This window comes from Pseudoflavitalea rhizosphaerae (genome assembly GCF_003991355.1).
Lineage (GTDB): Bacteria > Bacteroidota > Bacteroidia > Chitinophagales > Chitinophagaceae > Pseudobacter > Pseudobacter rhizosphaerae.
Genome location: NZ_RCSU01000010.1, coordinates 57,672 through 115,342, shown reverse-complemented (window position 1 = coordinate 115,342; position 57,671 = coordinate 57,672). Strand labels below are relative to the sequence as shown.

General features: G+C 45.8%; 54 protein-coding genes (1 of these 54 only partly in view). 31 read left to right on the top strand and 23 right to left on the bottom strand.

Annotation, left to right across the window (positions count from 1 at the left end; translation table 11 throughout):
* Nucleotides 1-765: the 3' portion of an ATP-binding protein gene (locus D9Y29_RS17675; RefSeq protein WP_127130642.1), read on the top strand. 426 nt of this gene lie to the left of the window's left edge; 765 of the gene's 1,191 nt are visible here — the last part of the coding sequence; its start codon lies beyond the left edge, outside the window; the stop codon is at nt 763-765.
* Between the two features lie 8 nt (nt 766-773).
* Here the strand turns inward: D9Y29_RS17675 and D9Y29_RS26705 are convergent, their stop codons facing one another.
* The 3 genes from D9Y29_RS26705 to D9Y29_RS17665 form a co-directional block, all read right to left on the bottom strand.
* Entirely contained in the window at nt 774-1,064 is a 291-nt protein-coding gene (locus D9Y29_RS26705) for a class I SAM-dependent methyltransferase (RefSeq protein WP_206513822.1), read from the bottom strand.
* On the bottom strand, nt 1,061-1,231 hold the full coding sequence (locus D9Y29_RS26700) for a class I SAM-dependent methyltransferase (protein ID WP_206513821.1): 171 nt from the start codon (nt 1,229-1,231) through the stop codon (nt 1,061-1,063). The genes D9Y29_RS26705 and D9Y29_RS26700 overlap by 4 nt, the downstream gene beginning before the upstream one ends.
* 62 nt (nt 1,232-1,293) lie before the next feature.
* Entirely contained in the window at nt 1,294-1,725 is a 432-nt protein-coding gene (locus tag D9Y29_RS17665; protein WP_127130640.1) for a hypothetical protein, read from the bottom strand.
* Nucleotides 1,726-1,847: 122 nt separating this feature from the next.
* On the opposite strand from D9Y29_RS17665, the gene D9Y29_RS17660 reads away from it, so the two are divergent.
* From D9Y29_RS17660 to D9Y29_RS17630, 7 genes are all read left to right on the top strand, one after another.
* On the top strand, nt 1,848-2,447 hold the full coding sequence (locus D9Y29_RS17660) for an RNA polymerase sigma factor (RefSeq protein WP_127130638.1): 600 nt from the start codon (nt 1,848-1,850) through the stop codon (nt 2,445-2,447).
* A 78-nt stretch (nt 2,448-2,525) separates the two neighbouring features.
* Nucleotides 2,526-3,620, top strand: coding sequence for a FecR family protein (locus tag D9Y29_RS17655; protein ID WP_127130636.1), 1,095 nt, complete (start codon nt 2,526-2,528; stop codon nt 3,618-3,620).
* 74 nt (nt 3,621-3,694) lie between these two features.
* On the top strand, nt 3,695-6,781 hold the full coding sequence (locus D9Y29_RS17650; protein WP_127130634.1) for a SusC/RagA family TonB-linked outer membrane protein: 3,087 nt from the start codon (nt 3,695-3,697) through the stop codon (nt 6,779-6,781).
* A gap of 24 nt (nt 6,782-6,805) precedes the next feature.
* Nucleotides 6,806-8,584: a RagB/SusD family nutrient uptake outer membrane protein gene (locus tag D9Y29_RS17645; RefSeq protein WP_127130632.1), complete on the top strand. Its 1,779-nt coding sequence runs from the start codon at nt 6,806-6,808 to the stop codon at nt 8,582-8,584.
* Between the two features lie 18 nt (nt 8,585-8,602).
* The gene (locus D9Y29_RS17640) at nt 8,603-9,460 is read left to right on the top strand and encodes a glycerophosphodiester phosphodiesterase family protein (protein ID WP_127130630.1); all 858 of its coding nucleotides are present in this window, start codon (nt 8,603-8,605) and stop codon (nt 9,458-9,460) included.
* A gap of 420 nt (nt 9,461-9,880) precedes the next feature.
* Nucleotides 9,881-10,504, top strand: coding sequence for a GyrI-like domain-containing protein (locus D9Y29_RS17635; RefSeq protein WP_127130628.1), 624 nt, complete (start codon nt 9,881-9,883; stop codon nt 10,502-10,504).
* A gap of 139 nt (nt 10,505-10,643) precedes the next feature.
* The gene (locus D9Y29_RS17630; RefSeq protein WP_127130626.1) at nt 10,644-11,036 is read left to right on the top strand and encodes a winged helix-turn-helix transcriptional regulator; all 393 of its coding nucleotides are present in this window, start codon (nt 10,644-10,646) and stop codon (nt 11,034-11,036) included.
* Here the strand turns inward: D9Y29_RS17630 and D9Y29_RS17625 are convergent.
* Nucleotides 11,033-11,968, bottom strand: coding sequence for an SPFH domain-containing protein (locus D9Y29_RS17625; RefSeq protein WP_127130624.1), 936 nt, complete (start codon nt 11,966-11,968; stop codon nt 11,033-11,035). The genes D9Y29_RS17630 and D9Y29_RS17625 overlap by 4 nt on opposite strands.
* A 181-nt stretch (nt 11,969-12,149) precedes the next feature.
* Nucleotides 12,150-12,950 carry an SDR family NAD(P)-dependent oxidoreductase gene (locus tag D9Y29_RS17620; protein WP_127130622.1) on the bottom strand — a complete coding sequence of 267 codons (801 nt, stop codon included), beginning with the start codon at nt 12,948-12,950 and terminating at the stop codon, nt 12,150-12,152.
* A 198-nt stretch (nt 12,951-13,148) separates the two neighbouring features.
* Here D9Y29_RS17620 and D9Y29_RS17615 point away from each other — a divergent pair, with 198 nt between their 5' ends.
* From D9Y29_RS17615 to D9Y29_RS17605, 3 genes are all read left to right on the top strand, one after another.
* A complete protein-coding gene (locus D9Y29_RS17615; protein ID WP_241237970.1) occupies nt 13,149-14,360 on the top strand; it encodes an ROK family protein in 1,212 nt (403 codons plus the stop codon).
* Between the two features lie 73 nt (nt 14,361-14,433).
* Nucleotides 14,434-17,544, top strand: coding sequence for a SusC/RagA family TonB-linked outer membrane protein (locus D9Y29_RS17610; RefSeq protein ID WP_241237969.1), 3,111 nt, complete (start codon nt 14,434-14,436; stop codon nt 17,542-17,544).
* An 18-nt stretch (nt 17,545-17,562) separates the two neighbouring features.
* Nucleotides 17,563-19,455 carry a SusD/RagB family nutrient-binding outer membrane lipoprotein gene (locus tag D9Y29_RS17605; RefSeq protein ID WP_127130620.1) on the top strand — a complete coding sequence of 631 codons (1,893 nt, stop codon included), beginning with the start codon at nt 17,563-17,565 and terminating at the stop codon, nt 19,453-19,455.
* Nucleotides 19,456-19,646: 191 nt separating this feature from the next.
* Here D9Y29_RS17605 and D9Y29_RS17600 read toward each other — a convergent pair whose 3' ends face one another.
* Nucleotides 19,647-20,615, bottom strand: a complete 969-nt coding sequence (locus D9Y29_RS17600; RefSeq protein WP_127130618.1) for a YeiH family protein — start codon at nt 20,613-20,615, stop codon at nt 19,647-19,649.
* Nucleotides 20,616-20,685: 70 nt separating this feature from the next.
* The gene (locus D9Y29_RS17595; protein ID WP_127130616.1) at nt 20,686-21,579 is read right to left on the bottom strand and encodes a LysR family transcriptional regulator; all 894 of its coding nucleotides are present in this window, start codon (nt 21,577-21,579) and stop codon (nt 20,686-20,688) included.
* A 166-nt stretch (nt 21,580-21,745) separates the two neighbouring features.
* On the opposite strand from D9Y29_RS17595, the gene D9Y29_RS17590 reads away from it, so the two are divergent.
* Nucleotides 21,746-22,861 carry a hypothetical protein gene (locus D9Y29_RS17590; RefSeq protein WP_127130614.1) on the top strand — a complete coding sequence of 372 codons (1,116 nt, stop codon included), beginning with the start codon at nt 21,746-21,748 and terminating at the stop codon, nt 22,859-22,861.
* 90 nt (nt 22,862-22,951) lie between these two features.
* On the opposite strand, the gene D9Y29_RS17585 is transcribed toward D9Y29_RS17590, so the two are convergent.
* From D9Y29_RS17585 to D9Y29_RS17570, 4 genes are all read right to left on the bottom strand, one after another.
* Nucleotides 22,952-24,295, bottom strand: coding sequence for a T9SS type A sorting domain-containing protein (locus tag D9Y29_RS17585; protein WP_127130612.1), 1,344 nt, complete (start codon nt 24,293-24,295; stop codon nt 22,952-22,954).
* A gap of 17 nt (nt 24,296-24,312) precedes the next feature.
* Nucleotides 24,313-25,308: a hypothetical protein gene (locus D9Y29_RS17580; protein ID WP_127130610.1), complete on the bottom strand. Its 996-nt coding sequence runs from the start codon at nt 25,306-25,308 to the stop codon at nt 24,313-24,315.
* Between the two features lie 127 nt (nt 25,309-25,435).
* Nucleotides 25,436-25,813 (bottom strand): nuclear transport factor 2 family protein, encoded by a 378-nt coding sequence (locus D9Y29_RS17575; protein WP_127130608.1) that lies wholly within the window; start codon nt 25,811-25,813, stop codon nt 25,436-25,438.
* A 105-nt stretch (nt 25,814-25,918) separates the two neighbouring features.
* A complete protein-coding gene (locus tag D9Y29_RS17570; protein ID WP_241237968.1) occupies nt 25,919-26,578 on the bottom strand; it encodes a GDSL-type esterase/lipase family protein in 660 nt (219 codons plus the stop codon).
* A gap of 115 nt (nt 26,579-26,693) precedes the next feature.
* Here D9Y29_RS17570 and D9Y29_RS17565 point away from each other — a divergent pair, with 115 nt between their 5' ends.
* The 6 genes from D9Y29_RS17565 to D9Y29_RS17540 all read left to right on the top strand — a co-directional run bounded on the left by D9Y29_RS17565 (nt 26,694) and on the right by D9Y29_RS17540 (nt 33,524).
* Nucleotides 26,694-27,818 carry a glycoside hydrolase family 26 protein gene (locus D9Y29_RS17565; RefSeq protein WP_127130606.1) on the top strand — a complete coding sequence of 375 codons (1,125 nt, stop codon included), beginning with the start codon at nt 26,694-26,696 and terminating at the stop codon, nt 27,816-27,818.
* 8 nt (nt 27,819-27,826) lie between these two features.
* A complete protein-coding gene (locus D9Y29_RS17560) occupies nt 27,827-29,653 on the top strand; it encodes a sodium:solute symporter family protein (RefSeq protein WP_127130604.1) in 1,827 nt (608 codons plus the stop codon).
* An 11-nt stretch (nt 29,654-29,664) separates the two neighbouring features.
* Nucleotides 29,665-30,852, top strand: coding sequence for an AGE family epimerase/isomerase (locus tag D9Y29_RS17555; RefSeq protein ID WP_127130602.1), 1,188 nt, complete (start codon nt 29,665-29,667; stop codon nt 30,850-30,852).
* A gap of 28 nt (nt 30,853-30,880) precedes the next feature.
* A complete protein-coding gene (dctA, locus tag D9Y29_RS17550; protein WP_127130600.1) occupies nt 30,881-32,146 on the top strand; it encodes a C4-dicarboxylate transporter DctA in 1,266 nt (421 codons plus the stop codon).
* A 41-nt stretch (nt 32,147-32,187) separates the two neighbouring features.
* Complete coding sequence (locus D9Y29_RS17545) at nt 32,188-32,772, top strand: PhnA domain-containing protein (RefSeq protein WP_127130597.1); 585 nt, start codon at nt 32,188-32,190, stop codon at nt 32,770-32,772.
* A 74-nt stretch (nt 32,773-32,846) separates the two neighbouring features.
* Complete coding sequence (locus D9Y29_RS17540) at nt 32,847-33,524, top strand: DUF6985 domain-containing protein (RefSeq protein WP_127130595.1); 678 nt, start codon at nt 32,847-32,849, stop codon at nt 33,522-33,524.
* 2 nt (nt 33,525-33,526) lie between these two features.
* On the opposite strand, the gene D9Y29_RS17535 is transcribed toward D9Y29_RS17540, so the two are convergent.
* From D9Y29_RS17535 to D9Y29_RS17520, 4 genes are all read right to left on the bottom strand, one after another.
* Nucleotides 33,527-34,033 (bottom strand): GNAT family N-acetyltransferase, encoded by a 507-nt coding sequence (locus D9Y29_RS17535; RefSeq protein WP_127130593.1) that lies wholly within the window; start codon nt 34,031-34,033, stop codon nt 33,527-33,529.
* A gap of 89 nt (nt 34,034-34,122) precedes the next feature.
* Nucleotides 34,123-35,064, bottom strand: a complete 942-nt coding sequence (locus D9Y29_RS17530) for a DUF1444 domain-containing protein (protein WP_127130591.1) — start codon at nt 35,062-35,064, stop codon at nt 34,123-34,125.
* A gap of 108 nt (nt 35,065-35,172) precedes the next feature.
* Entirely contained in the window at nt 35,173-36,048 is an 876-nt protein-coding gene (locus D9Y29_RS17525; RefSeq protein WP_127130589.1) for an aminoglycoside 6-adenylyltransferase, read from the bottom strand.
* Between the two features lie 357 nt (nt 36,049-36,405).
* Nucleotides 36,406-37,878 (bottom strand): metallophosphoesterase family protein, encoded by a 1,473-nt coding sequence (locus tag D9Y29_RS17520; protein WP_127130587.1) that lies wholly within the window; start codon nt 37,876-37,878, stop codon nt 36,406-36,408.
* Nucleotides 37,879-38,125: 247 nt separating this feature from the next.
* Here D9Y29_RS17520 and D9Y29_RS17515 point away from each other — a divergent pair, with 247 nt between their 5' ends.
* Genes D9Y29_RS17515 through D9Y29_RS17505 form a run of 3 tightly spaced genes read left to right on the top strand, consistent with a single transcriptional unit; the run spans nt 38,126 to nt 40,387 of the window.
* A complete protein-coding gene (locus D9Y29_RS17515) occupies nt 38,126-38,836 on the top strand; it encodes an RNA ligase family protein (RefSeq protein WP_127130585.1) in 711 nt (236 codons plus the stop codon).
* Nucleotides 38,820-39,929, top strand: a complete 1,110-nt coding sequence (locus D9Y29_RS17510) for an AAA family ATPase (protein WP_127130583.1) — start codon at nt 38,820-38,822, stop codon at nt 39,927-39,929. The genes D9Y29_RS17515 and D9Y29_RS17510 overlap by 17 nt, the downstream gene beginning before the upstream one ends.
* Nucleotides 39,930-39,946: 17 nt before the next feature.
* Complete coding sequence (locus tag D9Y29_RS17505) at nt 39,947-40,387, top strand: SRPBCC family protein (RefSeq protein WP_127130581.1); 441 nt, start codon at nt 39,947-39,949, stop codon at nt 40,385-40,387.
* Here D9Y29_RS17505 and D9Y29_RS17500 read toward each other — a convergent pair.
* A complete protein-coding gene (locus D9Y29_RS17500) occupies nt 40,356-40,844 on the bottom strand; it encodes a hypothetical protein (RefSeq protein WP_127130579.1) in 489 nt (162 codons plus the stop codon). The two genes, D9Y29_RS17505 and D9Y29_RS17500, sit on opposite strands and share 32 nt — an antisense overlap.
* Before the next feature lies 1 nt (nt 40,845).
* On the opposite strand from D9Y29_RS17500, the gene D9Y29_RS26560 reads away from it, so the two are divergent.
* Complete coding sequence (locus D9Y29_RS26560) at nt 40,846-40,986, top strand: hypothetical protein (RefSeq protein ID WP_164735455.1); 141 nt, start codon at nt 40,846-40,848, stop codon at nt 40,984-40,986.
* 90 nt (nt 40,987-41,076) lie between these two features.
* Here the strand turns inward: D9Y29_RS26560 and D9Y29_RS17495 are convergent, their stop codons facing one another.
* Nucleotides 41,077-42,321, bottom strand: coding sequence for a hypothetical protein (locus tag D9Y29_RS17495; RefSeq protein ID WP_127130577.1), 1,245 nt, complete (start codon nt 42,319-42,321; stop codon nt 41,077-41,079).
* Nucleotides 42,322-42,462: 141 nt separating this feature from the next.
* Here D9Y29_RS17495 and D9Y29_RS17490 point away from each other — a divergent pair, with 141 nt between their 5' ends.
* Entirely contained in the window at nt 42,463-43,677 is a 1,215-nt protein-coding gene (locus tag D9Y29_RS17490; protein WP_164735454.1) for a TlpA disulfide reductase family protein, read from the top strand.
* 18 nt (nt 43,678-43,695) lie between these two features.
* Nucleotides 43,696-44,202, top strand: coding sequence for a hypothetical protein (locus tag D9Y29_RS17485; protein ID WP_127130573.1), 507 nt, complete (start codon nt 43,696-43,698; stop codon nt 44,200-44,202).
* 55 nt (nt 44,203-44,257) lie between these two features.
* Here the strand turns inward: D9Y29_RS17485 and D9Y29_RS17480 are convergent, their stop codons facing one another.
* Nucleotides 44,258-44,464 carry a YqaE/Pmp3 family membrane protein gene (locus tag D9Y29_RS17480; protein WP_127130571.1) on the bottom strand — a complete coding sequence of 69 codons (207 nt, stop codon included), beginning with the start codon at nt 44,462-44,464 and terminating at the stop codon, nt 44,258-44,260.
* Between the two features lie 347 nt (nt 44,465-44,811).
* Here D9Y29_RS17480 and D9Y29_RS17475 point away from each other — a divergent pair, with 347 nt between their 5' ends.
* From D9Y29_RS17475 to D9Y29_RS17455, 5 genes are all read left to right on the top strand, one after another.
* Entirely contained in the window at nt 44,812-45,336 is a 525-nt protein-coding gene (locus D9Y29_RS17475; RefSeq protein ID WP_127130569.1) for an RICIN domain-containing protein, read from the top strand.
* Between the two features lie 224 nt (nt 45,337-45,560).
* On the top strand, nt 45,561-46,019 hold the full coding sequence (locus tag D9Y29_RS17470; protein ID WP_127130567.1) for a YciI family protein: 459 nt from the start codon (nt 45,561-45,563) through the stop codon (nt 46,017-46,019).
* 39 nt (nt 46,020-46,058) lie between these two features.
* On the top strand, nt 46,059-46,442 hold the full coding sequence (locus D9Y29_RS17465; protein WP_127130565.1) for a winged helix-turn-helix transcriptional regulator: 384 nt from the start codon (nt 46,059-46,061) through the stop codon (nt 46,440-46,442).
* A gap of 62 nt (nt 46,443-46,504) precedes the next feature.
* Nucleotides 46,505-48,238, top strand: coding sequence for a tetratricopeptide repeat protein (locus D9Y29_RS17460; protein WP_127130563.1), 1,734 nt, complete (start codon nt 46,505-46,507; stop codon nt 48,236-48,238).
* A gap of 107 nt (nt 48,239-48,345) precedes the next feature.
* The gene (locus D9Y29_RS17455; protein ID WP_127130561.1) at nt 48,346-49,284 is read left to right on the top strand and encodes an alpha/beta fold hydrolase; all 939 of its coding nucleotides are present in this window, start codon (nt 48,346-48,348) and stop codon (nt 49,282-49,284) included.
* An 83-nt stretch (nt 49,285-49,367) separates the two neighbouring features.
* On the opposite strand, the gene D9Y29_RS17450 is transcribed toward D9Y29_RS17455, so the two are convergent.
* A complete protein-coding gene (locus tag D9Y29_RS17450) occupies nt 49,368-51,056 on the bottom strand; it encodes an RluA family pseudouridine synthase (protein WP_127130559.1) in 1,689 nt (562 codons plus the stop codon).
* A gap of 657 nt (nt 51,057-51,713) precedes the next feature.
* Between D9Y29_RS17450 and D9Y29_RS17445 the strand changes: the two genes are divergently transcribed.
* Nucleotides 51,714-53,150, top strand: coding sequence for a glycoside hydrolase family 130 protein (locus D9Y29_RS17445; protein WP_241237967.1), 1,437 nt, complete (start codon nt 51,714-51,716; stop codon nt 53,148-53,150).
* Here D9Y29_RS17445 and D9Y29_RS17440 read toward each other — a convergent pair.
* From D9Y29_RS17440 to D9Y29_RS17430, 3 genes are read right to left on the bottom strand one after another with little or no spacing between them, the layout of a single operon-like run.
* Nucleotides 53,144-54,172, bottom strand: a complete 1,029-nt coding sequence (locus D9Y29_RS17440) for a glycosyltransferase family 4 protein (RefSeq protein WP_127130555.1) — start codon at nt 54,170-54,172, stop codon at nt 53,144-53,146. The two genes, D9Y29_RS17445 and D9Y29_RS17440, sit on opposite strands and share 7 nt — an antisense overlap.
* A complete protein-coding gene (locus tag D9Y29_RS17435) occupies nt 54,169-55,254 on the bottom strand; it encodes a glycosyltransferase (protein ID WP_127130553.1) in 1,086 nt (361 codons plus the stop codon). Before D9Y29_RS17435 ends, D9Y29_RS17440 begins: the two co-directional genes overlap by 4 nt.
* Nucleotides 55,255-55,264: 10 nt before the next feature.
* Nucleotides 55,265-56,473 (bottom strand): glycosyltransferase, encoded by a 1,209-nt coding sequence (locus D9Y29_RS17430; RefSeq protein ID WP_127130551.1) that lies wholly within the window; start codon nt 56,471-56,473, stop codon nt 55,265-55,267.
* Nucleotides 56,474-56,892: 419 nt separating this feature from the next.
* On the opposite strand from D9Y29_RS17430, the gene D9Y29_RS17425 reads away from it, so the two are divergent.
* Entirely contained in the window at nt 56,893-57,135 is a 243-nt protein-coding gene (locus D9Y29_RS17425) for an RNA recognition motif domain-containing protein (RefSeq protein ID WP_127130549.1), read from the top strand.
* A gap of 43 nt (nt 57,136-57,178) precedes the next feature.
* Here D9Y29_RS17425 and D9Y29_RS27085 read toward each other — a convergent pair whose 3' ends face one another.
* Nucleotides 57,179-57,541, bottom strand: coding sequence for an ISAon1 family transposase N-terminal region protein (locus D9Y29_RS27085; RefSeq protein ID WP_478356748.1), 363 nt, complete (start codon nt 57,539-57,541; stop codon nt 57,179-57,181).
* Between the last annotated feature and the right edge of the window lie 130 nt (nt 57,542-57,671).

The window sequence follows — 57,671 nt, the reverse complement described above, 5'->3', positions numbered from 1 at the left end:
TATGAGTTGAGAGGACTTTCTTTTCGGGAGTACCTGGCTCTGACAACAAATGTTTTGCACAAAAAACTGGAATGGGAGACTTTGCTAAAGGAACATGTTGGTGTTGCGCGCAGTATTATTCAAACGGTGAAGCCGCTGGAGCATTTTTCTAATTATCTCAAACATGGTTATTATCCATACTTCCTGGAAAATGTAAACCTGTATCCGCAAAAGCTGGAAGAGACTATTTCTCTCGCACTAAGTGCAGATCTTCCCGCATTACATGATATCACTCCTGCAAGTATTGAAAAGATCCGTCAGCTCTTATATATCATTGCTGAATCAGCTCCATTCAAACCCAATATTTCTAAACTGAGCGAAAGGACGGGAGTATCACGTAATGCCCTGATCAGCTATTTACATCATCTTGAAGATCTTCGAATCATTAACAGTCTTTACAGTTCTGTCACTGGCATAGGAGCTTTACAGAAGCCTGAAAAAATTTTTCTTTATCATCCTAATCTGCAATATGCGCTCTCTTATGCAGAATCCAACATTGGCAATGTAAGGGAAAGTTTTTTTATCAACCAGGTAGAGGCAATAAAACCAGTTACCTATACCACAGAGGGTGATTTTGCTGTAGGTAGGGATATGTTTGAAGTAGGTGGTAAAGACAAACAGCAACAACAGGTTAAAAATTTTAAAAAATCATTTGTGGCGGCAGACGGTATCGAGATCGGGCACGAGCACAAGATTCCACTATGGATGTTTGGTTTACTCTATTAGATCTACGACTAATTGATCAATTGCGCCATCCAAACATTGGCATGGCCGCAATCAATATCGTTCTCTTTAAATTGTAGTACCCGGAATTCATTGGCTTCAAGTAATTCTTTGTATTGATTTGTATCCAATGAGCCATGGTATAGATTTACACCGCCATTCTTCCGGTTGAGGGACAATTGACGCATGTCCTGCTGAAAGAATTCAATTGAAGGGAAGTTTTTCTTTGCAATTTCAAGAATACTGTGGCTGGCATCAACTCCGGTAACCTGTATTCCTCTATTGATAAAGTAGTTCATCATGGCATTCCTGTTCCACAGCCAAGATCGAGCACCGTGGAATTTTCACCGATGATATTAGTCACTTTGTCCAGCCATAGGCGCTCCATCAGGGATTGAGGCCGGTTTGCTGCAAACCAACCCGCAATCAAATTATATCCCTTAAACACATCTTTTCTTTCCTGATCCATAAGATCGAGTGATAATAATGGCGCCTGAGAGGGCGCCATTATCTATGTGCAATCTTGTTTTCTTATTTCTTACTCTTCTTCACATCAAACACCAAATAAGTTTCATCGCCCACAAAAACATATTTCTTCCCTTCCTTCTTCACATACATCTTCATCAATGTATCCTTATTCTTTCCCGATCCTTCCGATACAATAATGGATTTGTCTATTTCATTATATACCCAGCTGGTTTTACCATTCAAAGCACCTCCGGATTCTTTGGCCATCAATTCGAGCAGTGCAATATTACATTTTCCATCCTGCGCAAATTCCATTTTTGAATTCACTATGCCCTTCACCATCTTTTCATAGCCATCTTTGAACTCTTTTGGAGCATTGGGTGCAAGGGAAACCCTGGTAACCGTCCAGGTGCCTACCAGTTCCTCTTTCGTCTGCGCAAAACTTTTCAGAAAAAATACTGACAATAAAATCGAAAACAATACGGCTTTTTTCATATAGGGATAATTATTGTGTACAATATAGACAGATATTCATAATTACATAATCTCCCGGCAAAGATTCTGCCATTAATTTTGCCCAGGCTTTTGAATTATCCGGATTCTATAAATTACAAAGGATGCGTGTAGCGCAGGCAATACCGCAAAACCAGGTTAAGGAAGATGAACTGGCGCAGTTTGATACTGTGTATCACCAGTTCCATCAGGCTGTGTACGCCAATATCAGCAAACTGGTTTGTGAGCCCCATATGGCGGAAGACATCCTCCAGGAAGTTTTTATCAGCCTTTGGGAAAACAGACAGACCGTCAACCTGCAGGATGCAGGCGGATGGCTCTTTGTAGTGAGCTACAATAAATCCATAACCTTCCTGAAAAAGAAAATTCGCGAAACCTCCGTTATACTCCCCGATACAGAATACCTCGCCACCATTTCAGAAGAGCAACCGGTAGACGAAGAATTGTTCCAGCTCCGTCTCTCCATGGTGGAAGAAGCCATCGATCATTTGCCTCCCCGAAAAAGAGAGGTATTCAGGCTTTGCCGTTATGATGGCAAATCATATGATGAAGTGGCGGATATGCTGAACATCTCTGTGGTATCCGTGAAAGATTACCTGAAACAATCCACGCAATTCATCAGGCAGTATATCAGCCGCCACTACAATAATATCGAGATCCCAGGCATGTACTTACTCCTCATATATTTCAGCCAGCAGGGTTGATAACATTTTGGTAATATAAAATGTCATCCCCTTTTTTTCATTGCAGAGTATTTATGGTGAACCACGGTTCCAAATACAATGACAGAACGGTATCAGTCAGCCATCAGCAAGGTTTGGAAAGAAGCATTGAGCACGGAAGAAAAGCTCATTCTCCTGGAGCAGATCACCAGGGATGAAACCAGTTGGAAGGCTTCATTACAACATCAGTTTCAACAGGATGTTCATAACGGAACGCAATACCTGCCGCTGCAAAGATCTGAGCTGATACTGCATCAGCTGCATGAACGTATACGTCTTATGGACGAAACTGCTACTGGTATTGAATCAGGTACGAAAGTTATTCAAATGCAACCCCGGATCATTCGTTGGGCAATGGGTATGGCTGCTGCGATACTGATCATAGCTGTGTTCCTGTGGTATCCTTTTGATAAAAGCAATGGCATCAATAAGCAAACCCTGGCGCTGTATAAACCACAACGTGAATATATGCGTCATATCAATAGAACAGGGAAAGAGGAATTTTTTAGTTTAAGTGATGGATCGAAAGTAAGATTGGGGGCGGGTTCAGAAATAGTATGGATTGAAGGGTTCACAGGTTCCGAAAGGAAAATACAAATGGGAGGTAAGGCCTGGTTCGATGTGGCGAAAGATAGTCGCCGTCCATTTTCTGTAGATGCCGGAAATATCACAACCACAGCATTGGGAACAAAGTTCATGGTGAATACACTACGCAACAGCAAAGTGGCCGTACAATTGTTTGAAGGAAAAGTGAAGATCGAATCTGAGTCTCAGGGATTGAAGACAGTTTACCTGGAGCCAGGGCAACAATGCATAATAGATGCGCATTTGCAGGCGGTGGTAAGTAAGTTGACAGCGGTTACCAATTCAATTGTCGATACTGAAAGTGAACAACAGGAAAAATCCCGTCCTGCCCTTAGAAGAATAAGACCACTCGAGTTTGTACAAACACCATTGGTGGAAGTACTGTCGCAACTCGGTCACAGATACAAAGTGCAATTCAAATATGACCTGTCGGAAATCAGCAATGACCAGGTAACGGGAACTTTCCTGGCTTCCGATTCCCTGAAGGTGACGCTGAAACTGCTGCAATCGATCAATAACCTGTCCTTTAGCCAATATCAGGATACCATTCTCGTCAGCAAACTGAAATAAGTTAACCCGATACAAATGTCTGATCGCGCCTGAACAGGCGCGCGGACCATCACGCTCATGAATAAATATTCTGTATGATAACAAACTTTAGACCTTTACAATGGTGCTGCCTGCTGCTGCTGTTCCTGCTGGGAACCACTGCTGTACAGGCGCAGGCAAAGGCTCAGTTGAATGGTATCGTCACTACTGAATCAGGGGACCCCCTGGACGGTGTGAGCATTACCGTGAGACTCGCCAATGTGAAAGAAAAAGAACTGCAAACCCTCTCCGCAGACGAAAAAGGTGTATTTGTGGTATCCGGGCTGAATCCCGGCAGCAAGTACAGTTTTACATTTTCATATGTGGGCTACCAGGAACAGACCGTGAAGAATTTTGAGATCAAAGCGGGTGTGAACAATTCACTGATCGTTAGAATGAAGGAACTGCCTTCCGGACTGAATGAAGTGGTAGTGATCGGGTACGGGTCCGTAAAGAAGAAAGACCTCACAGGAGCCGTTAGCTCTGTGAAAGGAGGCAAGGTTACCGAAGTGGCTTCAGGTGACATCACCAATGTGTTGCAGGGTCGTGCTGCAGGTGTAATGGTGCAGCAAACTTCCTGGAAACCCGGTTCCATGGCTGAAGTGCGTGTTAGAGGTAATCGTAGCATCAATGGCGATAATGCCCCTTTGTATGTAGTGGATGGCGTTCCGTTTGTAGATGCCATCAATATGATCAGTCCAAACGATATTGAATCGATGGAGATCCTGAAAGATGCCTCGGCTACCGCCATCTACGGAAACCGCGGCGCCAACGGTGTGATCCTGATCACCACAAAAAAAGGAAAAAAAGGAAAATCCATCGTGGAGTATAACGGTTATTATGGGATCCAGAAGAACCAGCCTTTGCCGGAGCTGATGAATTCAGCTGAATTTGTGGAATACTCCCGCGAATCACAGCGAAACTCACTGGGTGGTACATACGATGGAAAACCAAATAAAGAGAATGATTTCAAAAATGAACAACTTGTGGCCACGCCTTACATGCGAGCACAAATGGAGCGTGCATGGGCCAGCGGTACCTACGATCCAACGCAATTGACTACTACCGACTGGCTGGACTATGGCCTGCGCCAGGGCATGATCCAGGACCATCAGTTGAGCATCCGTGGCGGCTCTGACCAAACCAGGTTCCTGCTCTCGGCGGATTACTTCGATAACAAAGGTGTGGTGCTGGACCAGGATTACAAACGATATTCCGTTCGTCTCAATGCCGATCATGATGTGAGGAAGAATTTCCGTATCGGTACTCAGATGTCTTATGCCAACTCCGCCCTCAATGCAGGATGGTCGGACGTTTTCGACGGATATGGGTTGAAGAGTTTCAATCCGCTGGCTTCTCCTTATAATGAAGATGGCACGCTCGCCATGTTCCCTACCAACAATACCAGAACACCCAATCCTGTTACCAACTTCGGAAAAACAAAGCGCCTGAGAAAACAGGACCGCATCCTGGCGAATTTTTATGGAGAAGTGGACATCCTTCGCGATCTCAAATTCCGCTCCAACCTGGCACTTGATTACCGCGCCTTCCAGAGCTTCGATTTCAACAGTGAGAATACTGCCGCCGCAGGTGGACAGGCGCCTTCCTCCGCCATCAACGGATCAGAACGCCGATTTATGTATTCATGGGAAAATATCCTGAGCTATACAAAAGAACTGGATGATCATTCTTTCTATGCCACGCTCGTGCAATCCATACAGCAGGAGAAATCGGAATCCAACAACATCAATGTAAAGGAATTGCCTTATGACGGTCAACTCTATTACAATGTAGGCAGCGCACTTACCATCAATAATGTTGGAAGCAATCTCTCCCAATGGAACCTGGCATCTTTCATGGGAAGATTGAACTATTCCTTTAAAGGAAAATATTTAGCGACTGTCTCTGCCCGTTATGATGGCTCCTCGAGACTGGCGGAAGGACAAAAATGGGTACTCTTCCCTTCAGTAGCGCTCGCCTGGAGGATCAAGAACGAAGACTTTCTCATCAACAACAATACGATTACTGACCTGAAACTCAGGCTGGGATGGGGACGTACCGGTAATTCCGGTATCGATCCCTACAAGACCTGGGGTAAGCTCAATACCATTCGCTACGTATTCGGAGAGAGTTCTGCGCTTGGCTATACACCCAATGAAATGATCAATCCCAATCTTACCTGGGAAACAACAGGTACTTATAACGTGGGCATCGACGTTAGTTTGTTCGATGGCAGGATCAGTGGTAGTATCGAAGGTTATGTACAAAATACTTATGACCTGCTGCTGAACAGGCCATTGCCGATGGTGTCTGGCTTCCCTTCCATCCTCAGTAATGTGGGCAAGACCCGTAATACCGGTATCGAGTTCACGCTAAACACCATCAATATGCGCAAACGCGATTTTGAATGGCGTTCGGACTGGATCTTCGCGCTCAATAAACAGGAAATTGTTGAATTGTACAATGGAAAAAAGGACGATGTTGGCGCCTACTGGTTCATCGGTAAACCCGTGAATGTTTATTATGATCTCGGGTTCAATGGCATCTGGCAGGATACAGAAGCAGACAAAGCTGAAATGGAGTTGTTCAACAAGAATGGGTCTACGTTCAAGCCCGGCGATATCCGTCCACTCGATCGCAACGGCGACAAAAAGATAGATGCCGGCGACCGCTACACCATCGGTCAGCGCGATCCCAAATGGACTGCCAGCTGGGCCAATAATTTCCGCTACAAAAATTTCGATCTCGGTGTTTTCTTCGTAGGCATGTTCGGGCAGACCATCAACCACAATATGGATATGCGTTTCGATGGCCGCTACAATCAGCCTAAACTGGATTACTGGACGCCCGTGAATCCCGGTACAAAATATCCACGTCCGCTATTGGGCACTGCCAGCGTGAATTACCTGAGCACACTCAATTATTACAGCGGCTCCTTCGTTCGCGTGAAGAATATTTCACTGGGCTACACGCTGCCTGCACATATCACCCAAAAAGCTTTCTTCGAGAAGTTTCGTGTATATGCAAGCGTGCAGAACCCCTTCCTCATTACCAATTTCCCCGGCACGGACCCTGAAGGCGCTACCGGCTTCGACGAGCCCAGTGTAATTACCGGATTGATTGGTGTAAACATTTCCTTTTAACTGAAAGTATAAAAGTTAAGAAGTATGAAAAAGATGATTGGTGTTGTGCTGGCATCCTCCATGTTGATGGGCACAGCCTGTAAAAAATACCTGGCCGAAGAGGTTGTTAGCAGTGTGAGCTACCAGCTCTATACCACCGAGAAAGGGATCGAGGGCGCACTGGTATCGGCCTACAATACGCTCCGGCAGGGCGTTACCAGCGAAAGAAAACTGACGCTCTCCGATGCAGGAACAGATCTCTTTACACTCGGTTCCGACGGTAACGCTGCCTTCAACCAGTACCTGGCAACATTGAGCTCGCTTGATGGCAAGCTCACTGATTTCTGGGATTATCATTACAAGGGTATCTCCGAGTGCAATGTGATCATGGCATACCTCCCTGAAGTTCCCATTGCAGATGCAAGAAAAACAGTGATCGAGGGCGAAGCGAAATTCCTTCGCGCTTTATATTATTTCGATCTTGTACAACAATACGGAAATATTCCATTAGTGCTGGAATCATTCGATAAAGTGAAAACGGATTTCAAGCGTGCTCCGGTGAAAGATGTGTACGAAGCCATCATCGCCGATCTGAAATTTGCATTTGAAAACCTTCCGGCAACAGCCGCTGCACAAGGCCGCTGTACTAAGGCCGCGGCCGCCCACCTGTTATCGAAAGTGTATCTCACAAGAGGCAGCGCTGTTTCTGCGGAGCAACGTGCTATCCGCGGAACGCAGGCTTCAGATCTGGACAACGCAATTACATATGCAGGAAAGATCGTAAACAAAGAGTTGGGAACTTTTTCTCTTGTAGCGGATTTCGCAAAATTATGGGATATCAATAACCAGGTGAACAGCGAAGTGATCTTTGCCGTTCAGTTCACTACAACGCAATTGAACAATGGAAGCGGTAACCAGCAACACCTCTACCATGTTCCGCAATACGATGCCATCAATACCAGGATCCTGGCACGTTCTGTTGAATATGGCAGGCCGTACAGAAGGGTGCGGCCAACTCCATTTGTGTATGACGGATTGTTCGGCGCAACAAGAAAGTATGACTCAAGGTTTGTGAAGTCATTCGTATGGGGATATATCGCCAATAAATCAGCCAACGGTATCGTAACCACGGCAGGTAATACCATCAATGTGGCAGCAGGGGATACTGCTTTGTATTTCTCGCCCATCAATTACGCCACTCCGACTCCGCTCGCCGATGCTGTGCAGGAGCATAAACGTTTTGCACTTTTCTATCCGCAGAACACCTATGCGCCAGTGACAATGAACAATATCTTCCCCGGCCTTCGTAAATGGCTGGACCCTACCAGGCCAACTACCAATGAAACCAATGGAAGCCGCGACTGGGTGATCTTCCGCTATGCAGAAACCCTGTTGATCCTCGCAGAAGCCTATGGCAGAAAAGGGGAATTCGATAAAGCCGTTCCTCTGATCAACGAGGTGCGTGAGCGCGCTGCGTACAAGGAAAATGAAGCCAAGACCATCCAGTACTGGACTTTTGAAGGCGGCACTTATGCAGACCGGACCAAATCAACGGTGGCGGATATGCGCATCACTGAATCTGATATCAATGCCAATTTCGTGGACTTCATGCTGGATGAACGCGGCCGTGAATTGCTGGGTGAGCTGAACCGCTGGGAAGACCTCGTCCGTTGTGAAAAACTGAAGGAGCGTGTGGAGAAATACAATCCAGATGCGCAGAATATCAGGGACTATCACCATTTGCGTCCCATTCCCCAAACACATATCGACAGGCTGGACCCGCGTGGTCCGATCGAAGAAGAACAAAATATCGGCTACTATTAATCTATAAACTGGACCTATATGCGAAAGATACTGTCTTCCTTTTCATTTTTTATATTACTCGCAGTGGCAGCGGTGGCACAACAGCCCACCGCCCGCTTCCGCGAGATCCAGGAATCATTCAGGAATACCAATAATTCCATTGTTATGATTGCCGCGCATCGGGGCGCGCACCTGGAGGATCCTGAGAATTCTCTGGCAGCTTTTCAAAAGGCCATCGATATGGGGATCGATATCATCGAGTTGGATGTTCGTTGTACCAAAGATGGCGTGCTGGTTTGCATGCATGATAAAACTGTAGACCGCACCACTAACGGTAAAGGCAATGTGAAAGACTTCACTTTCGGGGAGATCCGCAAGCTCAAGCTGAAACACAATAGCCAGCTTACGGAAGAGATCATCCCCACACTCGAAGAAGCCCTGAACCTCACCAAAGGTAAGATCATGGTTGACCTGGATATCAAAAGTGCCGGGTGCATCGATGGTATCATGGAAATGGTGAACAAGACCAATACCGCAGATCAATGTCTCTTTTTTGTTGGAGAAGCAGAACATGTAAAAATGATCAAGGATAAAAATCCTGCCTTCATGACCCTGCTGCGTACCAACAGTGCAAAGGAAGTGACGGATGCAATTAAAGTGGTGAAGTCCGAAGCGATTCACATCGATGAATCACACAATAGCGCAGATGTGATCAAAAAGATCAAAGCCAATGGCGCAAGAGTATGGCACAATGCGTTGGGTGATGTTGACAAAGCCGTGAAGGCTGGTAACACCACTGCATTTGAACGTGCCGTGAGTACCGGCACGAATATCATTCAGACAGATTATCCTGCTTTACTGAAGCAGTTCCTGATCGAAAAGAAAATGTATTATTAACCCCTGGGTAACCAGCTTGATAAAGAAACTCCGGCCTGAACGCCGGAGTTTTTCTGTTATCCTGCTGTGGGAATGGCCATGGAAATAAGAAGTACTGGGATGGTATGATTTAGTTTATATTTTCTTTGTGTGATTGTGTAGATGCCATATCGCTCCAGGCGGGTGTTGGCGATCTTGTCGCCCAGTCCAGGACCAATGGCGGATAAAGAAACCTGGTCTGGGGTCGTAACTATGTTTTGAAATATCGCTGAGTCCTTCTGGCGTAAGTATGTTATCCATTGACAGCCAAATAAGCAACTTCCTGCCATAATCCGAAACCGAATGAGTAACTGCGTTCTATTTTAATACAGGTGAGCCATTTATTGTTGACATAGGGCTGTCACTCTGCACGCTTTTCTTTGTACATAAAATATACCGGCTATGGAAAAAACTGACCTCAGTAAAAAGTACAAACAGTATTATTCCGCTAAAGCAAGCCCCGAACTGGTAAATATTGAAGCCGCCCGGTTCCTGAGCATTACCGGTAAAGGTGATCCGTCTGGACCTGCGTTTGCAGATTCCATTCAGGCGCTCTACTCGGCAGCCTATGGGATCAAATTCTTTTACAAGGAACAAGGGAAAGATTTTGTAGTGGCGAAACTGGAAGGTCTTTGGAAATTCGATGCAGCTAACTACAAAGATGTGAGTATGTCCGATGCGCCTAAATTGATCCCTCGTTCTGAATGGGAATACCGTCTGCTGATCCGTCTGCCTGATTTCGTGGGCAAAGAGGTGGTAGTTAAAGCTCTGCCAGAGATCGCGGCGAAAAAGAACATTGCGCGTGCAACAGATGTGGAATGGTTTGAAATGAACGAAGGGAAGTCTGTGCAGATGCTGCATGTGGGACCTTTCTCCACCGAGCCAGAGTCATTGCAGAAGATCGCTGATTTCTGTTTGGAGAAAGGATTACAACAGAACGGGCTCCATCATGAGATCTATCTTTCGGATTTCCGGAAAACGGCGGAGGCAAAACTCAAAACCATTTTGCGGGAGCCGGTGAAATAAGATGGGCTTTTGGTTTGTCACTATAATTATGAAAAAGGAGACATTTGTTGTTTGACATAAAACCTCATACCTTTACTAATCTAAAGTAAGCTGTGAACAAAAAGTTAGCAGCATCCTTTAGGTTAGTAAAATTAGAAACATGAAAAACAGCAACGGAAAAATAAGGCTCTCCGCACCTGAATGTAATTCAGCTTTGTCTGCCGTGGGCGACGCATTGTATGTGATCGGAGGGAAGTGGAAGCTGCGCATCATCATTGCCCTGTCCGAAGGCAACAAACGTTTCAATGATCTGCAGCGCAGGGTGGAAGGCATCTCTGCAAGAGTACTGAGCAATGAATTGAAGGACCTTGAAATGAATGGTTTCGTGAAGCGTGTGGTGAATTCAAAAGCAAAACCAGTTGTAGTTCAATATGAGCTCACAGATTATTCCGATACACTTGAAGAAGTACTGCATGCGCTGCATAACTGGGGCCGGCAACACCGGGAGAATATCATGCAGCGCAGCAGGAAAATGAAACTGGTGGAAGCTTAATTCTTTTTGTCGAGCGAAAGGATGATGCCACCGCCATTGCCACTTTGTACCTGTGGCAATTGTCCATCCCATTTCTGAATTTTCAAATACTCGATATAAGTACTGTTGAGAGAAACCTGTTTTCTCCTGATCGCTTCTGCTTCACCGGAAGCGGAAATCACTTGTGCAGCGCTGTCGGCCCTGGCCTGTGCAATCTTTCTGTCTCCTTCTGCAATAGCTACCAGTCGCTGGTTTTCGGCTACCTGCACTTCCTGGATCGCCTTCGTTTTTGCTTCGATGGATTGTTGAAGCGCTTCAGGAGGAATGATATTCGTTCTGAGTTGAGAGATGGTAAACCATTTGGCCACACGTTTATTGGCTTCGTTCACAATATCTGCTTCAAATTTTTCACGCTCATTGAAGATATCATCTACTGCCCATTTGTTGGCCACATCGTTCACTGTGCCTACGATAGCGGTCTGCAGCCATTGTTGTTCGATGCTCTTGATATCAAGACGCAGGTTCTGGAACATATCGCCCACATCGCCGGGTTTCAGTGAATAGTTGAAACTTGGTTTAATGGTAGCGGAGAATCCTCCCTTGGTGATCACCTGTTGTTCAGGATAATCGATATGCTGCTGAAAGGTGGGGAACTCGTAGAGCTTACTGATCCAGGTATTGTAGATCACCCAGCCGGTCTTGTATTCGAATTTGCTCACACCGCGATCATCACCCGTTAGATTCACTTTGATGCCAACATGACCCGCATCCACCCGTTCCATATTGAAGGGTTGTATTGAGGCGATGATGAAGCCGGCAATCAAAATAAATATGCCGAACCAGAATTTGGAAGATGACATGGCGCGGCCGCCTGCGCGGATCGCCGACCAGTTGGATTTGAAATAAAGGAATACGATCAGCAGGGTGCCGACAACAAATAATGCTGTGATCATTTTCTGATAAGTTTTTTAATGAGAGGGGTTATAAGGAACCAGATCAATGCAACCTGAATCACGATCGCCAGCACCAACAGCATTGTTGAGCTTTGGCGGTTGATCAGGTATTCTACATTCAATGTAGAAAGGGCAATGAACAATAAGATCCTAAGCAGGGTAATCATAAGAATACCCAGTCTCAGTCCACCAATGATCCACAAGTGAGATTGATAACGGTGCCGGTTATTGCGCTTGCCTGGTCCGAAGCCATGAACAATGCTGCATTGGCCACTTCTTCCAGCGTTGGTAATCTTTTGAGTAATGTATTTGCCTGAGCATGTTGTTCCAGCATATCTGCAATACTGATCCCCGCGCCGCCGGCCGCTTTGGCAAACACTTCGTTGCTGTGCGATCCTTGTGCAGCCGCTTCCGGCATCGCATCCGGTCTGAGGCAAACAGAGCGGATCCCGTAAGCTCCCAGCTCTCCCGCAAAATGACGGTTCAATGCCTCGATCCCTGAACAGGCCAGGCCATATCCCATGAAACCTGTACCCGGTAATTTGGAACCCGGTGTGGAAATGCTAAGCAGCACACCGCCTTTTTGTGCGATCATGAATTTTGCTGCGGCCCGCGCTGTGATGAAATTGGCGCGGATATAAGTAGTTACAGGAAACATGAAATCCTCCAGGCTGAGCTCGGGAAATGAAACACCCTGTATATGAAATGTACCGGTAACGTTCACTGAAATATCGATGCGACCAGTTTCTTTTACAACTTCTGCAACATGTTTCTGCACGGCAGCTTCATCCTGCACGTCCAATGAATCTGTATGAATGCGTCCGGGATCATTACCGATTCCGGCGGCTACCTCTTCCAGCTTGGCTTTGTCCCTGGCCACTAAAAAAATATTTGCGCCGGCTTTGTAAAATGTGCGGGCAATAGCGCTGCCGATGGCGCCGGACCCTCCGTAAATGATGGCGGTTTTATTCGACAAAATCATAATCAGTGTTTTAGCTTTCCAAACTTACCTTTGCCGGCCCAATTTTCCCGGGTGTTCCTGCGTCAAAAAAAGGGTAAATTTTCCTCGGAAAAATTTCAATAGTCGTGGCTTGTTTATAAATATTTTAATAACTTCTTGGAATTATTTAAGAAGTTAGCTATTTTAACAGTCCATTTACACTCACTAAAACTGACGCCCGTGACGGAAAAGCAGCAGATGTATAAGCAGAGCCTGATCAAATACCTGTACTTCAAGAAGGAATTGTCCTGTGCGGACCTGAGTTCATTCACAGAAAAAAGCCTGCCCTACACTGCCAAAGCTTTGTCGGAACTGATGGAGGATGGAGTGGTGGTGGAATCGGGCCATGCCCATTCTACCGGTGGCCGCAGACCGCAGATGTATTCGCTGAAGCCGGATATAATGTACGTGGTAACAGTGGCAATGGACCAGTTCATCACACACGTTGGTATACTGAATATGCACAACCAGTATGTGGGAGAGGTGGAGAAACTGGAACTGGACCTGAGCAATCAGAATGATCCTTTGGAACAGCTTGGGCAATTCCTGGACGGGTTCATTGCCCGCTCCGGTATCCCCAAAGAAAAGATCGCAGGTATCGGCATTGGAATGCCCGGCTTTGTGGATGCGAACAAGGGTATCAATTATACTTTTTTACAGACAGGTAGTGGCAGTATTGTGAGTCATATTGAAAAAGTGACGGGACTGCCTGTGCTGATCGATAACGACAGCAGCCTTATAGCGCTGGCAGAGCTTCGCCTGGGAGCTGCACGAGAAAAGAAAAATGCAATGGTAGTGAATATCGGCTGGGGTATCGGATTGGGGCTGATCCTGGATGGCGGTCTCTTCCGTGGCGCCAACGGTTTTGCCGGTGAGTTCAGTCATATTCCATTATTCACAAACGACAAAATCTGTAATTGTGGAAAGATGGGATGCCTTGAAACGGAAACCTCACTGTTAGTAATAGCCGAAAAAGCGATAGCCGGACTGAAGAGCGGAAGAACATCATCCATGAAGAATCTTAGTCTTGAACAAGTGGAAGAAACTTTCAGAACCATTATGGATGCGGCCAACAAAGGCGATAAATACGCAGTGGAACTGATCTCGCAGGCGGCTTATAATATTGGCCGTGGTGTGGCCATCCTGATCCATGTGTTGAATCCCGAGCAGATCGTATTGAGCGGGAGAGGGGCATTGGCAGGAAGGATCTGGCTGGCGCCAATTCAGCAGGCATTGAATGAACATTGTATTCCAAGGATCGCAGAAAATATCGAGATCATAATCTCTCAACTGGGGTATGAGGCCGAACGTCTGGGAGGCGCTGCCCTGGTGATGGAACATTTTGATAGTATCAGGCCGCACAGAAGAACTCATAAACTGATGCCTGCCTGATCCGGAAAAGCTCCGTGCAATGCCTTTACGCAGGAAGGCTGCACGATTTATTAACCAAACAATACACCACTGCATGAGACAAATGCTATGCCGCCTTGTGCTTTGTGTCATCTTCGGCACATTGAGCTGCTTAACAGCCACAGCGCAAGAGAAAAAAACGGTTACCGGCTCAGTGAAAGATGCGTCCGGCAACCCGGTAGCTTCCGCCACCATCGCAGAGAAAGGAACCACCAATCAAACAGCTTCAGACAACCAGGGTGCATTCCGCATCCAGGTGGCCAGCGGGGCAACCATCGTGATCAGCGCCGTGGGATTCGGCACACAGGAACTGGCCGTTACTGACGGTCCCATCAATGTAACCCTTCAGACAGCAGCCGCAGGCCTGGATGAAGTGGTAGTAACGGCCCTGGGTATACGCCGCCAGAAAAAATCTTTGGGCTACGCCATGCAGGAAGTGAAGGGCACTGCCCTTGCCGAAGCCCGTGAAGCCAATGTCACCAACGCTTTGAGCGGCCGGGTGGCCGGATTGCAGATCATCCGTTCCGGTAACGGGCCAGGCGGTTCGTCCAAGATCGTTCTTCGCGGCAACACCTCCTTTAAAGGGACCAACCAGCCCCTGATTGTGGTAGATGGTATTCCGGTTGACAATTTCACCGGCGTGGAGAATAACGACTACTGGAACCCGCAAATGGATATGGGTAATGGTCTGTCAGACATCAACGCGGACGATATCGAAAGTATGTCGGTACTCAAAGGACCTGCCGCCTCTGCCCTCTACGGAAGCCGCGCCGGTAACGGTGTGATCCTCGTGACCACCAAATCCGGTAGAAAACAGAGCGGTCTCGGTATCTCCGTAGGTTCTACCATTGGCCTGGAAAGCATCTTCACTTCTCCCAAATTGCAAAACAGTTTTGCGCAGGGCGATAATGGGATCTACCAGCCACAGGGATCCACCGGCTGGGGGCCAAAGATCACCGGACAGGAAGTGACCAACTGGGAGGGCAACAAGGAAACCCTACGAGCATATGATAACCTGGATGCATTCTTTGGTACAGGCGTCAGCAATAATGAGAACATCTCCTTCCAGCAGCAATACAAGAATATAGGTATCTACTCTTCGCTGAATTATTTCAACGACAAGAGCATGCTGCCGGGCGCAAAGCTGACCCGCACTAACTTCACATTGCGGGCTACTTCTAAATTCGGAAAAGAAGAGCGCTGGTCTACCGATGCAAAAGTGCAGTACTCCAATGCACAGGCAAGGAACAGGCCACAGTCCGGCATCAATGCCAACAACTATGCATCCGTAATGTACATGCTGCCTGTGTCTATGGACATTACCGGCTTCAAACAGGATGTTCTTCCCAACCGGAAAATGCGCTGGTACCGCACGGAAGATAAATCCGTGAACCCGTACTGGAACGTGCGTAACCGCACCAATGACGATAAGCGTGACCGCTGGATCGTGAACGGCTCATTGAAATATGAATTCACCAACTGGCTGAATGCTGAAGTGAAAGCTGGTGGCGATATGTATACCACCAACCAGGAAACCAGGGTGTATGCAGGAAGCCCCATCGTTACCAACGGAAGTTACAGCACCAACAAACAGACTTACAAAGAATTCAACTACAGCACACTCATCACTGCCAGAAAAGATAATCTCTTTGGCAAGTTGGGTGGCAGCGCCACTGTAGGTGGTAACCTGATGGACCAGAAATGGGCGCAGGTGGGTATCGAAACAGGTGAACTGCTGGTGCCGGATCTTTTCATGGCCAGCAACGGTAAAGGCAATCCAACGCTTCTCGACAAGGTAAAAGACAAAAAGATCAACTCCGTGTATGGATCGATTGGACTGAACTGGGATAACTACCTCTTCCTCGAAGGAACTTTCAGGAACGACTGGACTTCCACGCTGCATCCTGATAACCGTTCATATTTCTATCCCTCCGTCAGCCTTTCTTATATTTTCACCGAACATTTCAATACACCAGCCTGGCTTACGTATGGTAAGATCCGCGGATCGGTGTCCAGTGTAGGTAATGATATGGCGCCCTATCAGCTCTTCAACACTTACGAGCTTGGGCGCGATCCAAATAACAATCCCATCACCAAACGCAATAAGATCCTCTTTGATTCAACAGTAGTGAATGAGCTGATCACTTCAACGGAAGTAGGCGCAGAACTGCGTTTCTTCGACAACAGGTTCGGTATCGATTTCTCTTATTACAATACCGTAGCCAAGAATCAACTGATCGATCTTCCGATGGACCCCGGTTCTGGTTATGAAAAAAGAAGGATCAATGCAGGTAAGATCAAAAACACTGGTTTTGAGATCAGCGCTGATGCAAGGGTCCTGAGCAGTGGCAGCGGGTTGAACTGGAATATCCAGGCCAACTTCTCTACCAACCGGAATAAAGTGATAGATGTTTACCCAAGGGAGAATGTAACAAGGTATGATCTTGCCACCTATGACGCTGTAAGTGTCCAGGCTGTAGCGGGTGCACTGTACGGTGAGATCTACGGAAGCACTTTCCTCAGGGTTTCAGATCCAAAGAGCGCTGATTTTGGCAAACTGATCCTCGATGCTAACGGCAACCCGCAACGAGGCGAACAGAATGTACGCCTCGGCAACCAGCAACCTACTGCGCTGATTGGTATCACCAACGGATTTTCTTACAAGAATTTCAATCTCTCTTTCCTGTTCGATGCAAGGCTCGGCGGCAAAGTTTTCTCCGCTACCAATGCCCTGCTCCAGAGAAACGGCTCTGCCGAAGTTACTGTAATGAATGGCGACAGGGCTGAGTTTGTGGCAGACGGTGTTGTAACTGATGGAAGCGGAGGCTATACGAAGAACACCAAAGCAACTACTCCGCAACGTTACTGGACGGCCATAGGAATCGGCAACCTCGGCATCACAGAAGCCAATCTATATGATGCATCGAGTATCCGTATCCGTAATATTCAGCTAAGCTACGACCTGCCTAAGAAGATCCTGGGAAGAACACCCATTCAACGTGCAAAAGTGGGGGTGAGCTGCAATAACGTGTGGTTGATCAGCAGCCATCTGCGTGGCCAGGACCCTGAAGCCGTGTTTGCTACCGGCAACAATGCAAATGGATTCGAATCCTTCTCGCCGCCTACCACCAGGAGCATCCTGTTTAATCTTAGCTTAAGTTTTTAACACTGAAACCGAATTACAATGAAAAAGCTACATATAACCTCAGGAATATTGTTGTCGGCAGTACTGATGGCCTCCTCCTGCAAGAAGTTCGATGATATGCTCACTAATCCCAGGGAAGCGAATGTGGACCAGGTGGAAGTAGAGTTCTTTCTGAACAATGCCATCGTGGACGCACAAATGGACCCGCATATTGCAGAACGTATTTTTGTCTTGTACTGGAAAAATGCAGCCAGGCATCAACTCGGCTCTACTTTGACCATTGGCGCCGATAACGACGACTGGAACCGTGATTATTTCACCTATATCTCAGGGTGGCTCAATGCCGCCAATACTGCCATCCAGATTGCCGATGAAAAAAAGGCAAAGGGAACTGCCTGGCCTTACAATGAAAACCTGAAACAGGTGGCCCGCATCTGGCGCGCTTACCTCATGAGCGAAATGGCTGACAACTTCGGCCCCATTCCCGTGAACGGTTTCCAGGGGACCAACCCTGAGTTTGCCGATGTGAAAACAGTTTATTACCATATCCTCGACGAATTGAAAGATGCCGGCGCCAAACTGGATGGTGCAGCAACAGAAGCGCCGGAAGCAAAATATGATGCTGCTTACGGTTGGAAGTATGCGAAATGGAAGAAATACGCAGTATCAATGCGTATGAGACTGGCTATGCGACTGTCTGAAGTGGATGTACAGAAAGCAAGGACCGAGTTTGAAGCAGCCGCAAAAGAAACAGCCATCACCACCATGGATGATGTTTTCCAGGTGCAGGAGAAAGCAGATGGCTACAATGCGCTCAATGGTGTGATGAGCCGTGAATGGAACTCCCAGATCATGGGCGCCACTGTGGAAAACATTTTCGCAGGACTGGGCGGCGTTGCTACAACTGACTTGCTACCCGCAAGCTTCCATAGCTATATCAGGACGAATAATGATGCAGGTCTCAAACTCACTGATCATTTTTCCACAAAAACCAATGAGCCCCTGGCCGGCTACTTCCAGGATGGTATTCCCGCAACACTCGATCCCAGGGCCATGAAAGCATTCCCGCTGGCAGGTGATTTCGATAACCTGGACTTCTGCCGTTATGGAGACTGGTCAATCACAGTACGCAACCTCGTGAACGACAATGGAGCGGTGGTTCGCTCGCTGGATGGTAAATTCACCTGGAATGGCTGGCAGAGCGGCGACTGGGGTGTATATGGTTCCAGGAACCAGTTGCGTACATATCCGGGAGCCAATCCAAGACTGGCGCTGAAATTCAGGAACAGCACCAATAAGAGGATCTTCTTCGCGCCCTGGGAAACATATTTCCTGCTGGCAGAAGCGGCGCTCAGAGGCTGGGATGTTCCCACCACTGCAAAAGCAGCTTATGAAACAGGCGTGAAGCTCAACTTCGATTACTGGGGCGTTTCAGCGTATGCCACTAACTACCTGGCATCTTCAGACTATAACAGGTATGGCACCTCCGCAAGCTTTGACCATGTTACCGAACCACCTGCAACCCATCAAATGATTTATAAAGATGGATATACAGGAACTCCCGGTGTTGTGAACGTGCTGTATCCCGTGAACAATATTTACAAGAACGGAACCATAAAGAATGATCAACTCACTAAGATCATTACACAGAAATATATTTCCAATCTGCCCTGGCTGCCGCTGGAAAGCTGGAACGATCACCGTCGTCTGGGACTGCCATTCTTCGAGAACCCCAGCGTGGAATCGCCCCTGCCGAACATGCTGCAACTGACTGGAACCAACTATATGAATAACCAGGTAAATTTCTTTGCCCAGCGTTTAAGGTATCCTGCGAGTTTGAAGAATGCCAACGCTAAAGGATATGCGCAGGCAATGGAAGCCCTGGGAGGTGATGATACCAACTTCACACCACTCTGGTGGGCCCAGAAATAATTCGTGGGTTTTTTAAACTGTCCACCTACGGGTACATGAGAAGAGGGACCGGCCATTGAGCTGGTCCCTTTGTTTTATCGGAGGGTGGCCAGTCGCTCGCCTCTGGCGAGTGACTTATATTTGTTCGCCTCCGGCGAACACCATGTCGCCGGGGGCGGGCGCCTGCCAACTCTACACTATATCAGCAATGCTTATACGAAATAGTAGATGAACCACAATGTAGCTGCGGCTATCGATACCCAGGTAATAATTCCCTGCACCATTGGCCTGATACCAACGGAGCGAAGCACATCACGGGATAAGCCGGAACCAATCAGGAACAGCGTGAGCGTTAGGCCTGCTTTGGCAATGATGACGGCATAAGGGCTGAACGTTTGTACTGCAGGAATAAAAGTATTGCCCAGCATCGCCAGGATAAAGAAACCGATGAACAAGGGGATATGTAATTTTTGTCCTTTTTTCCTGAAAGAGAAAGATGCAATAATGCTCACAGGGATAATCCATAATGCACGCGCCAGTTTCACTGTAGTGGCCACTTCCAGCGCCTGCGGCCCATACCTGCTGCCTGCCCCCACAACAGAACTGGTGTCATGGATGGCAATGGCGGCCCAGGTACCGAACTGTAGCTGCGACAATCCCAGTAAATGACCGGTCACCGGAAAAACGAGCAAGGCCACGGCATTCAGAATGAAAACAGTTCCCAGCGCCACTGATATCTGTTTCTCTTTTGCATCGATGGCCGGCGCAACGGCTGCAATCGCACTGCCGCCGCAAATGGCCGTACCCGCTGCAATCAGGCAGGAGGTTTTTTTATCGATCCTCATCCATCTTCCCAATATCAATCCGATTCCGAGCGTGGCAACAATGGAAACTACCGTAATGCCGAAACCTGCGCGGCCTGCTTCCATCGCAATATGTGCATTCATGCCGAATCCCAGTCCAACTACAGAGAGCTGCAATAGCCAATGCGTCACTTTATGGTTCAGGTGTAACCAGGGATGACCCACCAGCTGTGCTACCAGCAAACCCAGTAACAGGGCTACCGGTGCGCTGATCAGGTTGGTGCAGCAAAGCACCGCAATAATGATGAAAATGATTTCCCGGGCGCTGAACTGCCTGTCTGAGAATTTCCTGCCGGGAATAGATTTCGTCCTGTCCATACACTATGATTATGGAGGCAAAGTTCAGTCAAACCCCGGCGAAGGAGAAATGGTAAAACGTAATGATCGATTACCTGAAGTTATGGGTAAGGGAAAATTGCATAAACAGGTTTACGAGCGCACCGCTTTCTCCATGAGGGCTGATAAAGAAGAAATCGCGCTGGATGGAAAGTCCTTTTACCTCTATCACTGTAAACAGTCTTTGTTCCAGTTCAGGTAAAATGGAATGAATGCTCAGGAACGCCATGCACTGGCTGTGTTGCAGATAACCTTTAATACTTTCAGTACTGCTGAGTTGCATTTCTTTTTTCAGTTGTGCAGTTTTTATGCCGAGCGGACGGAGTGCATGAGCGATCACTTCCAATGTGCCTGACCCGGGCTCACGCAACAGCAGCGGGATCTTTAGGAGGTCTTCCGGTTTTATGATCCCTTTTTTTGCGAGAGGGTGAGAAGTATTGGCCACCAGCACCAGTTCATCTTTCAGGAAAGGGGTATACCGGAATGCGCTGTTCTTCGATCTACCTTCAATAATGCCTACATCCACCTGGCGTTGTTGCAGCATTTGTTCGATCTGTTCCGTATTATCGGTACTGAGTGTAATGCGGATCTCCGGGAATTTTTTGTGGAACGAAGCCAGTACGGGAGGAAGCACATACTGCGCTACCGTGGTGCTGGCGCCAACGCGGAGGCGGCCTGCTTTTTTATCAGCCTGCGTATTCATTTCAAATTCCAGGTTCCGGTACAACGAGAACAATCCGGAGGTGTGCCGGAACAGGGTTTGTCCCGCAGCAGTCAACCGAACTTTGCGTCCATCGCGTTCAAACAGTTTCACTTTGAAGTGTTGTTCGATCTCATGGATATGTTTGGTAACGGCAGGCTGCGTTATGAATAGCTCTTCTGCCGCTTTGGTGAAATTAAGCCTGTTGGCAACGGTATGGAACACTTTAAGCCGGAAGTCAAACATAGCATGAAGTTAGAGGATTTATCCTTCGTTAAACCAATGCATAGCTGAAATTTAATTTACTGCAATTCAGGAATGGAATTGTGCATTCCGGATATCGTTATCACTTTAATTATAGAGCACCGGCTAGTTTTACGGGTCCTTAATATTACCTGTAAAAAATATTGTTATGAAAATGAAAAGCGATGGCCGGCTTCATGCACTGGCATTGCTCTGTTGCTGCCTGCTGGTGCAGGCAGGTGTTGCACAAGTTAAAAGAACGCTGTACACACAAAAAGGATCTTACCTGCCGATGGCAAAGAACCTTCAGTCTCCTCCTGCCTTGAATAACGGGTTTTCTGCTGCGCAGGTCAGAGTGCTGAATGAAAATATGGCGGCATTCATGGAACTGATGCACAAAACTCCCTGCATCAATCCGCCACGTGGTTTTGAAGTTGGCACTTATGCAGGGATTTGTGGAGATGGTGCCTGTCACGAAAGCAGGGTAATGGCTGGTACTGCCAGTTATATCATCAGGGAATGGACCACCACGAAGGATAACCCTGTTCCGGAGAGGGCGGCAGAAGGACCTGGCATCAATGTGCTTTTCAATGATATCAGGTCAATGTTAAAGAGGGGGGTGTACGATAAAACGGGGTATGCAGAACCTGCAGTGATCAGAACCATTGCGGGATGTCCGGTATTAGAAGGCGGGTTTTTGGTGATCACAAAGAATAAAAAGCCGCTGTTCAAATATGTGTCGAACGAAACTGTACTCCTCGGTTTCATCAAAGAGGAAGAGCAGGCTATAAAAACAGCTAAAGAAACTTTTGCAAAAGGATCTGCTTACCAGCAATGGCTCCGGGATAAACCTGGGATCTTGAAATCAGTAAAAGAGGGTTTGGATATTCTTGCCAAAACCAATCCTGCGGATGCAAAAGCCAAATGGGAAAAGGTACAAGCTGATTATGCAAAAATGGAAGAAGAAATGAAGCAGCGTGAAGCCGTTGAGCTGGCAGAAAACACAAGATACCTCTCTGCTTTTGAATTGAGATTGCAGGACTATAAAAAGAAACTGGCGGCTATGTTGCCTGAAGAAAGAAAGGCCCCAGCCTTTCATACCAATGGTAAGAAGCTGGTGATCCCTAATCCTGATTTTTTCGATTCCGCCCGCAAGGCAACCGACCTGCAGCTGGTGATCATCGATCTGTTTCGCTATGAGCTGGATAAGCGGCTCCCGCACCAGCTGATCCGTGAGATCAGGGAAACGCTTGACATTGCTGCGCTGGCTGCTTACATAAAATAGAAAAAATCTGAATATCGGATTGCAGTCATTCGCCAGAAGTGAGCGACTTCAATCCGATATTTTGTTTACACACTATAATATCTAATCAAATTACTTCTTCACAAACCGGATGGTATGATGTTCTGCTTTCCCTTTCACCTGCAATACATAGATACCTTTTTGCAATGATCCGAGTTGCAGCAATTGGTAGCTGTTGTTGTTACTGGTGATGGCTTGCTGCCATACTATTCTTCCTGCCGCATCGAACACATTCAAATGAGTGGCTTCAAATGAAGGAGGGACCAATAAGGTTGCTGTTTTGTCTACCGGGTTTGGTAACAGTACCGGCGCAGTATTCCGGTCAGCAAATGGAATGGAGATGATACTTGAATAACTGAAAGTTCCATTTTTGTCGATTTGCTTTAAGCGAAAATAATTCACGCCGGGTTGTAATCCATGCCAGGTGAATTCATACTTACGACTGGTACTGCTATTGCCGGCGGCTTTCACTTCCCCGATACTTGTGTACTCTCTTCCATCCCTGCTGTATTCCACAACAAAATTGTCAGAATCGAATTCCTGTGCAGTGGCCCAGTTGATTATGGCTGATTGTTGCTTTCGTTCTCCGCGCACATAAAGCCAGGTGACTGGCAATGAGGTGCCGTAATTGAAATTGACTGCCATCGTGAGGCTCCAGGGAAACTCCCTGCTGCGCAGGTACAATGTATGCTGTCCTTCTGTGAGCCCGGTAATATCTGCATTCACAGACAATTGATTGATATCAGGTGCTCCTGTAAAGCTGATCGGTTGTCCATTACCGAAACCCGGGTCGGTATCGAAGAAATACTCCATTTGTGTTACCGGGCCCGCGGTGCCGGCCTCCGGGTAGGGCCTTAAAGCCGTGTTCTCGAAAGTGCTGATATTGGTGAGGCTCCATTGGTTCAGGCTATTCCTGCTTCGGATCACCAACCGGTGAATGCCGCCAGCCAGATTGGAAATATCCACCGGGATGGTGATATTGTTTTGACCGGGAGAAGCCGGCAGTGGAACCTTGATGCCATTACCCATGCCGGGATCACTATCGATATAATATTCCATTTCTTCGAGGTTCACAACGGCAGTTGCAGTTGGATAGGAAGGGATCGCCACATTGTCGAAAAGTGCAAAGCTGCACAGGCTCCATCCACCATCAGCATTGCGCGCACGGATGTATAACCGGTGCCATGCTTTTGAAATGCCACTGATGTCTGCATCGATGCTGATGGAAGCGATATCCCTTCCGGGGCTAACAGGAACAGCAGTGCCATTACCCGGGCCCGGATCATTATCGATAAAATATTCCAGGTACACGATATTCCCCCTGTCGAGAGCTGTTGGGTAAGGTGGTTGTGCTGTAGCTGATGCACATAGGATTCCTGCTGCCAGGACCAGTCCTGCAATTTTTTTCTTGATCATAGAAATTGATTGAGGGATCAGTTATTGGATCTGGTGCTAACGGTGACCGGCAACGTAGATGAGGTGGATGGGATCGATGCCGGAACAACCAGTTCATAGATGGTTGGAATAGGAGGAATGCCACTCAGTCTGTATGGATCAGGTGTACCATATGCTCCGCAATCAGGTGTGATGCCTGCGATCGGCTCTCCTGCGCCCCTGGCAGGTGATGTTGCTGGCAGCATATGTTTGCCGTCTCTCGAATTGCCACCAACAAACAGCGAATTAGCCGGCACGCCATTTACATTCCCATTGCCGGAAGGGAGGATATTGCCTGAAGAGATATTGTATTTAATAGTACAACTGGTGGGAGTGAAGTTGCTGCCCAGGAAGATATTATTGGCAATATAAGCGTTGCTGATGGTGAGATTGGCGTTGAAGAAAGTATTGTTCCTGTACAGGCTGTTCATGCCCCCCATATAACTTACCGTTGCTTCAAAAATGCAATTGGTGACTTCGAGATTTTCTGTCGGAAAAGTGGTTAATCTGTGGCTATACACAAAACATTTATTGATGACCAGGTTGCTCATGATGCTGCCTGCCGTCCACTGCCCGATGGATAGATAACATCTTTCGATCCTGATATTGTCTGTTCCTCCGTCTAAATTAGCGGTAAGCTCAAGACCCATGAAAATGGAACCGCTGGCAAGCGAGTCTATGTACAGTGTAACAGTAGCGGGGTATGGATTTGCCTGTAATCCTGCATTTCCGTTTGCTCCGGAGAGGAAGTAGCCGGTCCCTATGATGACAAGTCTTTTATATAAATTGAATCCCTGGTACGATGTACTGCTCCCTTCGAGATAGATAGTGTCTCCTGCTGCCACCTGTGAATTATTGGCAGCCTCATTGAGCTGTGTAAAATCAGCACGTACTCCGAAATTGTTGTTGACTCGCCAGATCTTTGCCTGCGTAATAGTAGTAGTTAATAAAAGCGCTGCCACGCATGCGCACCTGAATGTAAACTTGCCTTTCATAACTAAATTTTTGAAAGGCAAAGCTAGACTGCTTAAATAGTGGAAAATGATGGTCGTTACTGAACCGTAGGATTGTATAACCGGACCGGTTATTTTTCCTGCCTGATTCATTAGAATAAAGGAAGAATCAACCTTGTGGCTCCTGGCTGGCGTTTTCCTGTGCTTCAAGCAGCGGACGGGGATCGAATACTACTTTGAGATGGCTGATCTTACCATCCTGAAGTGTGTACCATCCACAGCAAAAAATGATCTCATCCTCTATCAGCAGATCGTACAATACACAAACATCATTTCCTTCAACAAAGATGCGCCTGACATTGTATTCCAACTGCATCTTTTCCATATCAGTAAAATAACTTTCGGCTCCATCCCTCGATCCCAGTACGCCATCGAATTTCATATCAGGGTTGGCAAACTTTCTTGCTTCCTCATAATCGTGGTCGTTCAATGCCTGGAGCAATCCCAACACCACTTCACGAGGGTTATGCACAGTTGTAGTTTCCATAGCTTCTTTTTAGAAGCCAAGAAAAAAATTATGCCAGCAACCAGTGAAACTCAGCGCCCGCGCACAATTGGGAAAACTAATCCCCGCATTGAGCGGGGACTGGTTTTAATCTTTTATCAGGTGTTTCTGTATCAGTGGCTGCCAGATCTTATAACCTTCGGCATTCATATGGAGATTGTCTTTCAGGTAAATTTTCCTGAAACTTCCATCGGCATTAAGCATGGCCGAATACACGTCTATATAAACCGCATTCTTTTGCTTTTTCAGGAATTTCCTGATCAGCTTATTTCCGTTTTTCATCTCTTTCAGCACTTTTTCTTTGTGTGGACTTGGCTTCATGGAAACATAAGCAATGGGTACACCGGGCATCCTTTGGCGGATCAGGTGGAAGAGTTCCTTGAATTTGTCGGCAACATACTCGCCTTTTACATCCTGCCTGAGATCATTCTCGCCGCAGTAGATCACAACCTGACGCGGATTGTATTTGAAGATCACATCCTCTGCATATTGGATCACATGCGGAAGCCCTGATCCTCCGAAGCCCCTGTTCACAATTGTATAACCGGGAAAATAATCCTTCACATCTTTCCACATGCGAAAAGAACTACTGCCTGTAAATATGATTGGATTGGCGGGCGGAGCAGAAATGGAATCCTGTTTTCTGAATTGCCGGATCTCATTGATAAATGGTTGGGCAACCGACTGCGCTGCTACTACCAGCAGCAGGCAAACAAATAAGCAAGTGTATCGGAGTTTTTTCATCATGGCATAAATATATTAAAGGATCAGGAGAACATGGAATTATATCAGAAGATGATAAAAAAGTACTATTCAAGCGTATCATTTAACTATACTTTTGAAAAGCTTTAAATCGACTGCCATGTTTCGATCCCTGACGATTGCCATCTGCATGATGCTGCTGTATGCATCAGTACCCGCCCAACAGCCCTCCGATCCGTTGGCAACGCCTGCTGCAAAACAACTCTATACATCACTTCAACAGGTCAGCAAACGCTACACCATCTTTGGTCAACAGGATGCACTCGCTTACGGCGTTGGCTGGAGAGCAGTGCCAGGTCGCTGCGATGTGAAAGAAGTGGTGAACGATCATCCCGGTGTATATGGATGGGATATCGCACATCTTGAGCTGGATTCTGCACGTGAAATTGATGGAGTGCCATTTACTGATGTTAAGCGTTTCATTCGCGAAGGATATGAAAGAGGCGGTGTGATCACTATCAGCTGGCATGCCCGGAACCCGCTCTCCGCGGGCTCTGCGTGGGATACAACACCCGGAACTGTAAAATCGGTCCTGCCCGGTGGCCCCAGGCATGAGCTCTACAAAACCTGGCTTGATAAAGTGGCAGTGTTCATGAATGATCTGAAAGACAGCAAGGGCGAATACATTCCCATTCTCTTCCGTCCTTTCCATGAGCTCACCGGCAACTGGTTCTGGTGGTGCAAAAATGTATGTACCATTGATGAGTTCAAACAGCTTTGGCAGTTCACTGTGCATTATCTCCGTGATAAAAAACAATTACATCATTTGCTGTATGTGTACAATACTGCCGGATTCGAAAATGAACAACATTTCCTGGAACGTTATCCCGGAGATGAATGGGTTGATCTCATCAGCTTCGACAATTACCAATATAGAACAGATGTTGCCAGCCGTGAACAATTCATCCGGCACATGCGCAGCATGAGTGAGACTATCTGCCGGATCGCAGCAACAAAGAATAAAATCGCCGCCATTGCGGAAACCGGGCTGGAGGGCGTTCCTGACCCTCATTGGTGGACGGGTGTGGTGTGGCCCATCGTGAAAGAACTGCAAATCGCATATGTATTGGTGTGGAGAAATCATGGATATGATCAGCAGCACAAAAAAATGCATTATTATGCGCCTTACCCCGGACAGGTATCCGCTGAGGACTTTAAATTGTTTTACAAGAACCCGCATATTCTTTTTGAATCGAAACTGAAACAAGAACTGCAACGCCCTTAACCCGAACTATGAAACTGCAATTGGTAGATATCAGCATCGTAGTAAGTTACCTGGTGATGATGGTGCTCATCGGATGGTTCCTTCGCAAGAAAGCCCGTCAGAACAAAGAGAGTTACCTGCTGGGTGGAAAGAAACTTCCCTGGTATATGCTGGGCCTCAGCGATGCTTCCGACATGTTCGATATCAGCGGCACCATGTGGATGGTAGCGCTTTGTTTTGTGTATGGATTGAAAAGTATCTGGATCCCCTGGCTCTGGCCCGTATTCAACCAGGTGTTCAATATGATGTACCTCGCCAAATGGCTGAGACGCTCTAACGCAAATACTGGTGCGGAATGGCTGGCCACACGGTTCGGACTTTCAGGTAAAGGTGTTGGCGCTTCACATATCATTGTGGTGGCTTTTGCGCTGATCGGCTGCCTTGGTTTCCTCGCGTATGGATTCGTGGGGCTGGGTAAGTTCATGGAGATCTTTGTTCCCTGGCATATCGTTTCGCCCTATGTTCCCTTTGATGTGGCGCCGGAATATGTGGCGCATTTCTACGGGATCGTTTTTACACTTTTCGCGATGTTCTATTCCATCCTTGGCGGTATGCACAGCATCGTGCTGGGAGACATGATCAAATACATCATCCTGGGAACAGGTTGTATTGCGGTAGGAATTATTGCGGTTACTCATCTGCGTGGCAATACCCTGAATGTGCCGGCAGGCTGGAACAATCCATTCTTTGGAGTAGACCTGGGCCTGGACTGGAAAGGTATTATAGACGATGCCAATAAAAAGATAAAAGATGATGGTTTCGGACTGTTTTCCATTTTTTTCATGATGATGCTGTTCAAGGGAGTGTTGGCCAGTCTCGCAGGGCCTGCACCAAACTATGATATGCAGAAGGTACTGAGTACGAGATCTCCGAAAGAAGCGTCGAAGATGACAGGGTTCGTGTCCATTATTCTATTACCGGTTCGCTATACACTGATCATCGGGCTTACTGTTCTGGCCTTATTGTATTACGATCAGCTGAATTTATCCGATGGCGCCGGTGGCACAGACTTCGAGCGGATATTGCCTGGTGCTGTGAATAATTTCCTGCCCGTTGGCATCATGGGAATCATGCTTACGGGTTTGTTAGGTGCATTCATGGGAACTTTCTCCGGCACGCTTAATGCGGCGCAGGCTTATATCGTGAACGATATTTACCTGAAGTATGTGAACCCCAATGCGGGTACGAAGAAGGTGATCCTCATCAATTATTTTGTGGGCATAGTGGTAGTGGCTACGGGAATTGTGCTGGGTTTCTTTGCGAAAGATGTGAACTCCATCCTGCAATGGATCGTAGGCGCTCTCTATGGCGGGTACATTGCTGCGAACATGTTGAAATGGTACTGGTGGCGTTTCAATGCCAACGGATTTTTCTGGGGTATGATCAGCGGTATTGCCGCAGCGCTTGTATTCCCGTTCATTTTTACGGGCATCAGTTTATATAGCTGGCCCTTATTATTCCTCATTTCGCTGGCAGGTTGTATCATCGGAACTTATTCAGCTCCGCCAACTGATCTGGAAGTTTTGAAATCTTTTTATCGGACAGTCAAGCCATGGGGTTTCTGGGGCTGGATCCATAGCCGTGTAGTGGCCGAAGATCCCACATTCCAGCCCAACAAAAGATTCAAGCTGGATATGTTCAATGTGGCGCTGGGAATTACGGCGCAATGCTGTCTGACCCTTTTACCGATGTATCTGGTATTGTGGATGGAATTGCCGCTGCTCATCACTATCGCCATCCTGGTGGTAATTGCCATTATTCTCAAAAGGACCTGGTGGAATAAACTGGAAGACTAAACAATACTGTCATGCTCAGCCTGGCTCAGTTCAAAGAAGAAGTAACGAAAGAATTGCACAGTATCCTCCAATACTGGATGCTTCATGTAACGGATCATCAGCAGGGTGGATTTTATGGAAAAATAGACCGGGATGATATCGTGTATCCCAATGCCCTGAAAGGCTCCGTGCTGAACAGCCGCATCTGCTGGAGTTTTGCTGCTGCTTACAATCAAACTCAAGATGCACGGTACCTGCACTTTGCCAAAAGAGCCTATGATTATATCGTTGAGCATTTCATCGATCCAACTTATGGCGGCGTATACTGGACGGTAACGGCATCGGGAGAACCCGCGGATACAAAAAAGCAGACCTATGCCATCGCCTTTGCAGTGTATGGCCTTAGTGAATATTATGTCGCATCAGGAGATGCAGCGGCTAAACAACATGCCATCGATCTTTATCGCTGTATTACAGAACATGCTGCGGAACCGGTACATGGCGGCTACCTGGAAGCTTTTGCCCGCAACTGGTCTGATCTGGCGGACATGCGGCTCAGCGCCAAAGATGCCAATGAGCGAAAAACGATGAACACGCATCTGCATGTGCTGGAAGCCTTCGCCAATCTTTACCGGATCTGGCCGGGGCCCGCGCTCAAACAACAGATCATTGAGCTGATCCAGATCTTTTCTCAACATATCGTTCATCCTTATACGCATCATCTTCAACTCTTCTTCTCTGATGAATGGGAATCCAGGTCTTCCCTCATCTCTTATGGTCATGATATCGAGGCGGCCTGGTTGATCCAGGAAGCTGCCGAAATAATTAATGATGAGGGGCTGCTAAAAGAGATAAGAGCGCGTTCCTTGCAGATTGCCAATGCAGCAGCCGAAGCGCTGGACACCGATGGTGGTCTCTGGTATGAGTTTGATCCTGCGGATAACCACTGGGTCAGGGAAAAACACTGGTGGCCGCAGGCGGAAGCGATGGTGGGTTTCTTCAATGCCTGGCAAATCACCAGTGATGAAAAATTTCTAAAAAATGCTACTGCTTCCTGGAATTTTATTCAAGATTTTCTAATTGACACTCATAAAGGTGAATGGATTTGGGGCGTGTATGAAAATTACCATATCATTGCGCAGGAAGATAAGGCAGGTCTCTGGAAATGCCCTTATCATAACAGCCGCGCATGTTTGGAAATCATGCGCCGTATAATCTGAACCCCGGGCCCGCCCCAAACCAACTGACATGAAATATTTGAAAAGTCTTTATGTTCAGGTGATCATCGGTATCATCCTGGGCATCATCGCCGGATGGCAATTCCCCGGCTTCAACGAAACTGCAAAACTCATCAGCGAGACTTTCATCAACATGATCAAGATGGTGATTGCTCCTGTGATCTTTTTTACCATCGTGTTGGGCATTGCAGGCGCGGGCGATATGAAAAAAGTGGGCAGGGTAGGATTGAAGGCATTCATCTATTTCGAGGTCGTTACCACGCTTGCTCTGGTGATCGGACTGGTTACGGCCAATCTCGTGAAACCCGGAGCCAATGTGGCTGTAAACACTGCTTCAGACGCCAGTAAGGCTAAAGTTGCGGAATATGTATCTGAATCCCAGCATATGGACTGGGGTAAATTCTTTTCTCATATCGTTCCTCATAATGTGGTGGAAGCCTTTTCCACCGGCGATATCCTCCAGGTACTGTTCTTCAGTATCCTTTTTGGCGTTGGCCTGAAAATGCTGGGTGAAAAAGGACATAGCCTCACCGGCACATTCGAGAAGATCAACCAGGTATTGTTCAATATCCTGAAGATAGTGATGAAACTGAGTCCCATCGCGGCTTTTGGTGGTATGGCCTTTACCATCGGTAAATATGGATTTGGCACCATCATCGCACTGGGCAAGCTGCTGCTCACATTTTATCTCACCGGATTCCTGTTCATTTTTGTTGTTTTGAACCTCGTTTGTATTTATTATAAGATCAATCTCTGGAAACTGCTTGGTTATATCAAGGAAGAACTGCTGATTGTTCTGGGCGCCAGCAGCAGTGAAGCTGCGCTCCCCAGCATCATGCAGAAGCTGACAGCCGCCGGCTGCGAGAAAGAAGTGGTAGGGCTGGTGATACCCACAGGTTACAGTTTCAATCTCGATGGCACCACCATCTATTTGAGTATGGCCACTATTTTCCTGGCACAGGCATTCAATATACCGCTTAGTCTCGGGCAGCAACTGACCATTCTCGGTATCCTCCTGCTCACCAGCAAAGGCGCAGCAGGCGTAACCGGCAGCGGTTTTATCGTACTGGCAAGTACGCTCACTGCCATGAAAGTGATACCGCTTGAAGGATTGGCCCTGCTCTTTGGAGTTGACCGTTTCATGAGTGAAGGCCGCGCCATCGTGAACATCATCGGTAATACCATTGCTACAGTTGTAATTGCCAAATCAGAGAATGAGATCGATATGGAGCGATACAGGATGGTAGTGGAAAAAAAGACAACCCGCCTCATCTGATCTGAAAATATTACCTTCGCCGCCATTCAAAACAGCTATGTATGAAATTGCTTGATTTACTGGAGGCCAGAAGTGGCAAAGTTTGCGAGCTCTGCGGATCAGCAAACGATCTCAAACCTTATGAAATTCCGCCCTCCTCTGACGGTACTATCGATGATACCATTCTTGTCTGTGAGAAATGCAGGATGCAGTTGGAAAAGAAAGAAGAGCTCGACAGCAAACACTGGTCTGTGCTCAGCACATCCATGTGGAGCGAAGTGCCCGCAGTACAGGTGGTCACCTGGCGCATGCTCAACCGCCTCCGCAATGAAAGCTGGGCAGCCGAGAATATCGATATGATGTACCTCAGCGAAGAACAACTGGCCTGGGCTAAAGCCACCGGAGATCACGAGAACGATGGCAGTGTTGACCTGCACAAAGATGCCAACGGACATACTCTTCAGAACGGGGACTCTGTTGTGCTGGTAAAATCACTCGATGTCAAAGGTTCCACCATCAATGCAAAAATGGGTACAGTAGTGCGTAATATCAGGCTGGTGCCGGATAATACAGAACAGATCGAAGGCAGGGTGGAAAATCAATTGATTGTGATCCTCACTAAATATGTAAGAAGACAGAACAACTGATTCCTGTTTTCCACTTGCAATCCTCCATCTTTCTTTGTATTTTAGGGTAGACCAAAATACCCTAAAACTGTTTGATGTTTACGCTCCCAGATAGCATCCCCGGCCTTGAAGTGTTTACGGTAGGATCAGGTAAGTACGCGATCAAGAACCTGGAAGGGCCTATTACCTTACCCTGCTGGAGCGGCTTTCATAGCAGGACGGAGGCTTCCGGCATTCCCGGTGATCCGCATCCTTCCGGTGGGCATGCAAGGATCACACTAGGTGGAGATATGATCAGCGGCCATCCCGCAATTCAGCCTATCCATATTAACGCTTACCAGTACCTGCTGAAACATCAGCACGAAATACAGGAACGGATATTGATGGCGCTATTGAAAGAATACAGGCGATTGCAGGATATGTACTGCTACAGTGAGAAACTCGCCGCCGCACTAATGCCCGATGTGAACGAAATACAACAATTCAAAAAGCTCATCGGTCTCTCTGCAGTTCATTTACTCAATGTGGGCAAAGACGATATTGCTTATGTGGGATATGAATTCGGCTGCACCTGGGACAGGGAATTTGGCCTGGGTGTAATGACGCATAAAGACCGGATTATCGAGATAGGCGATGCCAGCACGGCGTTCCTCACCTGGATCGCGGACAGGGACAGGGATCCCAAAACCGGCCAAAGCGATTCTATTTTTATCGCTTTGGAAGAAGAGGAGATCTTCCTCCCATCGAAAAAGCCCTGGTGGAAATTCTGGTGAGTCTATAATTCCATTTCAAATAAACTGTAATCTCCCTTTTTGTAGTGTAATGGCAGGTCCGCATCCGGGTGAATGCCTGTTGTTCCTAGATAATTGAAACCACAACTGATATAATAATTGTTGAGTTTTTCATTGCCACTACCCGTATCCATCCGGATGAATTTTTTTCCATTTCCGGTGGCGTACTGCCTGGCCCATTCAACGATTTTTTTTACCAGTCCCTGGCCCCGAAAAGCAGGATGTGTGGCAATGCGATGCAGGTAAACGGCAGGATCTGTATCTTTTTCTTTCCAAATATGCGGATCACTGAACCCGGTTACAAACACACAGGCGATGACTTCTTCTATTACTAATTTCCATTGCCTCATTGCAGTGATCTCTTCTTCTACCAGGGTACGGTCAAAGCCCAGCCAGTAGCGGGTTGTATGAAGTTTTTGATAAGCAGTGGCCTGATCATAGAGTTCATAGATGGTATCGATGTCTGCCATCGTACTGTTGATGATTTTCATAAACCTGCTGTTTTAATAGTGATGTCCGGAACAAAGCTCCGATCAAAAACCGGATTAAAACAGACTCAGTTTTTAGAAGATTGGCAGGATCAGTTATCTCTGGCAGGCAGCTTTTCCACCATTTGAATGAACTCCACAGTAGGCTTCAATGTGATCTTGTTTTCTCCTATCTCATAGGGGATGGATTGGAACTTACCATTGCAGTACCAGAACAGGCAATTACTGACGGAGCCCGGGCCTTCCCTGAACATGCCGGAAATGATAAATGGTAAGCTGTTCACTGCTGAAATGGTTTCCATGGTTTCAATCGGATAGATCATGGCCGCATGCCGGTGCGGAACTCCTATCAGTGACCCATACTCGCCGTTGAGGGCCGGGTACTTTTTCATGGAAAAAACGAAATTTGGAACGAAATGATGTTCATCCTGGATGAACCAGATATCGAAATCATGGATGGTTTCGCGGGAAAAATCGAAATTGTATTTCTTTTCTACATTCTGCTTTCCTGTTTCAAACAACTCTTCTGCTGATCTGTTCCATTGCTCTATCTGATCTGGTTTCACATTGATCACGCTTTGCGGAAGGTCGAAGGAAAGCATCGTGAAAGCGTCTCCGCAAAAATCCTGCCTCACCACCATGTCTTTAAGCCCTTTCCCCACCACATCCTGGTTGAACAAACGGATGGTTAGGAAATCCTTTGCATATTCATAATCTTTCGATCTCTCTTCAAACAGTTTGTTGAAATCTGCACTTTGCTGCATTTCATGAAAGTGCGTGTTGATCAGGTTTTCCCAATTGGCGGGATGGGAGATCTTGCAGGTCTGCGCCAGGTTGAGTAATCCCAGTTGTTCAAATATTATATCGCTACCATTAAGATAAACCACTCCTTCACCGATGCTGTAATTGAGATTTCTGCTTTGTAACATTGACTCCAGTGTATTCATGAAGCAGGTGTACTCATCCATTGAAAAAAAGGAAGCTGCCCAGGCCGGAACAGTATTGGCTTTTGATTTTTTGAGAAAAGAGAACATCGGTATAGGGTTATGAATAAAAATGAAATTCAATGCGACCTATTTAACGATGTAATTATGGTAATAGTATGGATGTTGATAAATGGATTACAGGATAATTTTTTTGTATTATTTCATTTCGCCCGCCCTTACATATAACAAATAACCGGTGATCTTCTCGTCAAGTTCCTTAGGATACCTGTAACCTAAATGAGTTGCCAAATGCTTGCCGATCTCACGACCCAGTTCCACATAAGCAAAAAGCGCCCGCCAGTTATTTTCTATATCAGCGCCCGCAAAGGTAGCTGTGGCACGTTCCCACATAGCTGGGTCCAGGTATTTCTTGAACAACCTGCCATACTTGTTCGTGGTTACATTCCAGTTATGCTGTGATCCGATATACCATTCCAGTAAGACCTGCTGGTGCTCAAATCGCATGATCTGCTCAGACATGAATTTGGCATAGTAAAGTTCATCGCGCGCCAGGCATTTGGCAACATAGGTCATATCCCACCAGTAGTTGTTGAGTACCCAGAGGAATTTTTCCTCATCGGGTTTTTGGATCTTGAAAGCTGTGTGAGAAGGTTGCGGCATATTGGCGGTAAGCCCATCTTTATCCACCAGCACTTTGTAACCAATATCCCAGTCTTCATGCAGCGGCAATTTCGCCACTTCTTCCCGGAACCTGTTCACAGAAAAGATGAGAAAGTCGATCTTCAAATAATCTTCATACAGCACCATCCGGCTGGAACAGCGTCCATCAAAAGGTTCTTCACCTTCAACAATGGTGGTAATGATGGAGCCGAAATTGCTGATCCAGCTATCGTCTTGTAAGAATTCTTCATAATTATCCACTACCAGGTCGATGTCCAGGTCGCTGAATGGATCAACCGGAGCACCAGGGTTGGCGAGAGAGCTGGTGAGGAGCACAACGCGGATATTGGGTTGAGTTGTTGCCCAATGTATCACCTCATTGAGTTGGGAACTTCTTCTGACATTTACCATACACAGGATTGTAAATCAAATGTAAGGGGCAATCCGGGAAAAAATAGCAGTCCTGTTTATTGAAAGTGGTCTGATACTGCTCCTTATGAACAAACCTTTCTGCTCATGCGAAATTCCTGATCCCAGGTTACTGTCTGTTGACTTTTTGTTGCAATTGTACCGGAAACGTTTGATAGATACATCCAGTGTGATCAGTACCAGGAAGTTCCCGTGCTGTCAGAGCATTTTGCGTAAAGCTTGTGCAAATGGCCGGCCTTAATCACAGGAAAGTCCGGCTCTGATCTTTTTCTTCTTTGGCCATGGAAGATGAAAAATGGACCGGTTCTCATGCCGATATGATACCGGTCCTGTTTGTGCTTACCTGGAGAATATTATTTGCCGGAATACAGGAGCGTTTTGTGAGAGATCGTAAAATGATTCCTGTATCTGAGTGACAGTATTGTTGTTCAAAGTAAAATTGAGCATGGCCCAGCCATTGTACAACTCTTTGGAGTTCGGCTTCCTGTTGGTTGACCTCCAGGTGATCTGTTTGTTGATCAGGTTGGCGGCATCACCATAAGGTAACGCAGCATGACCCAGGCATCTTGCCCAGGTTTGCGTGCTGAGTTTGGGTGAGGCGATGGGAATATGAATGGGCTTGTTGTACACTATTCCATTATGTACATGTCCCCAATACCATGCATAAGGATCGGAACCGAATGCAGTCCGTACCTGGTCCCAGAGTGGTGATACATCAGAACAGTCTGCTTCAAATCCATTATGATGCGTGAAGAGAATTGTTCTGTAAGGGTTGAGGCGCAACTGTTGAATGGCTTTGGTCTGCACATCTGATGGAAGCCCGATGCTACCATTCATGAACGCATTGGTAACGGATGATTGATAAGCTGTGTCAAGGCAGGCAAGCGTCCAATCACCACATTGCAGGAAAAAATAACTGGAACCTTGTTGTGCACTGAACAGGGACCTGGCTCCTCCATTGGCGGCATCGAGTGCGTCATTGAAATAACCGATGGCGCCGCTGTACATTTCGTGGTTGGAATTAAGGGTAAAGGAGCGGCCCCTGTATTGCGGCGGCCAGAAATTATTCAGGCAGCCAACTTCTTCACCGGGAAAAAAGAAATAATTCCCGTTCGGACTATTGGACAGCGGTGTGCCTGCATAATATACATCACCTACATGTATGATATAATCCGGATTTTCTTTTACGATACTCTGCATAATGCGTTGCAATGTATAGTCGCCCGTACCGCAATCGCCCAACACTGCTATTTTGATTAGGCCGGGTGTAGCGCCTGTCAATCTGATCACAGTAGGAGCTTTATCAGGTAACTGTTCTCCATGATACCAAAGATTGTGGCGGATCGATTGCAACATATTGAGCACGGCTACCAGCCATCCCTGATCGAAGGTGGCCCATTTCTCCTCACTCAGTACGCTGCCGTCTGTATAGATGAGTTCATTTGTTTTGAAGAAGTCTGCATTGGGTTGCGTCATTTGAGAAGACTGCAGCAATCCATCCAATGCAAGTATGAGAAGCCATGCTTCAGCTTCTTCCTCAGCGCTGAACATGGAAAAATTAATTTGAGAGGGATTGTTCAACCAATAAAGGGCCAGGCCAAGATCCACAGTGCCCTCGTTGGGTTTGTAATTGGCAGGTGGTGATGGAATGAAACCCTGCCAAACATTTTTTGCCACCATGAACCTGATCAGTTCATATTCGCAATTGGGAAGAAAATCAAGAAACTCCTGTATGTACGATGATACCAGAGGGTCTGCCCGGAATCTCTGTTGCAGCTCTGCTGCGCGCTCCTTCAGGTCTTGCGTCAACATACAAAAGGTTTAAGGTTTAGGAGTTGCTTTACCGTTATTGAAATTACAGTCTCACTTTGAAGTAATGTTCAGTAGTTGTACGCAAGCTTAGTGGAATTGTGGACAGCCACATGGAAATTTCCTATCTTCGCATCTCATTCAAAACCTGCAAAGAATTGAGCCATGTAATGCTTTTGACATATCTCATGTAAATACTCCCATTCCCACGAGAGCAGGAATCTTTTTTCCATTATTTTAATTGATTATCATGGCTATTTCTCAGAAATATGGCCGGACTTATCATTACCCGTTTTCTCCGGGTACTGAAAGCGACGACCGTATTCAATATGACTACTGGCAGCTGTTGCAGCCAATGCAACAGATTGTACATACAGAAAAACTGGACGGAGAAAATAATTGTTTGTCGAGGTACGGTGTATTCGCCCGCTCTCATGCGGCGCCAACTACATCTCCCTGGACAGAGACGCTCCGTATTTTCTGGCAAAGGATCAGGAATGAATTGGGAACGATGGAGGTTTTCCTGGAAAACCTGTATGCTATTCATTCTATCGAGTACAAAAATATCGATCATCATTTTTACGTGTTTGCTATCCGCGACCGTGACCAATGGCTTGGCTGGGAGGAAACGAAATTCTATGCAGCATTACTGGACCTTCCGGTGGTACCAGAGATAGCGGTAACTAAACCTGATGCTGTCCGCAAAGACTTTGAGAAGGAGTTGCTGTCAATTGCATCCGGAAGCGGGACATTTCAGCCGCATGATGCAAATGAAGGATTTCCGGTTACGATGGAAGGTGTTGTAACCCGTAACTGGAATGGTTACCCAACAGAAGCTTTTGCGGATAATGTATTCAAGTATGTACGAAAAGGGCATGTAAAAACAGATCAGCATTGGACCCGTAACTGGAAGCGGGCGAAACTAAATCAGGAAGGAGGTAAATATGTGGACTTTCACTGAAAACAGAGATTGGTCATTCCTCGAGCAACAATTCGATTGGGTGAAGGATATGGCGCAGACTCCACAGGATCCGCTGTATCATGCAGAAGGTAACGTGGCTGTACATACGCAGATGGTACTATCGGAACTGGAAGGGATGCCGGCATTCAATTCATTGTCTGAACAAACACAGGAAATCATCCGGACTGCCGCTTTGTTGCATGATTTGGAAAAAAGAAGTACCACGGTTACGGATGAACAGGGGAGGATCAGTTCTCCGGGGCATGCAAGGAAAGGGGCGCAAACTGCGAGATTGATCTTGTACAGGGACCGTGTAACGCCTCTTGCGGTGAGGGAGCAGATAGTTGGCCTGGTGCGTTATCATGGTCTGCCTCTCTGGGTGCTGGAGCGGACGGACCCGCTAAAAACCCTGATCAGGGCAGCTTATGAAGTAAATACCGAATGGCTGGCAATCCTCGCAAGGGCAGACATACTGGGAAGGGTATGCGAAGACAAGGAAGAGTTGTTGTACAGGATCGATTGTTTTGAGGAATTCTGCAAGGAACATCGATGTTGGGGAACAGAAAGATTCTTTGAGAATCCGCATGCCAGGATGCGTTACCTGCAAACCGATGATGCGCCGGTTGATTATGTTCCTTATGAAAATCCGGCATTTGAAGTGATACTGATGAGTGGGCTGCCAGGTGCTGGAAAAGATAGTTTTATCAGGAAAAACTTATCTGACTTACCTGTGATCTCGCTGGATGGAATACGGGAAGAATGGAAAGTAGCAGCAGATGATCAAATGGCCAACGGGCGCGTGATCCAGGAGGCAAAGGAAAGAGCGAAAGTGCTGTTGAGACGCGGTGAAGGATTTGTGTGGAACGCCACCAATACCACCAGGCAAATGCGTGAGCAATTGATCGAATTGTTCATGACCTATCGTGCTTCGGTAAGGATCGTTTACCTGGAAGTACCTTACCAGTTGTTGACGGCACAGAACAGGAACAGGGAAGCTGTTGTACCGCAAAAAGTCTTGGAGCGGCTGATCAACAAACTTGAAGTGCCTGCAACCTGGGAGGCGCATACAGTTTCTTTGATCAATCTCAGGTAATTGGTGTAAATTATGGGATGATCATTAATAAAACCATTAACATAAATGCGCCGGCTTCCCGGGTTTGGGAAGCGCTTACCACACCTGCTATCATGAAGCGGTGGATGACAGACGCAGAAATGGACATCATTTCTGATTTTAAAACGGGTAGTGCCATTGTGATCAGAGGGAACCTGCATGGCATTCCTTATGAGAACAAAGGCATTATCCTTCAAAATGATCCATCCTCGGTCCTCAAGTACAATTACTGGAGCTCGCTCTCACAACATGAGGACGTTCCTGAGAATTATTCTCTGATCACTTTCAGGCTGATGTTTGCTGAAGGCACAACCACATTGGTTTTCACACAAACTAATTTTACAGAGGATGTGATCTTCAGGCACTTTAATTTTTACTGGAATACAGCTTTGCAGTTGTTACGGAAACTCAGCGAAGGAGAGCGCTTGCCGGATCAGTAATTGGTATGGACCTTTTTTCTTTTTTGCCGGTTTTCATTTTCCCATGTACGAAATAATAGAATAATACCCCGCAGCCATAGGCTAGTATATCCCCCGGATCCCCCGTATACACCGGCGAAAACTTCGGCATCAGCCATTCAAACACAACAGACAGGTATACTGCAATGATAAGTACATATCCAAATGGATAACTGTAAGGCTGGGTCTTTGCGATATAGGTCCGGATAACGGTGACGGTCAGGTGCGCGATGGCGGGTACAGCAAGGACATCGGTCAGATGATCATTGAATACCGGAATGATCATCCCTGATTTGCGAAGACCGTGCACTACCAGCCAAATTAAGATATAACTGCTGAACAAAGGATCGAAGAGCCGCCTGATCACAGCACCACTGTTATTGCCGTAACCACGGACAAGGTGGTCAGTGATATAAAAACGAGAAAAGCAGGCTTTCATCGTGATCGATTTCTGGTTGTCTAACAATGAACTACTGAACAATTTCAAAGGGAAGAAAGCGATCAATCATTACAGCGAAATTTTCCTCACTATGTTCTATCCATATCTGACCAGTAAGGTCCAGGCTGGTTTTGAATTATAGCCCCGATCTGCGGGGTTTCCATTAAAGCGCGGCCTGGCATTGCAGAATTATTCAATGATGGAATACTGAGAGCAATACTGGACTGATGGGTTATTCAAGCATCAATATGATCTCATTGTTCTTTGCCAGGTCTGTACTCAACGCAAGCGACCTCACTTCGTTCCCATACCTGATGCGCAGCTCTGCTGTATTGGGAGGAATGGAACCGAGATTATCAGCCACAAAAAGTAACCTGTTTTCTCCTTTGTGCAATTTGACAGGTATTTCCTGTATTGTTTTTTTTACCGGAAAACCCTTCGCAATCCATTTGCCGTTGAAGCGAAGAGAAATGCTGTCGCCATCCTGTATTTCAGTATCTCTCAGTTCGAGAATGATGTCTGCTGTATTCACGGTGAAGCTGGCGATGGGTGTGGTAATCCTCTTATTGACCATAGTATCCCGCGCAGGTTCCTGTGAAGGATGATGGTAGATATCAGCCACAATAAAAGTGGCATATGCGTTGAACCGGTTGCCGAACGAGAATTCATAATCTTTACCATCGATAGTAGTTTGAAGATTGCCGGTATTCGGCTGTATATTACCGTAATTGTAAGCAAAGAATAGAAAAAGGTTACGACCACTGTCCAGGCGCAGGTTCTGAACCCGGTTTGCATCTGTGATCTGTTCTTTGGTAAAGATGGCTCTTCCGTTATGCAGGAGTGTTACCGTGTCTTTGTCGTACCGTTCATTGTCGGCGAGCCTGATTGTGATATTGTCTTGTGTCGATTCAATCCTGTCGTAAATTCCGAAATACAGTTTGCTGATCTCCGGATGGAGTATCCTTCCGGCGCTGGAATCAGGAAATGCTTTGTTGGTTGATCTGGTGAGAGTGATCTTGTTGCGGTACAGGAAATCGCGGATCATTACTTTCGGTACTACGAAGATCTCATCATCGTCATATAATCCACGCATCCAGAAATCGGCCTGGTCTATGAAAAGGCGATTTACGCTGATTTGATTGTCTTTCATATCCAGTGTGCCATTCAGGTACCAGAGCCAGATACCGAGTTTGAAAGGCGTTTCCTTTATGGGATATTTGGATCGGCCAATGCCAAGTTGGTACTCACTTTTACGAACCAGCAACATTTCATATACACCGGTAAAAACGCGGTCCTGTATCGTGATCACGGCAGGGTAGAGCAGGCCTTGTTCCGGTTTTCCGATATGTATCTGAAATTGCAGGTCTGACTGACCGGTGCGTTTCAGGTTCATCTTCCAGACCCCGGTCCAGGGATCGGATTGAGCCTGGGCGCGCACAAATGATATGCAGGAAAATAGAAGAAAAATGTACCGCATCAATGGCAACTTAGCTAAAAAAATGATCTTTCTCAAATCGGCATGAATGCCTGGTTGGTCAACTGCTTTTTGCAGTTGGTCCTTTGGGTGAAACCGCTGTTTTGTTACCAGCTATCTTCAGTGTCCATCAATATTCAGACAATGAAGCAATTATTTTTCTGCCTGGCGGCCATTTCCTGCGGATTGTTTTCGTATGCGCAGTCCGGAAAGAATATGGTTACCATCAAAGGTAAGCTCACAGGCGACCTGAAAGGATACAATAAAATCTACCTCTACACACGCATGGGCAATGATTCTGCTGTGATCCAAAACGGAGAATACAGTTTCAGTTTTCCATTTGAACAACCAACTTTCAGAAGCCTTTTCCCTGAATATCTCAGGCATGGAGGAATGATGTACCAACCCTTCGGTATTCTGATTGCAGGTCCCGGCACTTACTATGTAAACTCTGATGCAGGTAAAGGCCTGGCTCAATCATCTGAAGTAAAAGGACCCGAAGCTGCAGTGATCTACCGCCGGTTTGAGCTGGAGAGCAGTGCGGCACAAAGAAATATAAGTATGGGTCTGGCTAAGCTTTATGGAGATAACTGGTACAGGAAAAATGAAAAAGATGATGACTACACTACATTTCAACAAAGCAGGGATTCACTGCAGGATTTGTACATGATTCCATTAATTGAGAAACTGCTGAAGGACCATCCGAACTCCTATGCGGCTGCATTTGTATTGTCGGGCGCAGGCCGTCAGGTTTCAACTATCGAAAAAAAGGAAAAACTGCTGGGCATGCTGTCTGCGAGGATGAAGAAGACTGACGCTGCGCAGAAGTTTGCAGATCATATCGAAGGGCTGAAGAATTCCGCGATCGGTAAGAAGGTGGCCAACTTTGTATTGCCTGATCCCACCGGAAAGGATTTTTCACTGGACCAGTTGAAAGGGAAATATATACTGATAGATTTCTGGGCAAGCTGGTGTGTGCCCTGCCGAAAATCATTTCCGCGTATGCGCGAAGTGTATGCAGCTTACAGGGACCAGTCGTTTGAGATTTACAGTGTTTCAATCGATGAAGACAAAGCGGCATGGCTTAAAGCTGTAAAAGAAGAGAACAATCCTTGGAAGCAGTCGCTGGACAATAAAAATATTTCCCAGAGCCGTTTTGCTGTAACGGGCGTTCCTTCTACATTCCTGATTGGCCCTGATGGCACCATCATCGCCAGCGAAGTAGGTTTCGACCCCGGAGGAGGTAGTGAAATAGAAAAGAAACTTGCCGAGCTTTTTGGTAAGAAAGTTCCTGCTCCGGCACAGGAAGAGAAAAAGCCGGCTGGCCCGATGAAGGCCATTCCCATGACCAATATGTAAAAACAAAATTCAGGAATTATGTACAGGATATTCTTAATGATGTTATTGTTCACTGGCGTTAAGGTAAACGCTCAAATGACAGCCGCACAGAAATCGCATTGGGATGTGGATACGGCAGTAGTGTTCAGCGTGAAGTCGGTACCAGTATGGGACCAGATCAAGGAAACAGGAAAATGGAACGAGATCAGCAATGGGTATGTTCAGGCCGTAACGGTAATGGGTGAGCATCCGAATCAAACCCGTATTGTGAAATTTGCCGATGGTAAGGAAAGAAAGGACCTTGTTTCGCAATATCAGCCTGAATACAAAATGATCGTACTGAAACTGGCTGATCCTTTGCCGGCAGGCATCTATGAAGGAGTAATGGCATTTTATGTATCGAATAAAGAGGAGGGCGGATCTGAATTGCGGATCACAATACGCGTGAAAGGGGATGATGAGCCGAAATCGGCTCTGGTAGGGCAATTGAAGCAGGAAGCTGCTGCTTACCTGAAAGGAATTTCTGACAGGCTTTCCGGAAAATAAATATTGATTGTTTCGTTCTTTCAGGAGGTGGCACCATGTATGCCGCCTCTTTTATTTACCTGCGGTTACTTTCTCTGATGGCCCTTTCAATTCTTCTTGTTCTTTTATCTTCCCTTGCGTTTTGTAAAGAGATCACGGCCCAAATGGCGGCCGGGATCCAGCCGATCAGTGTGATCTGGAGGATCAGGCAGAGGATGCCAGTAAGTATCCTTCCCCTCAAGATGAAGCTGAGCCAGGGCAGTAAGATCGCTAATAAAGTCATGGCTACCGATTTCAGCTAATGTAATGAAAATCCGGGAAGCGGGATTGTGGAAATGAAAGATCGTTTTACAGCGTTGAAAGAATTCTGACAAAGATCCCTGCCATATCTCAATAGAGGTCCACAGGAATTCCTCAGTTGGGTGATTGAATGCGATCATGCAGAATTTTCGCCCGATGAATTGCAGGAATGGCCGGCAGGCAGATTGCCCAACCCTGTTGATGATCTCAATCAATGGGTGGGCGCCCGGGAAGAAGAATAGCATCCGGTTGCTCATTCATTCCCGTGAATGGCTCATTCTATTTTTACAGATTTTTCCCAGCTTCCCAATTTTGGCGAAAACAACGCCAATGTTTACATTACTCTATCGCAGTGTAATCCGCCTGGGAGTGATCGCGGGTTTCTGTTTGACCGCCTCATCCGTTCTTGCGCAAAACAGCAATAAATCCCCGAAAACAGAAAAGAAGCTGCCTGCAGGAACGTATTACATCGTGAATGTTGAAACAGGGTATGCGATTACGCCTGCCATGTCTTCTTCCGGACAGTATGTATTCTTACAGGATTTCAATAAAGATGGAACACAAAAATGGAAACTGGTTTCTAAAGGGAAAAAATACAATATACTTCTCAGCGGCTTCAATGATCTTTTCTTTCAACCTCATCCATCAGTAAAAGATCATACACCCATCATCAGTTTGCCCACTGATGGTACTGATCAGTACAGCATCGAAGCAACACCATCAGGTTACTGGGTGATAAGAAATCAAAATGGCAATTTCCTGAATGCTTTCATTACATCTACCGATAAAGAAATGAGGTTTGGCCCGGTACCGGAGGGAGGTAAGTACCATTTATGGGAATTCAGACCCATATGATGAATTGCAGGATGGTTGCAGGAGAAAGGTTCTTCCTTCATTACAGAGCGCAAAGCCGGTTTGGAGCAATTCAGAAAAGATGGAAATGCAGACAGATTCCGCCTTTTCTATTGTTGTGAAATGCCCTGTGGACAGGGATTTATACATCACTGAATTGCTTAACTTAGTAGAATGCAGTTGCCTGCATATTCTCGTTTTCTTCTTTCTTTACCAAAAACAACTTTATGAAGAATTTTCTGTTTACTATCCTGTTGTTCAGTGCTGGTATGTTTGTATCCGCGCAGGAATCCGGAAAAGTGTACAATAAGGGGCTGGCCGATTCTCTTGGGGCCGATAAATATGGAATGAAGAGTTACATTTTTGTAATATTGAAAACAGGCAGCAATACCACTACCGATAAAGATAAACTGAATCTCCTGTTTCGTGGTCATATGGAAAATATAGGAAAACTGGCGAAGGAAGGGAAGCTGGTGGTGGCTGGCCCTTTCAAAAAGAATGACAAATCCTTCCGGGGGATTTTCATCCTGAACGTTGGCACAGTGGAAGAAGCAAAAGCATTACTGGATACGGACCCTGCCGTCAAAGAAAAAGTATTGGATGCCGAAATACTGGAATGGTACGGATCTGCGGCCTTGCCGATGTATCTTCCTTATCATGGAAAAATAGAAGAGCAGCAACCATGATTGATGATTGCTAATGCTTACAAATAAAATTATGCAACGATGTACGAGAAAAAGATACCAGAGAACTATGAGTGTGGCATCAGCATAGCCATGAAGGTGCTGGGTGGAAAATGGAAATCACTGATCATTGAATATATTCACAGGGGCATAAGGCGCCCGAGCGAATTGCACCGGACCGTTGATCAGGCAAATCCAAGAGTGATCAATATGGCATTGAAGGAACTGGAGGATTATGGAGTTGTCACTAAGACTGTTTATTCAGGCCTGCCTTTGAAAGTGGAATATTCCCTGACTCGTTTAGGTGAAAGTATATTGCCGGTACTCGATGCCATGGAACAATGGGGCAATATTCACAGGGAGGAAATTGTTCCCGATTATTCCATGCCTGACAAACCTCCATGTGCAGGTATTCCTCCTGTTTGAGAAGATGAAAAGTATGCCAGGCAGTTACAACGGATTCCTTTCAGGTTCGTAAATTATCAATTATGAAACACAGCTGCTTATTCTATCTTTCTACTTTTCTCCTTTTTGCCTGCAACAATGGCGATGGAACAAAATGGCCTCAGCCGGCAGGCAATGATTCCCCGGTTGTAGGATGCTATAAACCCCAAACAACAGACAAAGCCTGGTATACTTCAGGAAAGAAAGCTCCCCTGCTGAAAGGCCTGGAGGGAATCGATTTCAAGATTTCAACTGCTTCCAAAGAAGTGCAGGATTATTTCAATCAGGGAATGATGCTTGCTTATGGTTTTAATCATGCTGAAGCAGCCAGATCTTTCTTTGAGGCCGCCCGACTGGATTCCAACTGTGCAATGGCATACTGGGGATTTGCATACGTGTTAGGCCCCAATTACAATGCAGGAATGGAAGAAGATAATTTTCAGCGCGCATATGAAGCTGCCATGAAAGCGAAGTCTCTTTCAAGATCCTGTACGCCGAAGGAAGTAGCGCTTATAGATGCATTGTCTGCCCGGTATGTTGCTCAACCTCCTGCCAGCCGGATCGAACTGGATATTGCTTATGCAGCAGCCATGAATAAAGTGTACACACAATTTCCCAACGACCCGGATATTGGCGCTTTGTATGCCGAATCAATGATGGACATTCACCCCTGGGATTTGTATGAAAAAGATACAAAGAAGCCCAAAGCATGGACGCCAGAGCTTTTGAGCGTATTGGAGCATCTGATGAAGATCAATCCAAAGCACCCCGGGGCGCATCATTTTTATATACATGCGCTGGAAGCATCCGCCACTCCTGAAAAAGCTTTGCCCAGTTCGAGGTTACTGGATACGTTGGTGCGGGGCTCAGGGCACCTGGTGCATATGCCTTCGCATATTTATATCAATACCGGTGATTATCATCTGGGTACACTCTCCAATATCGAAGCTGTAAAAGTAGACAGCATTTATACAACCACCTGTCATGCCCAGGGCGCTTATCCATTAGCGTATTATCCGCATAATTATCATTTCCTGGTGGCTACTGCCACGCTGGAAGGCAATTCAGCATTGGCATGGGGTACAGCCAGGCAATTGCAGCATCATACTTCAGAAGAAATAATGCGTATGCCCGGCTGGGGCACCCTTCAACATTATTATACTATTCCATTATATACTGCAGTGAAACTGTCGTTATGGGATACAGTCCTGGCCCTTCCTTCTCCTCCCGTTGATCTTGTATATCCCCGTGTAATCTGGCATTATGCGAAAGGAATGGCATATTTGGGAAAACATGATCTGTCAGCTGCAAAAAAAGAAATGGATAGTGTAAAAGTGTTGGCGGCGGATACTACCCTGAGAGACCTCACTGTGTGGAGTATCAACACCACGGCAGACCTGGCGCAGATCGCGTTGAAAGTATTGGCAGCCGGTATAGCCCATCAGGAAAAAAAGACAGATCAATCCATTGCACTGCTGAAAGAAGCTGTTGCTCTTGAAGACAAGCTCAATTACAATGAGCCACCGGATTGGTTCTTCTCTGTGAGACACCATCTTGGTGCATTGTTGCTGAAGGCTGGAAAATACAATGAAGCTGAAAAAGTTTACAACCAGGACCTGCGGGTCTGGAAAAAGAATGGATGGGCGCTGATCGGATTGTACAATGCATTGAACATGCAGGCAAAGAACAACGAGGCGCAAAAGGCTCGCGCAGCATTTGAAGAGTCCTGGAAATATGCAGATAAGATGATCACGTCTTCTTCAAGTATTGCAGATTAGCAGGGCAAATGCCTGCCTGCCGCAATTTGCCCTAAGATTGCCGCACATACACAGCAGCCAGGTCGATATTGTTGACGAGCTTCGTATCGAAACAAAAAGACCCTGTAATGAAAAAGTATTCGATCAATATTTCCCTGTTCGCTATTGTAATGGCAGTAATGGTATCATGCCAATCGTCTTCAAATAATGAACAAAAGGAAACTAATGCACAAGTAGAAAAAGATACTGTCAGGAACATTAAGCCGGATGAATCGGGCTATGCAGATGTGAATGGTTTGAAGCTGTATTATGAAGTATATGGAAAGGGAAAGCCCATTGTATTGTTGCACGGTTCTTTCATGAACATTCCAATGAACTGGTCGGGTATCATTCCTGTTTTATCGAAAAACAGGAAAGTGATAGTCGCCGAAATGCAGGGTCATGGCCGCACGAAAGATATTCCCCGGAAATTCAGTTATGAAAACATGGCAGATGATGTATCTGCATTGCTGAAGCATCTCAAAACAGACAGCGCAGACGTACTCGGCTACAGCATGGGAGGTGGTGTTGCTTTTCAGTTTGCGCTGCGTCATCCGCAACAATTACGCAGGCTGGTGATATTGTCCGGCACCTACGCGCATGATGGATGGTGGCCGGATGTAGAAGCCAGTTTTGCTACTATCAATGCAGATATGTTCAAAGGAACACCGATACAAAAACAGTATGATAGTCTTGGTAATGATCCGGCGCGTTTCGGGGACTATATAAAGAAAGTGATGAGTCCCGATCTTGAACCTTATGATTGGTCTAAGGAAGTAAAGAATATACAGGCTCCTGTTTTCATGGCCATCGGCGATGCCGATGGTGTCCGGTACGAGCATGCTCTAGATCTGTTTCGTGCAAAAGGAGGTGGTAAGATGGGAGATATACATGGATTACCGGGGTCGAGGCTGGCGATCATTCCCGGGACTACGCATATTGGAATGATGCTGCATACAGAATGGTGGCTCCCGATGGTAACTGATTTCCTGGATTCCGATCTGAGCCCGACGCCGCCTACGTTCTAGGCGGTCTTTCTTCAAAATATTTTTTACCGGCAATTTTGGGAGCCCAAAGAAGAATCGGGTAATCAATCCTGACGAATAGATAATCAAAAAGTTTCTTCCACCTGGAAGCTGATCTTTTCTTTTGTTTTGGGATGTGTAAATTCGATTGAAGCTGCATGCAGACACATTCTTTCAGATGCTGTACCGTAAAGATCATCACCTACAATGGGGGCATTTAGCCCCAGCTCATGGGCTGAATGCATCCGTAACTGGTGTGTTCTTCCGGTAAGTGGCCAAAAGTCGACTTTGGTTGTTGACTTGTATCTTTTTATCAATTTCCATTTCGTAACACTTTTCTTGCCGGTTTCAAAACAAACCAGTTGTCTTGGCCGGTTAAAGAAGTCAGCGCTAAGCGGAAGATCGATCTCTCCTTCTGACTGATGGATCACTTTGGAAAGTAATGCCCTGTATCTTTTGCTGACAGTACGTTGCAGGAATTGCCTTTGGAGATGTTTATGCGCCTGTTGGTTTTTTGCAATTACCAGGAGCCCCGAAGTGTCCATATCCAGCCGGTGGACCATTAGCGGTTCAGTTTTTTTCCAGATATTTTTCAGCCTGGAATAAACTGAGTCTTCGATATCAACGCCGGGAACAGAGCGTAGTCCTGCTGGCTTGTTCACTACTGCAAGACTGTCGTCTTCAAAAACTATTTCGAGGTCATAGATGCCATCTGTGTTTCGTAAGAAAGGGTTTTCGTCAACAGGAATTCCTTCCAGCATATGTGCCAGAATGGGTTTGCATTTTCCCGTGCAGGCCGGATAGAAATGCTTGTGTTTTCTGATCTCTGAAACAGGGGATGCGCCCCACCAGAACTCAGCCATTGCAATAGGCTTATAGCCGTTCTCAAAAGCGAACTGAAGCAGTTTTGGGGTAGCGCATTCGCCGGCTGCTGAAGGTGGTTTGCCAAATGGCGTCTGCCTGAAAATATCTTGCAGGCTTTTTCTTTTTCCGTTTTTATTCAGGAATGAATATTGTTCAAAAAGCTGTTGTTGCAAAGCGGCTGATCTTTCCTTGCGTTCATTTTTCAGCAATTCGATTTCTTCTTCGATTTGTGCCAGTCTTGCCTGCTTTTCTTCCAGTAATGGTTTCCATTTGTTGGTAAGGTCTCTGAGCTGCCGTTTATCAAACAGGCTTTCCCCGATCAGAGCTGCTTCAGCAAGATCGAAGTCTTGTTTATTCAGGCTGCTTCTGTTATTTATACGATTCTGATCACGCCTGGCTTTGTTCTCTTTTAATTGAGCTTTAAAGGATGATATTTCCTGTTCGGACTGATATGATAATTTTTCGAATTCTTCTTTTGAAGTCTGGTAGTCTTCATTCGAACAGATAGTAGTAATTCTGTCGTTAACGGCGCTGATGATCTCTATCTCTTTAAGGAAAAAACTGTTTTCGACCAGCATGTCAAATACAGGAGGAACGAATTTCGGGTGTTCATTGGAATTAGCCAGTTTGCCCGAAAATGCTGAAAGATATCCCAGTTTGCCTGCTGCATCCTGTACTACGAGGATGCCAAACATTTTACCGATAACAAGACCTTCTTTTTCCGGGCTTAGTCCAAAATTATGGTCTAGGTCCGTTTGTGTTTCCAGGTAATGCTGTAGTTCAGCCACTGCGATCTTTGCCAATGGATGCGGGTCATAATAAAATGGAAAAGTGAACCGCTCAGGTATTGTAGTGCCAGCTATCTGGTTGTCCCTGAACCAGGAAATTTTCTGAAGGGTATCGTTGCTCAAGTAATGTTTCGTTTGATTTGTGCTAATTAGCACTTCAAAGGTAAGAACTTTACCGTGGACTGGTTATCGGACAAGCACCTTCCGGCGAAATCCCGTAAATAACACGAACAACAATATAAAACACACCAAATACAATCTCCGGTATTGCAAGCATAATCTTTGTAGTATAGTCTGCAATTTTTTGGATTGAAGAGAATAGGAAGATTGAAATGATTCTGGATTCAGACCGGACATTACATGGAAAGTTATTGAAATGGTCGGATAATATTTGTGGTAGCTAACATGTATCTGATCAGCCGGATACACTGTTATTAGCGATTAAGCCCACAATGGCTGCAAATTATTATTGGCAGGCTTGATAATCAGGGTTAACTTCAATGAATTCATTTGAGCCTTGCATCAGTATCGCCATTTATCTGCCAGCATCTGCATTTAATTCCTATACTTCTTGCCTTTCTCAGATTTCGTTCTAAAATTGTAAAATGAATATTTACGCGTCAGACCTGTCATTTAATGTAAGGGAAGAAGATCAAAGGAATTGTTTTGCTGCCTGAAACTGCAACCGCTATCAAAATCATTTTCTGAGATCGAAAACTGACTTGGAAGTAATTTTTTATTTGAATCTGCGATATGAGCCTTACGATCAACAAAATAAACTTGCAGCTGACACCAGATGACCGAAAGGTGATCACCAGGTATTTTAATCCCGGCAATGAACGATCACTACTCCTGATAAACAGGGTACTCCAAATGCATCATGAGGCTGCGAAGAGTTTACTCAGTCAGATCGTTCATGAATTTTCCCAATATCACAAGGAGCTCCTGACAGTTTTCGAGAAACATTTCAGTTTGGTAAGCCGGTTATTATCGCCTGAAGCAGAACTGAAGATAACCCCGGAACAAAAGTTGCTTATCGGCGCTTACTTTACAATGGAATATTCTCTTCAACATGCTGCTCTTTTTAATCCATCAATTGTGGAGGATCCTGATCAGTCAGGCACTGAAACTGGTGAAAAAAAAGTAATCATTAGTTTCAGGGCTACAGGGGAGGGGCATATCTCATCGTTGGTATTCAAAAGGGGAAAACTGGACAAAGACAGTATGATCCATATTGAACCATCCGGAAACCTTATGTACGAGGGGCGGATTACTCAAAAAAGGCTGAACAACAAATCTGATTTTGAAAGCCTGTTGTCTCAAACGATCTTACCTGTTGTTATCCAGCAGGAAATATTGAGTCAACTGAAGGACACATTTTCTTATAAGTCTATCGAATCAATCTTAAGAACAGCCCTGCAACAACTAAAACCCGGAACAGGCAGGAATAAATTGAAGTATGATATCCTCAGTATGATAAATACCAGCTATGAGATACATTTTCTGCCTGACTCAAAGATCTCCGAGCGTGTTATTTTTCCTGTAACCTTCACTGAAAAGAATGGCATTGAAGATGCCAGATTTGTGAAGTTCACCGAAGATGATGGAACCTCCAGATATATTGCAACCTATACTGCGTACGATGGAACTTTCATCTTACCTCACTTAATTGAAACGAAAGATTTTCTTCATTTCAAGTTTTCTCCACTTCACGGGAAAGCAGCTGTCAACAAGAACCTTGCATTATTTCCCAGAAAGATCAATGGAGTATATGCAATGCTGTCCCGAATTGATGGCATCAATAATTATCTAATGTTTTCTGAAGATCTTTATCTCTGGGAAAAAGCAGATTTATTGCAGCAACCTGCCTATTCATGGGAATTTATTCAGATTGGTAATGGTGGCTCTCCGCTGGAAACTGACAGAGGATGGCTGGTTATTACTCATGGCGTAGGCCCTATGCGAAAGTATTGTCTGGGGGCCAGTTTGTTTGACCTGAATGATCCTTCAAAGGAATTAGGACGCCTGCAAGAACCATTATTGGTACCTGATGCAGATGAACGGCACGGATATGTTCCCAATGCCGTATATACTTGCGGAGCGATCATCCATAATGGCAATTTGTTTATACCTTATGCCATTTCAGATTACAAAACTGCTTTTATCACTGTTCACCTGGATGATTTGCTCGATTCAATTATGCAGAAAGATCAATAATCTTTTATTGATCCAGATCTTCGCGTTGACCTTTCGTACAGCTTCAAATAATGCTTTGCCATAACCTCGCTGCTGAAGTTGGCAAGGGCATATGTTCTGCACGCCTCTCTGCTGATATTCTTTAGTTTGCCTACAGCAGCAACTGCCTCTTCGATAGTGTGCACCAGGTACCCTGTTTTATTATGTATGATCAGCTCATTCATAGAACCTCTTTCAAATGCAATTACCGGAGTTCCACACATCATCGCTTCCGCTACGCTAAGCCCGAAAGGTTCATCAAAGCTGATAGGATGAAGGAGGGCTTTTGCATTTCCCAGCAGATCGTTTCGTTGTATCGGATCTACATTCCCTTTATAGATAATGTATGTGTTATCCAGATAAGGAAGAATCCTGGTCTTAAAATAATTTTCATCCTGGATTAACCCGCAAAGTAGTAATCTGTTTTTTGATTGAATGGCAATTTGAATAGCTTCGTGTGCTCCTTTATGCGGGTGAATTCGTCCGAAAAACAACAGGTACTCTCCGGTTCCATCACCAAAATGAAACTGTTGTTCGTTGATTCCATTATAAACTGTGTCCAGGTAAGTCAGATCAGGATGTCTGTTACTATTGCTGACAGAAACAAACAATGCATGCCCGTTATATTTTCTGTATACCGGGATAATCTGATCGGAAGAGAACCCATGTATAGTTGTAAGAAGTGGAGTTTGGATCAGTCTTGAATAGGTCAGGGGCAGAAAATCAAAATGATTGTGTATGATATCAAATTCTGATGCCTGCTCAATGAGGTTGGAGATGTGCAGGCACTCCCAAACCTTTGCGTCACCCGGATAGTCGCCCAATGGCTTCTGGCAAACTGATTGCAGTTTGGCTCCCGTTATTGAATCTCCGGTGGCAAATAATGTAACATCTATTCCCATCTTTACCAATGACTCCGTCAGAACCGAAGCAACCTGTTCCCAAGGGCCGTATCTTACCGGTGGTGTTCTCCATGTGATGGGGGAGAGGATGGCTACTTTCATTCGGATAAAGCTGCTGAAACAACCATGTGAGATATCCAGAATGCCAATGTACTTTCGGCACCCTGATTTAAATTGATGCCTTCACTGTGCAGGCCATCTGTGCATCCCCCTGTAGTTGGATCGTATAATGAATGTCCCAGATCATTATCTCCTAAAAACCACCTGTAGCTTGAATACATGAGGTTAAGGTATTTGGATTCACGCGTTAATCTGAAAGCCTGTTGATAACACAGGATCATTGCCATCGCATCAATGGGTTGCTGATCGAATTGTGCAGGCGGACACCCCTTTTTGCACCAGCCCTGATTACCCACCGGACGAAAAACATTATTGCAGAATACTTTGGATTCCAGAAACTGAAGTGATTCAAAAGCGATGGAGAGATATTCTTCATGCATCGTAATCTCGTATGCATTCAGCAAAGCCAGAGGCAGCATTGCATTATCATAAGTGAGAATGGGCTCAAACCAGTGCCAGGAATCATTTTTATTCACTTTATACATCCTCACCATCTTGTCTGCCAGATTGATCACCATGTTTCTTTTAAGATCGTCCGGAAAATGATATTTTATGAACTGACAAATGCCAACGATTGAATTGGCGATGCCTCGTAATGAAGTAAGAGAATTAACGTGGGGGTAGGCTTTTGCAAAAATTTCCTGTCCTGTTTTAACCTGAAGGGGGGAGGTGCCATCATTGATCAGAAAACCCAGGGCCATCAACGTTCTTCCGTAAGAATCTTCGGATCCGCGTATCTCCGGTTTGTTCTTGTCGTATGTAAGAAAATTCTGGAAATATCCATCCTTCGTCTGCATGTAATGGATGAAGCTGAGATAGACCGGCATTAATTCAGCAGCCAACTGATTCCTGCTGCTTTTGCATGCCCAGACTGTCAACAGCAATGCGCGTGAATTATCATCTATGCAATACCCTTCTTTTCTGTTTGGGGTGGTAAATACAGCATGTTGGATAATGCCTGTGAGATCAGTCAACTCAATGATATGTTTAAAGTTCAGATCCGGCATCTGTGCTGTGGCCAGAGAAACTGTTGTATCCGGATCGGAAACATCTTTCGTTGCCATTAATATTTTTTTACTGGTTAACTGACAAAATGGTAAAAGTTTTTGCGGGCTTTATCGGCCTTGCCAGTGTTTTGTTGAAAAGTTCAATGTGTTTTTCTGCTACATTTTTCCAGTTGGAGTTTCTTGTTTTTATGAAGGCACGGATGCCCATTTGCGTTCTTGCATTTTTATTCTGAAGCAGGCCAATGGCATACTCTGCCAATTCATTCACTTCATTGGTTTGAAGGATAATGCCTGTTTTTTCATCGAGCATTTCCTTTGCAAGGATGAACGCATTGGAAATAATGGCACAGCCTGCACTCATCGCATACAAAAATGTGCCACTCACTGCCTGATCAGGGTCTTTTGATGTGAACAGATATATATCGGTCAAAGCCAGATACTCCATCAGTTTTTTAGTGGGTACATATTCATTTATCAGTCGTATGTTTTGCTGTAAATTGTTATCATCGATTATCTGCTGCAGATAATTTCTGTATTCCTCACCTTCCTGGAGCAACAGATTAGGATGTGTTTGTCCAATAACGATATAGATGGCTTCGGGAATGCGGGCACAGATATCTTTCATTGCCAGTATACCTTTTTCTATTCCTTTGTTGGGGCTCAGTAAACCAAAGGTGGTGAGTACAAGCTTATTCTCAAGATCATTAGCGATCTTCAGTTCTGCTTCACTCAATCCGGTTCGGGCGTGTGTTCCATGAGGGATGATAGTGATCTTGTCTGAATCAATCTGGTAGTCTTCAGTCAGTAACCGGGAAGAGTTTCCGGTCATTACAATTATTTTTTCTGCCAGCATGGCTATTGCCCGAACAACCTGTAGTCTTTTGGAATCGGGATCAGGCAGTACAGTATGGAATCTAATGATAAATGGCTTTTCCAACATGGAGAGAAAGCCCAGTAAATATTCTCCCAGTTCACCGCCAAACAAGCCAAACTCATGTTCAACGGAAACCAGTTCAATGGAACTGTCGTTATTGATCAGTTGAGCAGTATCTATGCAAGATGCAAGTTGATGTGCATCCATTACCATAGTTACCGGGTATTTGAAGTTATTGGATAATTCCTGGTTGCCAAGTGCGCAAATATTGATCACAAAATCATTGTTGATGGCAGGTGTGATTGCATTCAGCAGGTCCTCCGTAAAACTGGCTATTCCACATTTTGAAGGAGGAAACGTACTTATGAAAAGAATTCTTGACTGATGAGAAGATGTTATCATGCAGCTGTGTTTTTACGATGAAGAAGTATGTGACTAAAATCTTGAGAAGACAGCATAGCATGCTAATGCCCTTTACAGCGCAATAGATAATTAACTGGTCTTAACAACAATGAACACGGTCAGTAGTTGGCGTTGCTCTCAAATCGACTGGACTTAATTGAAGAAGCAGTAAGAGATGCTTTCTGATAGTAATTAAAGGTACCTTATTTAATCGGCAATAACTATTAAAATATGGATACAGCTGGTTTGATTGCAGTTGTATCCATATTTTCAAGGAATTTACACTTCAGGCGTAGTCAGTTAAATAAAAAACAATAACTCGATATTCGATCGTATCTTTCATGCGATATCCAATCAGGTAAGATATCATTTCCTTCTTGACTTCATATCAGTCAACTTCACTTAAAAATTTTTAAGGAATGAATATTCATGTTTCAAATCTAGGTTTCAACGTGCGAAATGAAGATCTGCATAAACGTTTTTCAACGTATGGCGAGGTTACTTCAGTAAATATTGTGATGGACAAAGTGACCAATCGGAGTCGCGGATTTGGTTTTGTTGAAATGAAAGAAACTGAAGAAGCGAAAAGCGCTATTCGAGCATTGAATGGGGTTATGCTGGATAATCGCGTTATCAAAGTGAATGAAGCAGGCCAACAATGAGATGTATTATTCGTCAAGACGTAAGCACTTTAATGGTTGAGAATTAGATAGCCTGAACAGGAAGAATTTGATGTCGCTCACGCCTCTGGCTGATGTCCTGAAGGCCTTGATTTTGGCATTGGAACTCTTTGGTAAGTCGTGCTCCCTGCATTACCAGGTCGCAGTTGCGTGATACGATTTCTCCGGTACTGGTTATTTCCCAGCGGCGACGTATGCTTAAGATTACTTTTTGATCTCGAATGGGAAAGCCCTGAACCCGGACTTCAGGCGGGAAGCCTTTTGAGTGAAGTATTTGATGCTGGTATTCTGCTGGCGGGAAATTCTTTTCTTCTAAAAACAGCACCAGACCTCTTTGTCCTTTACGATGTGAGTTAAATCGAAATAATCCAGTGTACCAGCGGGCAATAAATAACCCATCAATTCTTTTAACGTATCCTGTCCTTGAGCTTTATTCATCAGGCTGCAAAACAACCACTTTCTTACAAATCCCCCCAACTTTTCAACTTGATTCGCATTTTCGAACCACCCGCCTCAGT

Coding starts and splice junctions, on each gene's coding strand:
- D9Y29_RS26705 (WP_206513822.1), bottom strand. CDS start 1,064: ATGATGAACTACTTTATCAATAGAGGAATACAGGTTACCGGAGTTGAT.
- D9Y29_RS26700 (WP_206513821.1), bottom strand. CDS start 1,231: ATGGATCAGGAAAGAAAAGATGTGTTTAAGGGATATAATTTGATTGCG.
- D9Y29_RS17665 (WP_127130640.1), bottom strand. CDS start 1,725: ATGAAAAAAGCCGTATTGTTTTCGATTTTATTGTCAGTATTTTTTCTG.
- D9Y29_RS17660 (WP_127130638.1), top strand. CDS start 1,848: ATGCGTGTAGCGCAGGCAATACCGCAAAACCAGGTTAAGGAAGATGAA.
- D9Y29_RS17655 (WP_127130636.1), top strand. CDS start 2,526: ATGACAGAACGGTATCAGTCAGCCATCAGCAAGGTTTGGAAAGAAGCA.
- D9Y29_RS17650 (WP_127130634.1), top strand. CDS start 3,695: ATGATAACAAACTTTAGACCTTTACAATGGTGCTGCCTGCTGCTGCTG.
- D9Y29_RS17645 (WP_127130632.1), top strand. CDS start 6,806: ATGAAAAAGATGATTGGTGTTGTGCTGGCATCCTCCATGTTGATGGGC.
- D9Y29_RS17640 (WP_127130630.1), top strand. CDS start 8,603: ATGCGAAAGATACTGTCTTCCTTTTCATTTTTTATATTACTCGCAGTG.
- D9Y29_RS17635 (WP_127130628.1), top strand. CDS start 9,881: ATGGAAAAAACTGACCTCAGTAAAAAGTACAAACAGTATTATTCCGCT.
- D9Y29_RS17630 (WP_127130626.1), top strand. CDS start 10,644: ATGAAAAACAGCAACGGAAAAATAAGGCTCTCCGCACCTGAATGTAAT.
- D9Y29_RS17625 (WP_127130624.1), bottom strand. CDS start 11,968: ATGATCACAGCATTATTTGTTGTCGGCACCCTGCTGATCGTATTCCTT.
- D9Y29_RS17620 (WP_127130622.1), bottom strand. CDS start 12,950: ATGATTTTGTCGAATAAAACCGCCATCATTTACGGAGGGTCCGGCGCC.
- D9Y29_RS17610 (WP_241237969.1), top strand. CDS start 14,434: ATGAGACAAATGCTATGCCGCCTTGTGCTTTGTGTCATCTTCGGCACA.
- D9Y29_RS17605 (WP_127130620.1), top strand. CDS start 17,563: ATGAAAAAGCTACATATAACCTCAGGAATATTGTTGTCGGCAGTACTG.
- D9Y29_RS17600 (WP_127130618.1), bottom strand. CDS start 20,615: ATGGACAGGACGAAATCTATTCCCGGCAGGAAATTCTCAGACAGGCAG.
- D9Y29_RS17595 (WP_127130616.1), bottom strand. CDS start 21,579: ATGTTTGACTTCCGGCTTAAAGTGTTCCATACCGTTGCCAACAGGCTT.
- D9Y29_RS17590 (WP_127130614.1), top strand. CDS start 21,746: ATGAAAATGAAAAGCGATGGCCGGCTTCATGCACTGGCATTGCTCTGT.
- D9Y29_RS17585 (WP_127130612.1), bottom strand. CDS start 24,295: ATGATCAAGAAAAAAATTGCAGGACTGGTCCTGGCAGCAGGAATCCTA.
- D9Y29_RS17580 (WP_127130610.1), bottom strand. CDS start 25,308: ATGAAAGGCAAGTTTACATTCAGGTGCGCATGCGTGGCAGCGCTTTTA.
- D9Y29_RS17575 (WP_127130608.1), bottom strand. CDS start 25,813: ATGGAAACTACAACTGTGCATAACCCTCGTGAAGTGGTGTTGGGATTG.
- D9Y29_RS17570 (WP_241237968.1), bottom strand. CDS start 26,578: ATGATGAAAAAACTCCGATACACTTGCTTATTTGTTTGCCTGCTGCTG.
- D9Y29_RS17565 (WP_127130606.1), top strand. CDS start 26,694: ATGTTTCGATCCCTGACGATTGCCATCTGCATGATGCTGCTGTATGCA.
- D9Y29_RS17560 (WP_127130604.1), top strand. CDS start 27,827: ATGAAACTGCAATTGGTAGATATCAGCATCGTAGTAAGTTACCTGGTG.
- D9Y29_RS17555 (WP_127130602.1), top strand. CDS start 29,665: ATGCTCAGCCTGGCTCAGTTCAAAGAAGAAGTAACGAAAGAATTGCAC.
- dctA (WP_127130600.1), top strand. CDS start 30,881: ATGAAATATTTGAAAAGTCTTTATGTTCAGGTGATCATCGGTATCATC.
- D9Y29_RS17545 (WP_127130597.1), top strand. CDS start 32,188: ATGAAATTGCTTGATTTACTGGAGGCCAGAAGTGGCAAAGTTTGCGAG.
- D9Y29_RS17540 (WP_127130595.1), top strand. CDS start 32,847: ATGTTTACGCTCCCAGATAGCATCCCCGGCCTTGAAGTGTTTACGGTA.
- D9Y29_RS17535 (WP_127130593.1), bottom strand. CDS start 34,033: ATGAAAATCATCAACAGTACGATGGCAGACATCGATACCATCTATGAA.
- D9Y29_RS17530 (WP_127130591.1), bottom strand. CDS start 35,064: ATGTTCTCTTTTCTCAAAAAATCAAAAGCCAATACTGTTCCGGCCTGG.
- D9Y29_RS17525 (WP_127130589.1), bottom strand. CDS start 36,048: ATGGTAAATGTCAGAAGAAGTTCCCAACTCAATGAGGTGATACATTGG.
- D9Y29_RS17520 (WP_127130587.1), bottom strand. CDS start 37,878: ATGTTGACGCAAGACCTGAAGGAGCGCGCAGCAGAGCTGCAACAGAGA.
- D9Y29_RS17515 (WP_127130585.1), top strand. CDS start 38,126: ATGGCTATTTCTCAGAAATATGGCCGGACTTATCATTACCCGTTTTCT.
- D9Y29_RS17510 (WP_127130583.1), top strand. CDS start 38,820: ATGTGGACTTTCACTGAAAACAGAGATTGGTCATTCCTCGAGCAACAA.
- D9Y29_RS17505 (WP_127130581.1), top strand. CDS start 39,947: ATGATCATTAATAAAACCATTAACATAAATGCGCCGGCTTCCCGGGTT.
- D9Y29_RS17500 (WP_127130579.1), bottom strand. CDS start 40,844: ATGAAAGCCTGCTTTTCTCGTTTTTATATCACTGACCACCTTGTCCGT.
- D9Y29_RS17495 (WP_127130577.1), bottom strand. CDS start 42,321: ATGCGGTACATTTTTCTTCTATTTTCCTGCATATCATTTGTGCGCGCC.
- D9Y29_RS17490 (WP_164735454.1), top strand. CDS start 42,463: ATGAAGCAATTATTTTTCTGCCTGGCGGCCATTTCCTGCGGATTGTTT.
- D9Y29_RS17485 (WP_127130573.1), top strand. CDS start 43,696: ATGTACAGGATATTCTTAATGATGTTATTGTTCACTGGCGTTAAGGTA.
- D9Y29_RS17480 (WP_127130571.1), bottom strand. CDS start 44,464: ATGACTTTATTAGCGATCTTACTGCCCTGGCTCAGCTTCATCTTGAGG.
- D9Y29_RS17475 (WP_127130569.1), top strand. CDS start 44,812: ATGTTTACATTACTCTATCGCAGTGTAATCCGCCTGGGAGTGATCGCG.
- D9Y29_RS17470 (WP_127130567.1), top strand. CDS start 45,561: ATGAAGAATTTTCTGTTTACTATCCTGTTGTTCAGTGCTGGTATGTTT.
- D9Y29_RS17465 (WP_127130565.1), top strand. CDS start 46,059: ATGTACGAGAAAAAGATACCAGAGAACTATGAGTGTGGCATCAGCATA.
- D9Y29_RS17460 (WP_127130563.1), top strand. CDS start 46,505: ATGAAACACAGCTGCTTATTCTATCTTTCTACTTTTCTCCTTTTTGCC.
- D9Y29_RS17455 (WP_127130561.1), top strand. CDS start 48,346: ATGAAAAAGTATTCGATCAATATTTCCCTGTTCGCTATTGTAATGGCA.
- D9Y29_RS17440 (WP_127130555.1), bottom strand. CDS start 54,172: ATGAAAGTAGCCATCCTCTCCCCCATCACATGGAGAACACCACCGGTA.
- D9Y29_RS17435 (WP_127130553.1), bottom strand. CDS start 55,254: ATGGCAACGAAAGATGTTTCCGATCCGGATACAACAGTTTCTCTGGCC.
- D9Y29_RS17430 (WP_127130551.1), bottom strand. CDS start 56,473: ATGATAACATCTTCTCATCAGTCAAGAATTCTTTTCATAAGTACGTTT.
- D9Y29_RS17425 (WP_127130549.1), top strand. CDS start 56,893: ATGAATATTCATGTTTCAAATCTAGGTTTCAACGTGCGAAATGAAGAT.